This is a genomic window from uncultured Sphingomonas sp. (assembly GCF_936927845.1).
Lineage (GTDB): Bacteria > Pseudomonadota > Alphaproteobacteria > Sphingomonadales > Sphingomonadaceae > Sphingomonas.
Genome location: NZ_CAKZHV010000031.1, coordinates 53185 through 107555, shown reverse-complemented (window position 1 = coordinate 107555; position 54371 = coordinate 53185). Strand labels below are relative to the sequence as shown.

At 67.9% G+C, this 54371-nt stretch carries 48 protein-coding genes (1 of these 48 running past the window's edge); 26 read left to right on the top strand and 22 right to left on the bottom strand.

Going from position 1 to position 54371, the window contains the following annotated elements:
- Window positions 1-132: 132 nt before the first annotated feature.
- The 8 genes from Q0579_RS05340 to Q0579_RS05305 all read left to right on the top strand — a co-directional run bounded on the left by Q0579_RS05340 (window position 133) and on the right by Q0579_RS05305 (window position 9835).
- Window positions 133-1944: a hypothetical protein gene (locus Q0579_RS05340; RefSeq protein WP_298809940.1), complete on the top strand. Its 1812-nt coding sequence runs from the start codon at window positions 133-135 to the stop codon at window positions 1942-1944.
- Window positions 1945-1979: 35 nt separating this feature from the next.
- On the top strand, window positions 1980-2522 hold the full coding sequence (locus Q0579_RS05335; RefSeq protein WP_298809938.1) for a TadE/TadG family type IV pilus assembly protein: 543 nt from the start codon (window positions 1980-1982) through the stop codon (window positions 2520-2522).
- On the top strand, window positions 2519-3169 hold the full coding sequence (locus Q0579_RS05330; RefSeq protein WP_298809935.1) for a TadE/TadG family type IV pilus assembly protein: 651 nt from the start codon (window positions 2519-2521) through the stop codon (window positions 3167-3169). Before Q0579_RS05335 ends, Q0579_RS05330 begins: the two co-directional genes overlap by 4 nt.
- 369 nt (window positions 3170-3538) lie before the next feature.
- The gene (locus tag Q0579_RS05325) at window positions 3539-5662 is read left to right on the top strand and encodes an EAL domain-containing protein (protein WP_298809932.1); all 2124 of its coding nucleotides are present in this window, start codon (window positions 3539-3541) and stop codon (window positions 5660-5662) included.
- 216 nt (window positions 5663-5878) lie between these two features.
- Window positions 5879-6823, top strand: coding sequence for a COX aromatic rich motif-containing protein (locus Q0579_RS05320; protein WP_298809930.1), 945 nt, complete (start codon window positions 5879-5881; stop codon window positions 6821-6823).
- On the top strand, window positions 6820-8913 hold the full coding sequence (locus tag Q0579_RS05315) for a cbb3-type cytochrome c oxidase subunit I (RefSeq protein WP_298809928.1): 2094 nt from the start codon (window positions 6820-6822) through the stop codon (window positions 8911-8913). The genes Q0579_RS05320 and Q0579_RS05315 overlap by 4 nt, the downstream gene beginning before the upstream one ends.
- Entirely contained in the window at window positions 8910-9536 is a 627-nt protein-coding gene (locus Q0579_RS05310) for a cytochrome c oxidase subunit 3 (protein ID WP_298809925.1), read from the top strand. Before Q0579_RS05315 ends, Q0579_RS05310 begins: the two co-directional genes overlap by 4 nt.
- The gene (locus Q0579_RS05305) at window positions 9533-9835 is read left to right on the top strand and encodes a cytochrome C oxidase subunit IV family protein (protein WP_298809923.1); all 303 of its coding nucleotides are present in this window, start codon (window positions 9533-9535) and stop codon (window positions 9833-9835) included. Before Q0579_RS05310 ends, Q0579_RS05305 begins: the two co-directional genes overlap by 4 nt.
- A 96-nt stretch (window positions 9836-9931) precedes the next feature.
- On the opposite strand, the gene Q0579_RS05300 is transcribed toward Q0579_RS05305, so the two are convergent.
- Window positions 9932-12028, bottom strand: coding sequence for a M13-type metalloendopeptidase (locus tag Q0579_RS05300; RefSeq protein ID WP_298809921.1), 2097 nt, complete (start codon window positions 12026-12028; stop codon window positions 9932-9934).
- Window positions 12029-12193: 165 nt separating this feature from the next.
- Between Q0579_RS05300 and Q0579_RS05295 the strand changes: the two genes are divergently transcribed.
- Both Q0579_RS05295 and Q0579_RS05290 read left to right on the top strand, forming a co-directional pair.
- The gene (locus Q0579_RS05295; protein ID WP_298809918.1) at window positions 12194-12421 is read left to right on the top strand and encodes a hypothetical protein; all 228 of its coding nucleotides are present in this window, start codon (window positions 12194-12196) and stop codon (window positions 12419-12421) included.
- Window positions 12418-12894, top strand: coding sequence for a nucleoside deaminase (locus tag Q0579_RS05290; protein WP_298809916.1), 477 nt, complete (start codon window positions 12418-12420; stop codon window positions 12892-12894). Before Q0579_RS05295 ends, Q0579_RS05290 begins: the two co-directional genes overlap by 4 nt.
- A gap of 3 nt (window positions 12895-12897) precedes the next feature.
- Here Q0579_RS05290 and Q0579_RS05285 read toward each other — a convergent pair whose 3' ends face one another.
- Window positions 12898-14631 carry a DUF885 family protein gene (locus Q0579_RS05285; RefSeq protein WP_298809913.1) on the bottom strand — a complete coding sequence of 578 codons (1734 nt, stop codon included), beginning with the start codon at window positions 14629-14631 and terminating at the stop codon, window positions 12898-12900.
- Between the two features lie 604 nt (window positions 14632-15235).
- Between Q0579_RS05285 and wecC the strand changes: the two genes are divergently transcribed.
- Complete coding sequence (wecC, locus tag Q0579_RS05280) at window positions 15236-16531, top strand: UDP-N-acetyl-D-mannosamine dehydrogenase (RefSeq protein ID WP_298809912.1); 1296 nt, start codon at window positions 15236-15238, stop codon at window positions 16529-16531.
- 43 nt (window positions 16532-16574) lie between these two features.
- On the opposite strand, the gene Q0579_RS05275 is transcribed toward wecC, so the two are convergent.
- From Q0579_RS05275 to Q0579_RS05250, 6 genes are all read right to left on the bottom strand, one after another.
- Entirely contained in the window at window positions 16575-18989 is a 2415-nt protein-coding gene (locus Q0579_RS05275; RefSeq protein WP_298809907.1) for a hypothetical protein, read from the bottom strand.
- 34 nt (window positions 18990-19023) lie between these two features.
- Entirely contained in the window at window positions 19024-19701 is a 678-nt protein-coding gene (locus Q0579_RS05270) for a WecB/TagA/CpsF family glycosyltransferase (protein WP_298809905.1), read from the bottom strand.
- Between the two features lie 382 nt (window positions 19702-20083).
- On the bottom strand, window positions 20084-20332 hold the full coding sequence (locus tag Q0579_RS05265; protein ID WP_298809903.1) for a glycosyltransferase family 2 protein: 249 nt from the start codon (window positions 20330-20332) through the stop codon (window positions 20084-20086).
- Window positions 20325-21629: an O-antigen ligase family protein gene (locus Q0579_RS05260; RefSeq protein ID WP_298809900.1), complete on the bottom strand. Its 1305-nt coding sequence runs from the start codon at window positions 21627-21629 to the stop codon at window positions 20325-20327. The genes Q0579_RS05265 and Q0579_RS05260 overlap by 8 nt, the downstream gene beginning before the upstream one ends.
- Before the next feature lie 225 nt (window positions 21630-21854).
- The gene (locus Q0579_RS05255) at window positions 21855-23141 is read right to left on the bottom strand and encodes an SGNH/GDSL hydrolase family protein (RefSeq protein ID WP_298809897.1); all 1287 of its coding nucleotides are present in this window, start codon (window positions 23139-23141) and stop codon (window positions 21855-21857) included.
- 2 nt (window positions 23142-23143) lie between these two features.
- Window positions 23144-23578: a hypothetical protein gene (locus Q0579_RS05250; protein ID WP_298809894.1), complete on the bottom strand. Its 435-nt coding sequence runs from the start codon at window positions 23576-23578 to the stop codon at window positions 23144-23146.
- A gap of 184 nt (window positions 23579-23762) precedes the next feature.
- Between Q0579_RS05250 and Q0579_RS05245 the strand changes: the two genes are divergently transcribed.
- The 3 genes from Q0579_RS05245 (at window position 23763) to wecB (ending at window position 27157) form a co-directional block, all read left to right on the top strand.
- Window positions 23763-24827, top strand: coding sequence for an acyltransferase (locus Q0579_RS05245; protein ID WP_298809892.1), 1065 nt, complete (start codon window positions 23763-23765; stop codon window positions 24825-24827).
- A 97-nt stretch (window positions 24828-24924) separates the two neighbouring features.
- On the top strand, window positions 24925-25929 hold the full coding sequence (locus tag Q0579_RS05240) for an SDR family NAD(P)-dependent oxidoreductase (RefSeq protein WP_298809957.1): 1005 nt from the start codon (window positions 24925-24927) through the stop codon (window positions 25927-25929).
- Between the two features lie 67 nt (window positions 25930-25996).
- Window positions 25997-27157: a UDP-N-acetylglucosamine 2-epimerase (non-hydrolyzing) gene (gene wecB, locus Q0579_RS05235; RefSeq protein ID WP_366522265.1), complete on the top strand. Its 1161-nt coding sequence runs from the start codon at window positions 25997-25999 to the stop codon at window positions 27155-27157.
- A gap of 68 nt (window positions 27158-27225) precedes the next feature.
- Here the strand turns inward: wecB and tal are convergent, their stop codons facing one another.
- From tal to Q0579_RS05220, 3 genes are all read right to left on the bottom strand, one after another.
- Window positions 27226-28332, bottom strand: a complete 1107-nt coding sequence (gene tal, locus Q0579_RS05230; RefSeq protein WP_298809889.1) for a transaldolase — start codon at window positions 28330-28332, stop codon at window positions 27226-27228.
- Between the two features lie 94 nt (window positions 28333-28426).
- Window positions 28427-30502 carry a transketolase gene (gene tkt, locus Q0579_RS05225; protein ID WP_298809887.1) on the bottom strand — a complete coding sequence of 692 codons (2076 nt, stop codon included), beginning with the start codon at window positions 30500-30502 and terminating at the stop codon, window positions 28427-28429.
- A 163-nt stretch (window positions 30503-30665) separates the two neighbouring features.
- The gene (locus Q0579_RS05220) at window positions 30666-30827 is read right to left on the bottom strand and encodes a DUF1674 domain-containing protein (protein ID WP_083925808.1); all 162 of its coding nucleotides are present in this window, start codon (window positions 30825-30827) and stop codon (window positions 30666-30668) included.
- Window positions 30828-30926: 99 nt separating this feature from the next.
- Here Q0579_RS05220 and Q0579_RS05215 point away from each other — a divergent pair, with 99 nt between their 5' ends.
- Genes Q0579_RS05215 through purH form a run of 4 tightly spaced genes read left to right on the top strand, consistent with a single transcriptional unit; the run spans window position 30927 to window position 36258 of the window.
- A complete protein-coding gene (locus Q0579_RS05215) occupies window positions 30927-32198 on the top strand; it encodes an RsmB/NOP family class I SAM-dependent RNA methyltransferase (RefSeq protein ID WP_298809883.1) in 1272 nt (423 codons plus the stop codon).
- Window positions 32199-32242: 44 nt separating this feature from the next.
- Complete coding sequence (gene rpe, locus Q0579_RS05210; RefSeq protein WP_298809881.1) at window positions 32243-32905, top strand: ribulose-phosphate 3-epimerase; 663 nt, start codon at window positions 32243-32245, stop codon at window positions 32903-32905.
- Window positions 32902-34653 (top strand): heparinase II/III family protein, encoded by a 1752-nt coding sequence (locus tag Q0579_RS05205; RefSeq protein WP_298809880.1) that lies wholly within the window; start codon window positions 32902-32904, stop codon window positions 34651-34653. Before rpe ends, Q0579_RS05205 begins: the two co-directional genes overlap by 4 nt.
- A gap of 33 nt (window positions 34654-34686) precedes the next feature.
- The gene (purH, locus tag Q0579_RS05200) at window positions 34687-36258 is read left to right on the top strand and encodes a bifunctional phosphoribosylaminoimidazolecarboxamide formyltransferase/IMP cyclohydrolase (RefSeq protein WP_298809878.1); all 1572 of its coding nucleotides are present in this window, start codon (window positions 34687-34689) and stop codon (window positions 36256-36258) included.
- Between the two features lie 98 nt (window positions 36259-36356).
- On the opposite strand, the gene Q0579_RS05195 is transcribed toward purH, so the two are convergent.
- From Q0579_RS05195 to nadB, 5 genes are all read right to left on the bottom strand, one after another.
- Window positions 36357-37871, bottom strand: coding sequence for an oligosaccharide flippase family protein (locus tag Q0579_RS05195; protein WP_298809876.1), 1515 nt, complete (start codon window positions 37869-37871; stop codon window positions 36357-36359).
- Complete coding sequence (locus Q0579_RS05190) at window positions 37872-38114, bottom strand: hypothetical protein (RefSeq protein WP_298809873.1); 243 nt, start codon at window positions 38112-38114, stop codon at window positions 37872-37874. It lies immediately after the preceding gene.
- Between the two features lie 12 nt (window positions 38115-38126).
- Entirely contained in the window at window positions 38127-40910 is a 2784-nt protein-coding gene (gene polA / locus Q0579_RS05185) for a DNA polymerase I (protein ID WP_298809871.1), read from the bottom strand.
- Between the two features lie 144 nt (window positions 40911-41054).
- Entirely contained in the window at window positions 41055-42185 is a 1131-nt protein-coding gene (locus Q0579_RS05180; RefSeq protein ID WP_298809869.1) for a serine hydrolase, read from the bottom strand.
- Between the two features lie 171 nt (window positions 42186-42356).
- Window positions 42357-43937, bottom strand: coding sequence for an L-aspartate oxidase (gene nadB / locus Q0579_RS05175; protein ID WP_298809950.1), 1581 nt, complete (start codon window positions 43935-43937; stop codon window positions 42357-42359).
- Between the two features lie 277 nt (window positions 43938-44214).
- Here nadB and Q0579_RS05170 point away from each other — a divergent pair, with 277 nt between their 5' ends.
- Window positions 44215-44748, top strand: coding sequence for a hypothetical protein (locus tag Q0579_RS05170; protein ID WP_298809866.1), 534 nt, complete (start codon window positions 44215-44217; stop codon window positions 44746-44748).
- The gene (locus Q0579_RS05165; RefSeq protein ID WP_298809865.1) at window positions 44745-45665 is read left to right on the top strand and encodes a cobalamin-binding protein; all 921 of its coding nucleotides are present in this window, start codon (window positions 44745-44747) and stop codon (window positions 45663-45665) included. Before Q0579_RS05170 ends, Q0579_RS05165 begins: the two co-directional genes overlap by 4 nt.
- A gap of 19 nt (window positions 45666-45684) precedes the next feature.
- On the opposite strand, the gene Q0579_RS05160 is transcribed toward Q0579_RS05165, so the two are convergent.
- Window positions 45685-46632, bottom strand: a complete 948-nt coding sequence (locus Q0579_RS05160) for an ABC transporter ATP-binding protein (protein WP_298809860.1) — start codon at window positions 46630-46632, stop codon at window positions 45685-45687.
- Between the two features lie 80 nt (window positions 46633-46712).
- Between Q0579_RS05160 and Q0579_RS05155 the strand changes: the two genes are divergently transcribed.
- The gene (locus Q0579_RS05155; protein WP_298809857.1) at window positions 46713-46955 is read left to right on the top strand and encodes a zinc-finger domain-containing protein; all 243 of its coding nucleotides are present in this window, start codon (window positions 46713-46715) and stop codon (window positions 46953-46955) included.
- A 65-nt stretch (window positions 46956-47020) separates the two neighbouring features.
- The gene (gene tldD, locus Q0579_RS05150) at window positions 47021-48445 is read left to right on the top strand and encodes a metalloprotease TldD (protein WP_298809854.1); all 1425 of its coding nucleotides are present in this window, start codon (window positions 47021-47023) and stop codon (window positions 48443-48445) included.
- Here tldD and Q0579_RS05145 read toward each other — a convergent pair.
- Both Q0579_RS05145 and Q0579_RS05140 read right to left on the bottom strand, forming a co-directional pair.
- Window positions 48442-48738: a CcdB family protein gene (locus tag Q0579_RS05145; protein ID WP_298809851.1), complete on the bottom strand. Its 297-nt coding sequence runs from the start codon at window positions 48736-48738 to the stop codon at window positions 48442-48444. The two genes, tldD and Q0579_RS05145, sit on opposite strands and share 4 nt — an antisense overlap.
- On the bottom strand, window positions 48739-48984 hold the full coding sequence (locus tag Q0579_RS05140) for a type II toxin-antitoxin system CcdA family antitoxin (protein ID WP_298809848.1): 246 nt from the start codon (window positions 48982-48984) through the stop codon (window positions 48739-48741).
- Between the two features lie 50 nt (window positions 48985-49034).
- Between Q0579_RS05140 and Q0579_RS05135 the strand changes: the two genes are divergently transcribed.
- The 4 genes from Q0579_RS05135 to Q0579_RS05120 all read left to right on the top strand — a co-directional run bounded on the left by Q0579_RS05135 (window position 49035) and on the right by Q0579_RS05120 (window position 51639).
- Window positions 49035-49580, top strand: a complete 546-nt coding sequence (locus tag Q0579_RS05135) for a pyridoxamine 5'-phosphate oxidase family protein (RefSeq protein WP_298809846.1) — start codon at window positions 49035-49037, stop codon at window positions 49578-49580.
- Entirely contained in the window at window positions 49580-49780 is a 201-nt protein-coding gene (locus tag Q0579_RS05130) for a DUF2007 domain-containing protein (RefSeq protein ID WP_298809845.1), read from the top strand. The genes Q0579_RS05135 and Q0579_RS05130 overlap by 1 nt, the downstream gene beginning before the upstream one ends.
- 142 nt (window positions 49781-49922) lie before the next feature.
- The gene (locus tag Q0579_RS05125) at window positions 49923-50261 is read left to right on the top strand and encodes a P-II family nitrogen regulator (RefSeq protein WP_219769185.1); all 339 of its coding nucleotides are present in this window, start codon (window positions 49923-49925) and stop codon (window positions 50259-50261) included.
- A 25-nt stretch (window positions 50262-50286) separates the two neighbouring features.
- Entirely contained in the window at window positions 50287-51639 is a 1353-nt protein-coding gene (locus Q0579_RS05120; protein ID WP_298809841.1) for an ammonium transporter, read from the top strand.
- Window positions 51640-51915: 276 nt separating this feature from the next.
- On the opposite strand, the gene Q0579_RS05115 is transcribed toward Q0579_RS05120, so the two are convergent.
- The 3 genes from Q0579_RS05115 to Q0579_RS05105 all read right to left on the bottom strand — a co-directional run.
- On the bottom strand, window positions 51916-52767 hold the full coding sequence (locus Q0579_RS05115; RefSeq protein WP_298809839.1) for a glutaminyl-peptide cyclotransferase: 852 nt from the start codon (window positions 52765-52767) through the stop codon (window positions 51916-51918).
- Window positions 52768-52892: 125 nt separating this feature from the next.
- The gene (locus Q0579_RS05110; protein ID WP_298809836.1) at window positions 52893-53711 is read right to left on the bottom strand and encodes a cold-shock protein; all 819 of its coding nucleotides are present in this window, start codon (window positions 53709-53711) and stop codon (window positions 52893-52895) included.
- Window positions 53712-53966: 255 nt separating this feature from the next.
- Window positions 53967-54371, bottom strand: partial view of a flagellar motor protein MotB gene (locus tag Q0579_RS05105; RefSeq protein ID WP_298809832.1) — the 3' portion only. The gene runs 501 nt beyond the window's last position; the window shows 405 of its 906 coding nt (coding positions 502-906); its start codon lies beyond the right edge, outside the window; its stop codon occupies window positions 53967-53969.

The window sequence follows — 54371 nt, the reverse complement described above, 5'->3', positions numbered from 1 at the left end:
TTGCGCCTCCGGTCGGGCTACGCCCGCCCTACGCCGCAACCAGCGCGAACAAAGCACCCGTCATACCCGTTATGCTGCTCGACGAAGGGGGTCCCTTTTGGACGCCGATAGGGGGTCCTTTTTGGACGCCGATTGACAGGTCGGCTCTACGTTGCCAGATCGGCGCTGCAGGCAGGAGTCGACGCGGCGGCGCTGGCGGGCGCGCGTGCCTTTGCGGTGACCGACGACGGGCCGACATCGCGCGGCGCGCAGGTAAACGCCTATTTCTACGGCAACTTTCCCGATGGCACGATGGAGGGGACCAATCTCGTCCTGACGCCCAAATTCCAGACGGTGAACAAGCGCAACCAGACCAGCGTCACCGCGACCGTCAACATCCCGATGACGTTCATGCGCACGTTCGGCTACACGCAGCAGGCGATTTCGGCGACGGCAGTCGCAGAGATCCAGCCGCACCCGCTCGAGATCATGATGGTGCTCGACAATACGGGATCGCTGAAAGCCGACCTGCCCGCGAGCAAGGGCAGCGCGGCCAAGACCCGCATCACCGCGTTGAAGGATGCATCGCGCAGCTTCCTCGACATCCTGTACCAGGGCGCGGACGTTCGCGACGATCTGGCGCTCGGCTTCGTCATGTACGACATCACCGCGAACGTCGGCAAATTGCTGCCGTCATCGATGGTCAGGCAACGCTTCGGCTTCAACGATCTGTATGCGAACCAGTTCGGCGGCGGTTGGCCGACGCAGCCGCTCGCCTGGAAGGGCTGCGTCTTCGACGATGCAACGGTGCGCGACCTGAACAGCACGCTGACCTATCGCGATCCGGGCGCGTGGGACATTGATCGCTCGCTGCCCGGCGAAGGCGCGCATCCCCCGATCGAGCCGTACTTCATCCCGCCCTTCTACACGCCCAAGGACAAGTACAAGGCCGACAAGCCGACCAACAAACCAAGCAAGGGGAAACCGGGCAACGACAGTGCCGCCGACCCGAATAGCGACTACTACAAATTTTCCGGCGGAGAAGCCGACTTCAACCTGTACAAGCTGCATTCGCAATATGCGGACCTGATGCTCAACTATGACGCTTATGGCGATAACTTCGCATCGAACCCGTATCGCCGCTGGTTCTACGATTATTATCTCGGCTTGAACAACGGCGCCACCAGCATGGGCGACGACGTCATCACGCAGTCTAACGGCACTTATTTCGATCCCGACACGATGGACTGGGATTTCACCACCAATTCGGGCACGCCGTTCCGCGTCAATTACGATCGCATCCCGCGCTTCCAGGCCGATTGGAAGGACGCAACCGGTTACCGCGTCAATCCGCAGGGCGGTGCAACAAACAACGGCGGTGCGAACAAGACCGAGGTACCCTCCCCCAACTGGCAGTGCCCGGAAGAGGCTGAGCCGGTCACCTACGGCCGCAGCAAGAGCTACTGGGTCAATGTCGTTCAGAACAAGAACGCCGCGATCTATCCCGCCAACGGGACGCTGCACCATGCCGGGCTGTTGTGGGGATATCGCCTGCTGGTGCGCGACGACGTGTTCAAGCGCACCAATCCGGTCAACGAGGACGCGAAACGCGCGCTCGTCTTCATGACCGACGGCGAAACCGCGCTCGGCACGTCCCCGAACGGCTATGCCAACCGCACCTGGACCTTTTACGGTAATTTCGGTGACGCCCCGATCTCGGCGAACAAGGACAATCTGACGAAACAGTCCGAGCTGCGCTTCTCCAAGACCTGCGCCTCGCTCCAGGCCGAGAGGAACCCGCCCAAGGTCTATATCGTCGCACTGACCACCACCGACAAAGCGACGCTCAACATGTTCGAGCAATGCGCGCCCGGACACGTGTATCGCACGTCGGATGCGGCAACGCTGAAGGCGGCGTTCGACGACATCGCGTCCGAACTCGTCGATCTGCATCTGGTGAAATGATGCGCTGCCCTCGCCTGCTGCGATGCGTCCGCGGCGTGACGGTGATCGAGTTCGCGCTGCTCGCCCCCGCGCTATTGTTCCTGATCTGCGGCGCGATCGAACTCGGCCACCTGACCTTCGCGCGCCAGGTGCTGGAAGGCGCGATGATCGAGGCGGCTCGCAGCGCGACCGCGAGCATGGAAACCAACGAGGACGAGCGCGGCACGATCATGCGCAAGAGCGTCGCGGACGCAATGTCGCTGTTTCCCGCCGCCCCGGGCAAGACGATCGCGATCGAGACCAAGGTCTTCGCCGACTTCGCCTCGGTCACGCCCGAAATCTACACCGACGCCAACAAGAACGGCAAATATGACGCCAACGAACCGTTCGTCGATCGCAACAAGAACGGCAAATGGGATCCGAGCACGCCCAAGAGCGGAACGATGGGCAATGCCGGCGACGTCGTCAGCTACACCGTGACCTATCCCAAGGCGGTGCTGTTCCAGTTCGTCGGCAGCGCGATCGGGTTTTCCAACGGGGTGGAGCCGCTGTCGGCGACCACGGTGGTCCGCAACGAAGCATTGCGACGCAAATCGTGAGGGCGCGTCGATCCGCCGCGCTGGCGCGGGACAAACGCGGGGTCGCGTTTCTCGAATTCGCGCTCGGTCTGCCATTGTTCCTCGGCATGACGCTGACCGCGCTCGAATTCGGCAATTTCGTCATGGCTACCAACCGAGTCCAGCGCATGGCCGCGATGACGAGCGACCTTGTCGCGCAGAGCGGCACCGGCGAGGTCGGCATCAGCGAGAAGCAGATCTACGACCTGTTCAATGCGGTCGATCTGACCGCCAAGCCGTACGACCTGCGCAACCGCGGGCGCGTCATCATCACCGGGGTACAGGGCACCGACAAGGACAATAACGGGACGATCGACAACACCATCCTGTGGCAGCGCTTCGACGGCGCTTACGTTCAGGCGTTGCCGGTGGTGGGATGCGCGCAGACGGTCGCGGTCGCGGCACTACCGAACAAACGATCCCTGCTGCTCGACGAAGTGCTGTTCCACGTCCAGGTCAGCTACAATTACGAGCCGCTGTTCACCGTCATCCCCTTCGGCATGCTCGACATCCAACCCGTTATCACCAAATCGGTCATGTTCCGCGCGCGGTCGAAGGATTTCACCACGCCCAACGAAGACAGCAAGTTCCCGCCAAAGAAGAACTGCACGACCGCGACGGGGCTGTAGGCGCACCTCGCTGCGTGACGCGGCGGCGATGACAGCAGAGGCGACATACAAGTCGGCGGAAGACCAGCGAGACGAACGCTTGCTCTCGATCATCGGCAACCGAAGCCAGCCTTGACGACAAAACAGCGCATCAAGACTGCTAATTATTGCATGCCGCAGCCCCGCAAGCTCGGGCGTATCGAACATCGCGACGGCTCGCCAGCGTTCTTCTTACGGCGCCAACGTCATCAACCGGCCTGGTCTGCGCCGCATTAACGCGATCGCTACGATCCATCCGCCAAATACGCATCATACATAGGTCATTGATCGCGGGGGTTCATGGCACCGGAGGAAGCTCGAAGGCTCGCATGTCTCGCCGACTATGCAGTGATGGGTACAGCGCCGGAAGACACGTTTGACCGCCTGACCGCGCTCGGCTCCGCGTTTCTGAAGCTGCCGATGTGTGCAGTGAACCTGATCGGCGAGGACGAACAATGGACCAAGTCCGCGCACGGGCTCAATACCGGCAGCAGACCGCGCGCGCTGTCGTTCTGCACGCATACGATCGAGGGGGTGGAACCGTTGATCGTCGCCGACGCGGCCGACGATGATCGCTTCCGCTCGAACCCGTACGTCGTCGGTGAACCGGGCATCCGCTTCTACGCCGGCGTGCCGCTGATCAACCCCGAGGGGTTGCGGCTGGGCGCATTCTGCGTCCTAGACCATCATCCGCACCCGGAGTTCGGTGAGGCCGAGATCGATTTGCTCGGGAAACTGGGCGCGATCGCGACCGAGCGGCTGGAGACACGCCGCAACACGATCAATCTTGCCGCCGCCGACGGCTTCGCCGGGGCAACCGCGCTCGCCCTCGTGCTCGCCGGTGCCGATGGGCGCATCAAGTTGTGGAATGCCGCCGCCGAGCGGATGTTCGGTTACCCGTCGGACCAGATGATCGGTCAACCATTGACGATAATCATGCCCGAACGCTTCCGCGCGGCGCACGTGAACGGGCTCGCGCGCGTGGTCGCGGGCGGCACCTCCACGCTGTCAGGCAAAAGCGTCGAGGTCGTCGGCTTGCGCGCCGACGGGTCGGAGTTCCCGGTCGAGCTCTCGGTCTCGGTGTGGCAGGGGCCGGCGGGGGTTGAGATCGGCGCCAACCTGCAGGACATCACCGAACGCCGCGCACGCGCTGCCGCGCTGCAGCACATGGCATCGCACGACGAGCTGACCGGCATCCCCAATCGCCATGGGCTGGACGAACGCCTGGCTCCATACTTCGCCGGCGATCTGCCGGTGTCGCTGATCGTGCTCGACCTCGACGACTTCAAACTCGTCAACGATACATTGGGGCACGCGGTCGGCGACCTTTTGTTGCAGATGGTGGCGGTGCGGCTCGCCTCGGTGATGCCGGTTGACGGCGTGCTCGTGCGTCTGAGCGGCGACAAGTTCGGGATCATGCTGCCGGGTGACGATCTGATCGGCGTGTCGTATCTGGCGCGATCGCTGCTCGCCGCTTTCCGCGATCCCTTCGACATCGGCGCCCGCAATCTGACGGTGTCGTTCAGCATCGGCGCGGCGATCGCCCCGCTCCACGCCGTTGACGCCGAACAGTTGCTGGTGCGCGCCGATCTGGCGCTACTCGATGCCAAGAAAGCGGGTGGCCGCACCTTTCGCGTCTTCAACGCCGGCATGGAGGAGCAGATCGCCGCACGGCGCGCGTTCAATGACGAACTGCTGCGCGCGCATGCCGAGCGCGAATGGGAATTGGTCTACCAGCCCCAGGTCCGCTTGTCCGATCATCGCCTGATCGGGGCCGAGGCATTGCTGCGCTGGCGTCACCCCACGCGCGGGCTGCTCGCACCCGGCGCATTCCTGCTCGCGCTGGAGAAGCATCTCCTCGCCTATGACGTCGGCTGCTGGGTGCTCGACGAAGCGTGTCGGCAACTTGTCGCGCGGCGCGCGAACGGGCTCGCGCTGGAACGGATCAGCGTCAATCTGTTCGCCGCGCAGATCGAGGCCGGCACATTGAGCGAGGTCGTCGCCACCACGCTGGAGCGCCACGCGCTGCGGCCGCAGGACCTCGAGTTGGAAATCACCGAGACGATCGTGCTGCGCCACGACGACGAGGCGCTGGCGCCGCTCAGGCACCTGCACGAATGCGGCGTGTCGATCGCCTTTGACGATTTCGGCACCGGTTACGCCTCGCTCAGCACGTTGAAGCGCTTTCCGCTCTCCCGCTTGAAGATCGACCGCAGCTTCGTTCACGACATCGAGCGCGAGCCGCACAGCGTCGCGATCGTCGCCGGCGTGGCCAGCATCGGCCAGGCGCTCGACCTCAGTGTCATCGCCGAGGGGATCGAGACCGCCGAGCAGGCGCGCGTGGTACAGAAGCTCGGGTGCACCGAGGGTCAGGGCTATCTGTACGGCAAGCCGCTCGACGCCGCTTCCTTCGAGCGCAGCGCGGTCGCGGCGACGGATACCGGATGCGCCAGGATGAGCATCGTCGGTCGCTGACCGTCATCCCCGTCCCCCAAGGGTGAATGTGGCTGATCACCGCGTCGGACGGGCAGCGCACGCCATTGCTTAGGCGAAGTCCCCGCTCCCACCCCCGCTCGTTGACCTGTATCAGCAAGTCGATGCGGCAGAACCCGTTGCCATCGCGGCCAAGCGTCGTAGACCGGCGCTGACATCGTCGCTCGGTCCGCCCGGGACCGCGCGTGAGGAGACGCCGTGGTCCTGTTTGTTGCGCCACCTTCAAATCGCCCGGTCGCCCGGCGTGCGGGCGCGGCGCACGCGTCGCGCCTCGTGCTGCTCGCCGCCTTCCTGATGCTGACCGGCTGTGCGGCGCTCGATCACGGTTTTCTCGCCGCAGCCGGTCCGGTCGCCGCGCACGAACGGCATTTCTTCGTGATCGTGTGCGGCATCCTGCTGTTCGTCTGGGTGCCGGTCGTCATTCTGGTGCCGGTGTTCGCCTGGCATTATCGCTTGTCGAACACGAACGATGCCTATCGCCCGAAATGGGCGTTCTCCTGGCCGCTGGAAGCATTCATCTGGATCCCGCCGGTCGGCATCGTGATCCTGCTGTCGGTGCTGTTGTGGTCGGCGACGCAGCGCGACGATCCCTACACCCGCCGCGCGGGGCACGGCGCCCCCGTCCACGTTCAGGCGATCGCGCTCGATTGGAAATGGGTGTTCATCTACCCCGATCAGGGCATCGCGACGGTGAACCAGCTCGCGGTGCCGGCGGGGCGCCCGGTCCACATGGATCTGACCAGCGGCACCGTGATGCAGTCGCTGCTGCTGCCGCGCCTCGCGGGACAGGTCTACGCAATGGCGGGGATGCGGACGCGGTTCAACTTCTCCGCCGATCGCCCTGGGCGCTACAAGGGGGAGAACGTCCAGTTCAGCGGGCGTGACTTCGCGCACCAGAAATTCCCGATCACCAGCATGACTCCCGCTGCCTGGGCACGCTGGCGCACGCACGCCCGCGGGGTGGCGCGACCGCTCGACCAGGCCGCCTGGGCACGGCTGTCGCGACCCGGGATCGCCAGCCCCGAAACCTTCTCAACCGTGCCGCCGGGCTTCTTCGACCGCGTTGTCGCGGCAACCGGCGGCATGTCGCATCCCCATGACCGGCGATCAGCGCCGCGCGCGAAAGGCGCTTCCACCTCGTGACGATCGCGCACCCTCCGGTTTGGCCCGAGCTGTTCGGGCGCTTCGCCTGGCACGACCTGCCGTTCGTGCGCGCGTGGCAGACGCCCGACGCGAATGAGATCATCGGCGCGGGCGCGGGCGCGCTCGTCGTCGTCGGCGCGCTCGCCGCGGTCGTGCTGCTGACGCGCTACCGCTTGTGGGGACGGTTGTGGTCCGAATGGCTGACCAGCCTCGACCACAAGAAGATCGGCATCATGTACGTGGCGCTGGCCTTCGTCATGCTGTCACGCGCGCTCGTCGAGGCCGTGCTGATGCGCACGCAGCAGGCCGCCGCGATCGGCAATCCCGGCTTCGTCTCGGCTGACCATTTCGCACAGCTGTTCTCCACGCACGGCTCGATCATGGTGTTCTTCATGGCAATGCCGTTCCTGACCGGGATCATCAACTATGTCGTGCCGCTTCAGATCGGCGCGCGCGACATGGCATTTCCCTGGGCGAATGCGATTGCGCTGTCGCTGACCGCCGGGGGCGCGGCGCTGCTGATGGTCAGCCTGGTGGTGGGGCAATTCTCGACCGGCGGGTGGAGCGGCTATCCCCCTTATACCGGGCTCGCGTTCAGCCCCGATGTCGGCCCCGATTACTGGATCTGGGCGGTGACGCTCAGCTCGATCGGGTCGACGCTCGGCGGGATCAACATCGCCTGCACGATCTTCAAGTTTCGCGCGCCGGGCATGAGCTTCATGCGGATGCCGATGTTCTGCTGGACCAGCCTGTGCACCAGCATCCTGATGATCTTCGCCATGCCGCCGCTTACGGTCGCGACCGCGCTGCTGGCACTCGACCGCTATCTGGGGTTCCACTTCTTCACCAACGACCTGGGCGGCAACATGATGAACTATGCCAACCTGTTCTGGCTGTTCGGTCACCCTGAGGTCTACATCCTGATCCTGCCGGCGTTCGGCATCTATTCGGAGGTCGTCTCCACCTTTTCGTCGAAGGAACTCTACGGCTACGTCTCGCTCGTCTGGGCAACGATGGCGATCGCGGTGCTGAGCTTCACCGTCTGGGTCCACCATTTCTTCACCATGGGGCAGTCGGCAAACATCAACGCGGTGTTCGGCATCGCGACCATGACGATCGGCGTGCCGACGGGGGTGAAGATCTATGACTGGATCTGGACCATGTTCCGCGGTGAGGTACGCTTCGCGGTGCCGATGCTCTACGCGCTGGCGTTCATGGTCACCTTCGTCATTGGTGGTTTCACCGGCATCATCCTCGCAATCCCGCCGCTCGACTATGTGTTCCACAACACGTTGTTCCTGGTCGCGCACTTCCACAACATGCTGATCCCCGGCCTGCTCTACGGCCTGCTCGCGGGCTATACCTACTGGTTCCCCAAGGCGTTCGGCTTCCGATTGAACGAGCGTTGGGGCCGGATCGCCTTCGCCTGCTGGGTGATCGGCTTCTATCTCGCCTTTATGCCGCTCTACGTGCTGGGCGCGAGCGGCATGGCGCGGCGGACGCACCAGATCTTCGAACCCGATTTCCGCCCCTGGCTCTATGTCGCGGAAGTCGGCGCGCTGGTGCTGCTCAGCGCTTTGGCGTCGCTGTTCGTGCAATTGGTGGTCAGCATCCGCGAGCGTGACGCCAACCGCGTCTTCGCGGGCGATCCGTGGGACGGACGCGCACTCGAATGGTCGACGTCCGCGCCTCCGCCCGAATATAATTTCGCGGTGATCCCGCAGGTCGACCGGCGCGACCACTTCTACGATCACAAGCGAGAGGACGGCTTCTACCGCGAACAAGCCGCCTATGAACCGATCCGCACCCCGCGCAACAGCGTGTCCGCGCTCGCGATCGGGGTGGCGGCGACGGCCGCGTCGTTCGGCTTGGTATGGCACATGTGGTGGCTCGCAATCGTCGCGACGCTGGGGATCGCGGCGGCGCTGATCCTGCGCAGCTTCACCCCCGATGAGCACCGCGTCATCCCCGCGGCCGAGGTCACCGCAACCGAGCAGCACTGGCACGCAGCCCGTCACGCGGCCGAACCGATCTCACGCCATCTGGAGCTGACCGCGCGCAATCGCGGCGTGGCGGAGGTGTCGGCATGAGCGAGCCCATCCTGCGCCACGCCGGCATCAATCTGGGCGGGACCGGCCAGCATCCCGACGCCAATGCGCAGAGCGGCATCTTCGGCTTCTGGGTTTTCCTGATGAGCGACGCAGTGGTCTTCGCGCTGCTGTTCGCGGTTTACGGCACCGTTGTCGCCGCGACCGCGGGCGGCCCGACGCCCGTCGAGGTGTTCGAGCTCCGCAGCGCGTTCGCCGAAACGCTGCTGTTGCTGACCAGCAGTTTGACGATCGGCCTGGCCGTGCTCGCGATGAAATATGACGGTGCGCGCCGTCCGGTGTTCGCCTGGCTCGGGGTGACTTGGCTACTCGGCGCCGCGTTCCTGGTGCTTGAGGCGCATGATTTCATCACCATGTTCACGCACGGTGCCTATCCGACACGCAGCGGCTTCCTGTCGGCCTTTTTCGCGCTGGTACCGCTTCACGGCGTGCACGTGATCGTCGGATGCGTGTGGATGCTGGTGATGGTCGCGCAGGTGCTCGCTTATGGGTTCGACGCGCGCACCAAGATCAACATCCTGCGGCTGAGCCTCTACTGGCACTTCCTCGACGTCATCTGGATCGCGATCCTCTCGGTCGTCTACCTGCAGGGACATATCGCATGAACGAGCGGCGTCGCGAAACGCTGACGTACCTGATCGGCTACGCGCTGGCGCTGGTCCTGACGCTTGGTGCGTTCGCGGTGGTCAAATGGCCCGTCGCCGCGGGCGGTACGACGCTCGCAATCATCCTCGGGCTCGCGCTCGTGCAGGTGGTGGTGCAGTTCCGCTGCTTCCTCCACGTCAGCTTCGCACGGTCCGCGCGCGAGGATCTCCTGCTGGTGCTGTTCGCCGCGCTGATCGTCGCGCTGATGGTGTCCGGCACGCTGGTGATCCTGTTCAACCTGCGCGCCCGCATGATGTGATTACGGGCGGTGGAGGCGGGTCCGACGGCGTCACCGTGCCAGCCCCACACCCTGAGACCGGACGAGGGCACGCCACCGCGCCCTCGCCCCTTCCCCTCACCAGATGCGCACGCGCTCCGCGGGCGCGATATACTGCTTCTGGTCGGGCGTGATCTTCCACGCGGCATACCAGGCGTCGACGTTACGCAGCGGGTTCACCGCGCGGATCTGCCCCGGCGAGTGCGGGTCGCTGACGAGCTGCTGGCGCAGCGCCTCGTCGCGGAACAAGGTGCGCCACACCTGACCCCAGCCAAGGAAGAAGCGCTGGTCGCCGCTGAACCCGTCGATGACTCGTGCAGGCTTGCCGTTCAGCGAATTGTGGTACGCGTCGAGCGAGATCAGCACGCCGCCCAGGTCGGCGATATTCTCGCCCATCGACGCCTTGGCATTGATGTGGATGCCCGGCAGCCCGGCGAAGTCGTACGCCTCATATTGCGCGCCGTAGCGTGCCGCCTGCGCCTCGAACTTCTGCGCGTCGGCGGGGGTCCACCAATCGCGCAGCACGCCCTGCCCGTCCGACTTGCGTCCCTGGTCGTCGAACCCGTGCGTGATCTCATGCCCGATTACCCCGCCGATGCCGCCGTAGTTGACTGCATCGTCGGCCTTGGGGTCGAAGAATGGCGGTTGCAGGATCGCCGCCGGAAACACGATCTCATTCTTGACCGAGCTGTAGTAAGCGTTGACCGTCTGCGGCGTCATGCCCCACTCGGCGCGGTCGACCGGCATGTTCATTCGGTTGCGGTCGTAATCCCACTCGAACCGCGACGCGCGCTCGGCATTGCCGACGAGGTCGCCCGGCACGATCCGCAGGCCCGAATAATCGCGCCACTTGCTCGGATAGCCGACCTTGACCGTGAAGCCCCTCAGCTTGTCCTGCGCCTGCGCCTTGGTCGCGGGGCTCATCCAGTTGAGGTTCTGAATCCGGCCCGCGAGCGCGACGCGCAGGTTCGCGACCAGCGTGTCCATCTTCGCCTTCGACTCGGGCGGGAAATAGAGCTGGACGTAATCGCGCCCAATCCCGTCGCCGATCCCGTTCTCCGCGAACGCAACCGCGCGCTTCCAGCGCTCGCGCTGCTGCGGCTGACCGTTCAGGAACTTCGAGCGGAACTCGAATTGCGCGTCGACGAAGCGCTTCAACAACAAGGGCGCGATCTGGTCGGTGGTGCGAAACGCCTCCCACGCCTTCAGCGTGTCGAGGTCGGTATCGGCGTAGACCTTGGCGATGTTCGGAAACGCGGTATTCTGCGCCACGATCGCGCGCTCCGACTTGCCCAGCCCCGCTGCCTGCCAGAACGGGCCCCAGGGGAAGCCCGGTGCCTGCGCCTTCAACTCGGCGAGCGTGGTCAGGTTGTAGGTCTTGTCGCGGTCGCGGCTCTGTGCGCGCGTCCAGTGTGCCTGCGCCAGTCGCGTCTCCATCGCGACGACGTTGTTCGCCGCGGCGTCCGCGTTCGGCCATCCCGCCATGGTCAGCATCTGCGCGACATATTGGCGATAGCGCGCGACCTGCGGCTGGAACTTCGGATCGACGTAGAAGTCGCGGTCGCCCAGACCCAGTCCCGACTGGCGCAGGTAGAGCGCGTAGGTGTCGGGCTTCTTCGCGTCGTCCGACACGCCGGGGCCGAAGAAGCTGCCGCCGAACCCGCCGATCGCGCGGCCCATCACCGCCGCCATCTGGTTCTTGTCGCCGACCGCCTTGATCGCCGCCAGCCGTTCGTTGAGCGGCTTGGCGTCGAGCTTCTCCGCGGCCGCCTGGTCCATGAACCCGTTGTAGAGGATTGCCGCCTTCATCCGGTCGGGATTGGCGGAGTCATCTACCTTGTAGCTCTGCAGCAACGTGCGCAGCCGCTGTTCCGACAGGTCGCGCAGCACCGCGAATGCGCCGTAGGAGCTGCGGTCGGCGGGGATCTGCGTGTTCTTCGCCCAAGTGCCGTTAACGAAGCGGAACCAGTCGTCACCCGGACGCACGCTGCGGTCCATGCCCGACACGTCGAAGCCCCACGGACCGTAGCTGGTCGCCGTCGCATCGGTTGCGGCGGCGGGTCCCGGCGAAGCGGGTGCGGCCGGTGCTGCCGCCTGCTCGACCCGGCTCAGCGCCGGTGCTGCGAGCGCAATCGTTGCCGCGGCGGCGGCGAGGAAAAAAGGCTTCCTGGACAAGAACTAATCTCCGCAAGACGACAGATAGTATCGCTGGTAACCACGCTGCCATAACAACACATATGTTGCAACATCCCTGTCCTTTTGCAGCAAAGCGCCGCCCGCGTACGGATCGCAGCGTCACCGTCGCGCTTTGTGCGATCATTCACCACGAAGGATCCCGACATGCGCTTCGTCCAGATCGAGATGTTGCCCGCCGGCCGCGCGCTGGTCGACATCGACAAGCTGACCCACGCGGTCCCGCAGGAAACGGGCACGCGCCTCTTCCTCGGCGCGCAGCACCTCGACGTGCCGCATACGCTGGATGAGCTGGAAAACGTGCTCGCCGGCCGCGCGCGCGACGATGACGGTGAACAGGGAGGCGCAGGCTTCGAGATGCGGGGGCGCCGGTGAGCATCGACGCGCGTGACCGCGCCTATCTCGACCGCTGCGTCGCGCTCGCCACCGAGGCGGTTGACGCCGGGGACGAGGCATTCGGATCGCTGCTCGTCGCCGCCGACGGGCGAGTTTTGTTCGAGGATCGCAACCGCGTCGGCGGCGGCGACCCGACGCGCCATCCCGAATTTGCGATCGCGCGCTGGGCGGCCGAGCATCTGTTTCCGGACGATCGCCGCGCCGCCACCGTCTACACCTCGGGCGAACATTGCGCGATGTGCGCCGCCGCGCACGGCCTCGTCGGTCTCGGACGGATCGTCTACGCGACCTCGACCGCGCAACTGACGCAGTGGATGCGCGAACTCGGCCGCCCGCCGATCGGGATCGCGCCGCTGCCGATCACCGCGGTGATCCCCGATGCCGTTGTCGCCGGACCCGTACCCGAACTCGCCGACGCGGTGCGCGCGCTCCACGCCCGCGCCGCCGACTAAGCCTCAGGCGGCCGGGGCCGGAGCCGGAACCGGCCGCGCCTTCTCCGCCGCGATCCAGCGCAGCATTTCCGCCTCCATCGTCGGCAGCGGCACCGATCCCATGCCCAGCAGCGTGTCGTGGAAGCGCCGCTGGTCGAATCGCGTGCCGAGTTCGGCTTCCGCCTTGGCGCGCAGCTCGCGCATCTTCATCTCGCCCAGCTTGTAGGCGAGCGCCTGCCCCGGCCAGCTGATGTAGCGGTCGACCTCGATCTCGACGTCCAACTTGGCGAGCGCGGTGTGCGAGGACAAATAGTTGATCGCCTGCGCGCGCGTCCAACCCATGCTGTGGATGCCGGTATCGATCACCAGCCGCGCCGCGCGCCACATCTCGAACGTCTCGCGCCCGAACTCCTCGTACGGCGTGCGATACATGCCGAGCTTGGTGCCGAGCCACTCCGAATACAGCCCCCAGCCCTCACCGTAGCCCGAAAAATAGGTCTGCCGCCGGAACGCCGGCCGGTCGGGCGCCTCCAGCGCCATCGCCGCCTGGTGGCTGTGTCCGGGCACGCATTCGTGCAGCGTCAGCGAAACGAGATTATAAAGCGGACGCGATTTCAGGTCATAGGTGTTCATCAGGCACGCGCTCAACCCGCCGCGCCCCGAGGTGTAGACCGGCGCGATCGCGTCGGGCACCGGCAGGATCGTGAAACGGTAACGCGGCAGCGTGGTGAACACGTCCTTCAACCGCCCGTCCATCCGCTTGGCGACCAGCGCGGAGAAGCCGAGCAGCTCGTCCGGCGTCTTTGCATAGAATCGCGGATCACTGCGCAGATAGGCGAGAAACTGCGGAAAGCTGCCCTTGAACCCGGTCTGCGCGATCGTCGCCTTCATGTCGCGATCGATCCGCGCCACTTCGGCCAGGCCGACCTGGTGGATCTGCTCGGGCGAGAGGTCCAGCGTCGTATAATCACGAATCTGGCTCCGATAAAAAGCGGCACCGTCGGGCAGCGCCGCCGCCGACACCGTCGCGCGTGTGCCCGGCAGATAGGTGTCGCGGAAAAAGGCGAGCAACCTGGCATAAGCAGGCGCCGCCTGCGTATCGATCGCGGCCTGCGCTTGTGCCCGCAACTGCGCCTGCTCCGCCGCGGGGATCGACGCGGGCATTTCCTTGAACGGGTCGAACAGCGGGTTTGCCACGCCCGTCATCACATACGCCTCGATCGTCTTGTCGCGGCCCGCCAGCGTGACGCGCGGCGGCGTGAACCCCCGCGCCAGCCCGGCGCGCATGTTGGCGATGTTGCCGTCGAACCAGCGCGGCACGTCGCGCAGCCGCCCGATGTAGCGTCGATAGTCATCCGCGCTCTCCAGCGCCGAATAGGGCTTCACCTCGCCCCAGAAATAACTGTCGCTGTTGAGCGGCGCTTCATAGGTGCGAAAGTCGATGTTGGCGATCTCGGCGCGCAGCGATTCGGTCAGCGCCGCGGCGTTCAGCCGCTCCTCGGGTGACAGGCGCTGCACGGGGATCGTTGCCACCTGATCCAGCACGCTCTGCCAGTACGCGCGACGCCGCGCCCAGTCGGCCGGGGCAACCGCCGGAAAATGATCATCGCTTTCACTGCGCAATCCGTCGCTGATCTGCGCGAACTCTTTCTGCCGCCAGGTCCATTCGGCGTCGTAGATCGCTCTCAGCCGTCGGTCGGCCTCGGTCGCCGCGGCGGGTGCAGGCGGTGGAGCAGCGTTGCCTGCCAACGCGGGCATCGAGACCGGCGCGGAGGCGACTGGGGCTGCGGACGTTGCCGACGCGGGTAGCGCGCTTCCGGCCAACAGCACAACTGTCGCGGTTGTTTGCCAACGTCTCGTCATCTTCCGCCCCGATTGCCGCGGAACGTCAATGCCCGCATGTCACGGCGGCAGTGATAACCAACGAGTCGATGACCACGCAATCGCGCAGATCGTCATATCGTCCGGTTTGCTGCGTCCGGTTATGCCTCGGGGAACAGAAACATGCCGCGGCGCATCTTCCCACGTCGCAGCTAAACCAGACTAACTTGCCGCGTCAGGTAAAGACTACAGCAACCAGCGCCCAGAACGGCATGCACAATGCCAAACCGATGAACACACCCGTCATGGGCGGCATCTTCTGCGCCGTGGCGGGAAATCCTCTCTCTGCTTTTGTGTAGTTTCTCATGGTAACAATAGTACGTTCCAGCCCCTTAATAGTTCCTGTATCGATCCGGGACGATATCGCTCGTCGCTCCACGCGTCTGCGCGCGTGCGTTACCGAAAAAGCAACCACTGATGCGCCATGACCGGCACCGACCGCCCCGCCGCTCACGCGGGCGCGTGGATGAAGAGGTAGCCTGTGCTCGGCGGAACGGAATTGAAGGTCTGCGTACTCGGCCTCGGCTATATCGGCCTGCCGACCGCGGCGGTGATCGCGCGTACGGGTGCGCAGGTGCTCGGGATCGACGTGTCGCCACACGTGGTCGAAACGGTGAATTCGGGCCGCGTCCACATCGAGGAGGTGGACTTGGACGGGCTCGTCTCGGGCGTGGTCGCGCGCGGCAATCTGCGCGCCTCGACGCAGATCGAACCCGCCGACGTGTTCGTGATCGCGGTGCCGACCCCGTTCGGGGCCGACCATGTCCCCGACGTCGGCTATGTGTTGAAAGCCGCCACTGCGGTCGCGACCGTGCTGAAGGCGGGCGACACGGTGATCCTCGAATCGACCTCGCCCGTCGGCACCACCGAACAGGTGCGCGACTTCATCGCCGACCTGCGCCCGGATCTGAAGGTACCCGGCCGCACCGGCGGAAACGCCGATGTCGCGATCGCTTATTGTCCCGAGCGCGTGCTGCCCGGCCGTATCCTGGTCGAACTGATCGACAACGACCGCGTACTCGGTGGCATCACCCCGCGCTGCGCGCGCCGCGCACTCCACTTCTATCGCCGCTTCGTGCGCGGGGCCTGCGTCACCACGACGTCGCGCGCGGCCGAGATGACCAAGCTGACCGAAAACGCGTTCCGCGACGTCAACATCGCCTTTGCCAACGAACTCTCGCGGGTCGCCGAAACGCTCGGCGTCGATGTGTGGGAAGTGATCCGCCTCGCCAACCGCCACCCGCGCGTCAACATCCTCCAACCCGGCCCCGGCGTCGGCGGCCATTGCATCGCGGTCGACCCCTGGTTCCTCGTTCATGGCGCGCCCGACGATACCGCGCTGATCCGCACCGCGCGCGAGGTCAATGACGCCAAATGCGACCACGTGATCGCGCGCGCCGCCGCGCTGATCACCGCGCATCCCGGCACGCCGGTCGCCTGCCTCGGCCTCGCATTCAAGGCCAACATCGACGATTTTCGCGAAAGCCCCGCGCTCAAGGTCGCGGTGGCACTGGCCGAGCGTTTCGGCTCGCGCGTGCAGATCGTCGAGCCCTATGCCGACGCGCTGCCGGCTGCGTTCAACGGCACGGGGGCAACCCTGGTCGACCTAGACGATGCGCTGGAACGCGCGGGCGTGATGATCGCGTTGGTCGACCACGACGTGTTCCGCTCGGTTCCGCTCGAGGAGCGCGCCGACAAATACGTCTACGACACGCGTGGCATCTGGCCCGACCAGCCCGCGGCTCCCGACGCGCGCCCGGTACGGCTGGCGAGCTGACGTGCCGCCGAAGGCTGCATCAGCTCGCCAGGTCAGCGCCCCCTCAGCGTACCGACACGCACTGCGTGTCGGCGCGCGCAACCAGTGGCGCGGGCGTGCACGGCGCGGGCTCTCCCCAGATCCAGCCCGATCCGACATAGCCCAGGTACACGCGCCCGAACACGTCGGGGTCGGCAGCGACCACGCTGACCTGATCGAGCGTGCCCGCGGGGAAGTCGACCAACCGCTGCCACGTCCGCGCATCGTCGACCGAGCGCCAGATGCCGTATTCGCCGCCAACGCGCCCCGACAGGAAGATCGTCGGGTAACGCGCCCCCTTCGCCGCCTTGCCGAACGCGACATCGTCGACCCGCGTCACGTCCGCCACGACCTGCCACGTCGCGCCTCCGTCGCGGCTGCGGCGCAGTCCGGTGTCGCCGGTGTGCTCGAAGCTCGAAGTGAAGAACAGGTGCCCGGCGTGTCCCGGCACCGAGCGCAGCTTCGCCGCCATGTTGCTCACCGGTGCGATCTCGCCGTTGAACAGCTTGGTCCACGACCCGCCGTCGTCCTGCGATCGCCACAGCCCTTGCAGCGCCGCGTTTGCGCCCTCGCCGCTATGATAGAAGTAGAAGGTCCCCGGCGCCGCCTTGTCGGCGGTCACCGTCTTGCGCTGCAACCAGGTGTGCTCGAACGACCCGGGCGTGTCGCCGACCGCGCCAGACAGGCGGACCGGCTCCCAATTGGCGCCGCCGTCGTGCGTGACATAAGGCTGGCGGTTGCGCGCGGGCGCCCACACGATCGACTTGGGGTCGCTGGAGGATACCGCAATGGTGCCGAACGACATTCGCCACGGATCGTCCTCCTTGGTGCCCGGCGGCGTCGGCAGCGACGCGAACTTGCGCCACGTGCGCCCACCGTCGCTGCTGGTGCCCGCCATTACCGCATTGCCGTCCTCCGCGCAGCAGGTGCGCGCGTCACTCGCATTGGTGACGACGAAGCCGGGCTTGGCAGGCGTCCAATCGAGCTGCTGCACCGACATCAGCGTCCGCTCGCCCGGCGCGAAGGTGGTGGAATAGGCGTTCAGATCGTCCTTCACGTGGATACCGAAATCCCATGCGGCGAAGATCGGTGAGCCGCCCGCGGGCTGGATCACGTCATTCGCGACCAGTTCCTCGATCCCGCGCGTCTGGCTCACCCAATCGAGCGCGGCGGTGCCGGGCGGCACGTCGGCGTAGAACACGCCCATGCCTGCACCCACCCACAAACGGTTGGGCACGGCCGCGTCGAACATCAGGTCTGCGGTGGTGAAGAACGGCGAATTGGCGACACGCAGCCACGGCGGATCGCCCGCACCGACGGTGGCGCTGTGCGTCACGCTGCTCCAATTCTCGCCGCCGTCGGTGCTGACATAACCCTTGCCGCCGCGGTCGACGACGATCACCTGGTCGGCCCGTGGGTTGGCAGCCACCGCGGCATATTCGCGCACGGTCAGGTTCAGCTCGGCGGTCAGGTCGCGCCAGCGCCCGTCGCGGTACGACCAGATCGATTTGGTCAGATCGTCGACCCCGAAGAAGGTGCCGCGGCGGTCGAACGCGCCGCGCTGCAAGGTCAGCGGCTGCGCGCCACTGGCGGGTAGCGGACGAAAGGTCGCGCCGCGGTCGGCCGACACGAACATACCGTTGCCTGACGACAGCGCGAACAGCCGCCCGCTCGGCTTGCCGCCTGCCGGACGCTCGAACCATAGCATCGTGCCGGGAGCCTGCGCACCGGCGTCGGGGCTGCGGTCCTTGCTGACGGGGACCGAGGCGACACGGCTCCACGACGCACCCGCATCGGTCGACCGCCACAGGCCCGTTCCGGGTGTGCCAAGCAGGACGATGTCGGGATTGGCCGGATCGACCGCCATGAACGGTCCGTGCAGGCGAAACTCGCTGTTCGCGTCCCAGATCAGCGGGAACGGATTGCCCGCGTGCGGCTGCACCCAGTGGCGACCGGTGTCGTCGGACCGATACACCCGCCCCTGCAACGCCATGTAGATGCGCGCGGGCCGCGATGGCGCGACCACGATCTCGTACACCCCCGCCGCCGCGCCGTTCTGCGCGCGCGCGGTATCGGGCATCGTCGCCGCGGTGACGAGCTGCGCCCAGCGGTTCGCGCCCTTGTCCCAGATGTACGCGCCATACACGTCCGATCGCGCAACCAGCGTCTGCCCCGCCGCGTCGCTCGACAGGCCCGAGATCATGCCGCCACCACCTACCGCGACATGCTTCCACTGGTAGCGCTCGTCCGCGACAGGTGCGCCCGCGCGCGACAACGCCACGGGCGCGCTATGCGCCTGGCTGCTGCCCGGCAGGAAGAACGCGGCCGCCGCGCCCAGGATCGCGATCAGCGTCACGACGGCGACCACCCACGGCCAGCGCCGGCGCGGCTTGGCGACGAAATCCTCGTAACGGACGGTGCGACGTGCATGCGGTTGCATCGAACTCCCTGCCGATCCCGACGCGCGGCGCCGATCAATCATGCGTTCTGGTCAGCAGGTAATAGATCGCGACCGGGCTGGTGACCAGATAACGCCACCCCAGCCGCACCGGCTCGCGCGCAGCACGGTACAGCCATTCCAGTCCCAGTGCCTGCATCCACCCCGGCGCGCGCGACACGCCGCCGCCATAATGGTCGAACAAGCCGCCGCAGGTCCGCACCCATCCCACGCCGCCAAGCAGGTGGCGGTACTCGACCGCGACGCGTTCCTGCATCGGCGTGCCAAGCCCCAGCCACAACACGTCCGCCCCTGACGCGCGCACGGCGGCGCAGATGTCGGGTATAGTGTCGGGCGCGAAGTAACCATGGCGTGCGCCCACCACCTTCAATCCGGGGAAGCGGCTGCGCAGATGCTCCGCCGCGCGCGCCGCCACCCCAGGTTTGGCGCCCAGAAAATAGAAGCTGATCCCTTCGGCCGCGGCGAGCGCGGCGGCGTCCAGCAGGAAGTCGGTCGTCGCGGTCCGCTCCTCGAGTGGTTCGCGGCACATCAACCGGCTGGCGAACACCAGCGGCATGCCGTCGGCATCGACGATGTCGGCCTGTTCAATCGTCGCGCGGTAAGCCGGATCGCGGTTGAACGCGGCGACGACGCTGCCATTCGCCGAGGTGACGACGCGCGGCATCGCCAGATCGCCCGCGCGCGCGCGCAACATCCGCCCGCATCAGCGCGGCGAGTTCCTCGCGTCCCAGTCGCGCGATTCTGATCCCGCCGATCGTTGCGGTGCGGATCGCGGCCATGCCGCCCACCGCTCCCCGTTCCTCGTCACGGCTGAACGGCTCGTGCCCCACCCCGTCCCTTTTCCGACTTCGCGACACTTGCCACGCGCGACCATGGCCGCCGGCACCGGCTGACACCCAGCCTACCACGGGTCATATGCGCAAGCGGACGCGCGCGTGGCAAGTCCCTGATCGGCCGGGCCGACGTCAATCTTGTCCAATGCCGCGCCCTTCGTGGAGCGATGGATCAGGATCGCCTTGGCGCGCCGCGACACGTCAAGAATCCGCAATGCGACGCAACCGGCCAGAAAACACAGGCTAGGATACAGGATGTAGGTGTAGCGCGTCACCGGCCGGCCCCAGATTCTGCGCCAGCGACACCAGTCGGACGCGCGGGTCGCGCTCGGCCAACACCGCCGCCGCCGTGCCATCGCGCGAGGCATCGTCGACGACGACGACCTCGTGCACCGGATAGGTCTGCGCCAGCGCAGACGCGATCGCGTCGCCGACCACGTCGGCGCGACGATAGGCGGTGATGATCGCCGACACGCGCACCGGCTCAGCCACGAGCCTGCCCCGCGCGCGCAGGTTCGGGTGCGCGTCGCAGCCGCAGCGCGGCGTAAGCGAGCGTCATCATCAGACCGGCGGCACGCTCGGTCTGGAGCAGGGTGACGCTCGTCAGGCTGCTGATCCCGCCGAACAGCAGCACCGTCACCCACAATCGCGCGAACCGGTCGTGCGGCAACCGTCGGTACGCCCGCGCGATCGGGGCGACCACCAGCGCGGTACAGCCGAGCAGCGCACCGGGCCAGCCTGTGGTCACCAGCAGGTCGAGGAACGAATTGTGCGCATTCCCCAGCCGCATCAGCAGCGCGTCGCCTGACCGGAACAGCGGCCCGGCCTCCCCGATGAAGAACGACATGAACCCGCTGCCCGCGACCGGATGCGCCGCGGCATAATGCCACAGGAACGCCCATAACCGCGTTCGCCCCGCGAGCGTCACGTCGCCGAACAGATCGGCGAGCACGATTGGCACCACCGCGGCCGCTACGGCGCCCGTTACGACGACGAACGGCGCCGCCACGATCGTGGCGATTGATCCCGGCGCATACCGCGCGACGCGCGTCAGCGCTGCCGCGACGAGCAACGCCAACGCGAGCGCGAGCACGGAGGTCTTCGCCCCGGCCGCGATCATCACCGCGATGAGCAGCGGCAGCAGCGCCAGCCGCCAGCGCCCGCCCCGCTCGCGCGCCTTTAACAGCGTCAGCAGGAACGCGAACGCCAGCGCCTCGCCGAACTTCGCCTTGTGCGGGTGGAGCCCGCGCCACAACCCGGCGAGCGTCGGCTCGACCGCGTCGCTCGCCTGATGGATCGCGACATCGGGGCAGAGCACCACGGCCGCGAGATCGAGCGCGACGATGCCGAGCAACGTCGCCGCCAGCACGCGCACCAGCAGGCGCTGCGACGGAACCAGCACGACCAGCGCACCGACGCCGAACAGGTACGCCACCTGCTTGCCCCAGTTGAGCACCGCTTTCGCGGGCACGGCGGCGACGAACACGGTCACCGCCGCCCATAGCAGGAACGCGACGAGCAGCGGATCGGGCAACCGCAGCGCGAATGCCGGGTAGCGCGCGCAGGTCACGGCCGCGAGCGCGGCGAGCCCCAGGTAGAACGGCAGATAGAGCTGCTGATCGACCACCGCATATTGCACGAAATCGGCGCGGTCCTGCAGCGGCTGGAACCCGACCGCGGCAACCCACGTCACCGCCGCGACGATCAGCACGAGCGGCCAGTTGCGCGGAAGCGGTTGCACCCGCCGCCGCCGGGCCACGAACACGAGCGGCTCAACCGCGCCGGGCACGCGCTGGTCCGATATACCGGGTCAATCGCGGTCGATCGACGGCGACGGCGTGCCGCAGCGGTCGGCCGAAACGGCAGCACGCGCGATCGCACCCACTTTCCCGTGCGCACATCCGTCAACAAGCCCCCGCCTGTTTTCCCCCACGCCTGGTGTACGCACCGTCGTGCGCGCGCACCACTGCGGTGATGTCCAATTGCGCGCACGACGGTTGTGGCGTGCCGGGGCTCAGTTCAGCCCGGCACCGATCAGCCCTTGCGCCGCGATCCACTGCGTCATCAGGCTCGCGGGGTGAACGCCGTCATAGGTCGGCGGCGCCCCGAGTTGCGCGGCGAGATCGACGCGCCATCGCCCCGACCCGTTGTCGACCAGCGCCGCCAGATCGATCACGCGCTCGCAACCGTACGCACGCGCGTTGGCGCGGATCCAGTCGGCCATCTGGACGAGCACGGCGCCCGGCGGGGTCACGCTCTGGTTGGCAAGCGTCGCCCAGCTGTCGCTCGACGCGGTATGCGGCAGCGGCGTCACCGCCCAGACACGGTGCCCCATGCCGACGAGTTCGTCGGTCCAGTTGAGCCAGCGATCCTGGATCTGCGCCAGCGTCAGTCCCGCGAAGGCATCGTTGGTGCCCGACAACGCGTGGATCACATGGGTATAACCCAGCCGCCGCAACGCATTGCTGCGCCCGACGCGCCGCCCGCCCGCGCCGCCGTTGACGTTGGTCAGGTAATCGAGCCGGTCGCCCGGCGCGGACAGGTTGCTCCACGCGACGCGATTGGCCAGCGCGCGCTCGATCCAGCCCGAATTGCCGTCGGCGTCATTGTCCCAGCCGAGCGCGCCGTCCGACATGCTGACGTTGCCGTAGCCGATCGAATCGCCGACGATCGCGACCGCCGGATGCCGCCGCCGATCGGGGGTCCGCCCCAGGATCGCGATCGGCTGGATCGTCGAAGCGAGCGGGCTTGCGCCCGTGATCGTCCCACCCCATGCCCAGTCGGTCGCGTTGGCGCCGATGTAGCAATAATCCTGCCCGGCGAGCACCGAGCGGCTGGCAGCATAGCCCGATCCGCTCGGCACCCAGATGCGTGTGCCGATCGCCTCGCCCGCGCGGCGGTTGACCGCGACCGGCTCGGGCAGCAGCAGGTGGTCGGCGGGGACGCTCGGCGACAGATTGCCATTCGCGCTGACGCGCCTGACCACCGCCGCGCCGTTGCCGGTCGCGCCCCACATCGACTGCGCACCCCACGTCGGCTCGATGCCGAGATGAATGCCTGAAAGCGCCGCGGTCGATACCTCGCCCGGTTGCAGCGTCCAGCCGGCATAAACCGGCATCAGGTCGATCGCGCCGTACGGCAGCACGTGCCGCGTGCGCGCGACGCCGGGATTGTTCGCGGCGACCGCGCGCCCGAACGCCGCGCCGGTCCGGCACGCAACCGGAAAATACCCCTCGTGCCGCGCTTCGGCGAGTGCGCGCGCGCCGAGCGCGAGCCCCTGCGCTTCGATGTCGAGCGCCATCGTCACTGCTCCACGCGAAAGGAAAGCGTGCCCGACACGCGCGCGAACTGGAGGTAATAGCGCGCGCCCGCGACACTTTCCTCGCCGATCGCGGTGTTGACGTTGCCGCTCCACACGCCCTTGGCCGAGCCGTCGACGAAGGTCAGCGGCTGCCGCGTCGCACCGCCGTCGCTCGATCGCAGGACACTCACCGTGCCGCTCCACTCGCCCGCCAGCGTGACGGTGATCGCACGCATCAAGTCGGGGGTGAACGGGCCCACGACGCCGCTCTCCGCCAGCGTCCCCGCGAGCGGCACCGACGTTGCCGCGGTCGCCACCGCGCGCATCGGCAGCGGGTTGGTCCGGTCGACCGCGACCGCCACGCCGTCGCGCGCGCCGAGCGTCAGCGCGATCTGCGGCACGAACCCGCCGGGTGCACCAACCTGTACGTCGTTCATCACGTCGCCTCCTTGTTCGTTCGTTGTTTGTTCCGGCTATGCGGCACCTCGCGTGTAGGACAGCGACAATCGTGCGCGGGCCGGCAGTCCGCGCCGGCGCCGCCGCTTGAAGCGGGCGGAGGCGCGTGTCACACCTGCATGACGCTCGCGGAATGGGAGCGCTGCCGGGCGGATGGGGGACGTGTTGGCGAACGGAAATCGGATCGCATCGATCGATGCGCTGCGCGGGGTGGCGGCGCTATGCGTCTGCGTTCAACACGCGGTGCAGCCGATCACCGCCGCGCCGGGGTCGTCTGCACGCTCGCCCGCCGTTCATACCTGGCTTTCCGCGATCACGCTCGATCGCTTCGATCTTGGCCGCTACGGCGTCGTGCTGTTCTTTCTGATCAGCGGCTATGTCGTGCCGTTCAGCCTGCGCGGCGTGCACGCGCTGCCGCGCTTCGCGCTCACCCGCGTCCTGCGGCTCTACCCCGGCTTCTGGCTCTCGGTCGCGGCGATGACGGCGACCAGCGCCGCCGTGCCGACCTCCGCGCAGCTCGTCGCCAACCTGACGATGGCGCCGACGCTGTTCGGCCAGCCGCCGGTTTCGGGCGTGTATTGGACGCTGTTCGTCGAACTCGCCTTCTACGCCTTGTGCGCCGCCCTGTTCGCGGCCGGCTGGTTGCGCCGCTCCGCCGCCGTGTTCGCGCTCGGCCTCGTCTGCATCGCGCTACCGGTTGCGGGCGTGATCGCGCGTGCGCTCGGCGTCCCGGTGCCGCTTCCTTACCTCGGCGCGCATCTGTCGTTCCTGTTCGTCGGCGCCTTGCTGCGGATTGCGCAGGAAGAACACGCGCCCAGGAGGTACGCGCTCGCGCTCGCGACCGCCGCACTCCTCGCGCTGCCGCTGCTGGCAAGCCAGAGCGACCACAGCTTCACGCGTTCGACGCCGACGGGCGTCTTCCTCGCCGGGGTGGCAGCGCTCGTGAGCTTTGTCGCGTTTCACCGCCGCGCGGGCGCGGTGCCGCCCGCGTTGTTGTGGCTGGGCGCGGTCAGCTACGGTGCCTACCTGTTCCACATCCCCGTGACGCGCATCGTCGTTCGCCTGATTCCGCCCGACCACGCGGCCAACGCGATCCTGTTTCTCGCAGCGACGCTCGCCGGCACGCTCGTGATCGCGGCGGCGGTTCACCGCTGGATCGAACGGCCCGCGATCCGCTGGGGTCAGCGGCTGACCCGCCGCCCGCGCGCCGCGATCGCCGTCGCCCCGTGATCGTGCGCTTGGCCTGATCGGCGGCAACGAAGCGTTCAGGGTTGCGAGGCATAGCCGCGACGCTACGACGGGCGACCTGACGGCGGGGGTAACAATGGTGACGACGTTGGTGACCGGCGCGGCCGGGTTCATCGGGATGCACGTGGCCGAGCGGCTGCTCGCGCGCGGCGACCGCGTGATCGGCATCGACAATCTCAACGATTACTACCCGCCCGCGCTCAAGCACGCGCGCCTCGCGCATTTGGCCGAGCGCCACGGCGACGCCTTCACCTTTCTCCCGCTCGACTTCGCCGACATGGCCGCGCTGACGCAGGCGCTGCACGGATACGCGTTCGACCGCATCGTCCACCTCGGTGCGCAGGCGGGCGTGCGCTACTCGATCGAGAATTCACACGCCTACGTCCAGGCGAACCTCGTCGGTCACGTCAACCTGCTCGAACTCGCGCGCCAGCGCCGCGTCGCGCATCTGGTCTACGCCTCCTCCTCGTCGGTCTACGGCGGCAATACCAAGCTGCCGTTCGCGGTCGAGGACCGCGTCGACCACCCCGTCTCGCTCTACGCCGCGACCAAGAAGGCCGACGAGCTGATGAGCGAAACCTATGCGCACCTCTACCGCCTGCCGCAGACCGGATTGCGCTTCTTCACCGTTTACGGGCCGTGGGGCCGCCCCGACATGGCCTTGTGGCTGTTCACCGAAGCGATGTTCGCGGGCCGCCCAATCAAGGTATTCAACAACGGCGACATGCAGCGCGACTTCACCTATATCGACGACATCGTCTCGGGCGTCGTCGCCTGCCTCGATCACCCACCCGCCGACGACGGCGCGGTGAAGGCGGGCGGCAGCGTCGCCCCGCACCGGCTCTACAATATCGGCAACAACAATGCCGAACAGCTCGGCCGCATGATCGACGTGCTCGAACAGGCGACGGGGCGCACCGCGATCCGCGACCACCAGCCGATGCAGCCCGGCGACGTGCATCGCACGTTCGCCGACATCTCCGCGATCAACCGCGACCTGGGCTACGCGCCGACCACCGCGATCGACGTCGGCATCCCCCGCTTCGTCGACTGGTACCGCGACTATCACGGGATCCGTGCCTGAGCGCGCGGCATCGCTTCGTTAAACCTTGCACGCTAGGCTGCAGCCCGAACGACCAAGCGGGGTTGCAGTGACGATCAAGGTTCTGTCGGTGTTCGGGACCCGGCCCGAGGCGATCAAGATGGCGCCGCTCGCGCTCGCGCTCGCCGCCGACGCGCGCTTCGACGCGCGCATCTGCGTAACCGGGCAGCACCGCGAGATGCTCGACCAGGTCATGCGCCTGTTCGATCTCAGCGCCGACCACGACCTCGCCGTGATGCGGCCCGGACAGGATCTGACCGGGGTCGCGACCGCGGTGCTGTCGGGCATGGCGGAGGTGTTCGCGCATCAGCGCCCCGACATGGTGCTGGTGCACGGTGACACGCTGACGACGCTGGCGGCATCCTTGTCGGCCTATTGGCACCGCATACCGGTCGCGCATGTCGAGGCGGGGCTGCGCACCGGCGACCTCTACGCCCCGTGGCCCGAGGAAGCGAACCGCAAGCTGACCGGCGGCCTCGCCGCGCTCCACTTCGCGCCAACGACGCGCGCCAGCCAGAATCTGCGCGCCGAGGGGATCGATCCGCGGATCATCACCGTCACCGGCAACACCGTCATCGACGCGCTGTTGAAGGTGGTGGCCCGCTTGCGCAGCGACGCCGATCTCCACGCGCGCGTCACCGCCGGCCTGCCGCTGCCCACCCCCGGCCGGCGCATGGTGCTGGTAACCGGCCACCGCCGCGAGAATTTCGGTGCCGGGTTCGAGCGGATCTGCGCCGCGCTCGCGCGGCTGGCGCGCGACTTCCCCAGCGTCGACCTGGTCTACCCGGTTCACCTCAACCCGAACGTGCAGGAACCGGTCAACCGATTGCTCAGCGGCCTGTCGAACGTCCACCTGATCGCACCGCTCGATTACCTGCCGTTCGTCGCCATGCTCGACGCGGCGACGCTGGTGCTGACCGACTCGGGCGGGATCCAGGAGGAAGCGCCGTCGCTCGGCAAGCCGGTGCTGGTCATGCGCGACACCACCGAGCGACCCGAGGCGGTCGATGCCGGCACCGTGCGACTGGTCGGCACCGACAAGGAAGCGATCGTGCGCGAGGCATCGCGGCTGCTGACCGACGCCGACGTTTATGCGGCGATGAGCGGGGTGCACAATCCGTACGGCGACGGTCACGCCGTACCGCGGATCGTCGACGCGCTGGTCGCCTGGGCGGGCCGGAACGAGGTGCCGCCGCGCGCGGTCGCGTGAGGCGACGGGTCGGCGGATGGACGATCCCGGCGGCGCGACGGGAGCGCCACCGGGAATGATCGCTCAGGTCAGGCGTCCGCCTTCTGCTTGCCGATCGCGGCGAGCAGGTCGTCGAACGACTTGGTGAAGCTCGCTACGCCCTCGTCGACCAGCGTCTTGGTCACGCCGTCGAGGTCGAGCCCGAGCCGCTCGGCATCTGCGATCGTCTTGCGCGCGCCCTCGACATCCTCGGTCAGCGTAACCTTCACGGTGCCGTGGTCGCGGAACGCGTCCATCGTCTTGGGCGGCATGGTGTTGACGGTGTCGGGGCCGATCAGCTCGTCGACGTAGAGGGTGTCGGAATAGTCGGGGTTCTTGGTGCCGGTCGACGCCCACAGCAGCCGCTGCGGCTGCGCGCCCTTGGCAGCGAGCTTCTGCCAGCGGTCGGAGGCGATGAACTCCTGGTACCATGCATAAGCCAGCTTCGCGTTGGCGATCGCGACCTTACCCTTCAACGCCTTGGCCTCGTCACCGCCTTGGCCGGCATCGATCTTGTCGTCGATCTTGCCGTCGATCCGGCTAATGAAGAAGCTGGCCACGCTGGCGATCTTGTCGACGGGCATGTCCTTCGACACGCGCTCCTCCAGACCCTCGACATAGGCGTGCGCGACGTTCCGGTACGACTCGACCGAGAACAGCAGCGTCACGTTGACGTTGATCCCCTTCGCAATCGTGTCGCGAATCGCGCGGACGCCGTCGTCGGTACCGGGGATCTTGATCATCAGATTGGGGCGGTCGACCGCCTTCCACAGCCGCTCGGCTTCCTCGGCGGTCTCCGGCCCCTTGAGCGCGAGATAGGGCGACACCTCGAGGCTGACATAGCCGTCCTTTCCGTCCAGCCGGTCATAGACGGGGCGCAGCACGTCGCACGCTGCCTGGATGTCCTTGACCGCCTGCGATTCGTAGCGCGCCATCGGCTCGGCACTGGGATTGGCCTTGTCGAACTCGGCGAAACCGGCGGCATAAGCGTCGCCCGCGCCCATCGCCTTCTCGAAGATCGTCGGATTGGAGGTGACGCCGGTCACGCCGTCCTCGTCGACCAGCTTCTTCAAGCCGCCGGCATCGAGGAACTTGCGGTCGACAAAGTCGAGCCACGGCGCCTGACCGATGTCGCGGAGTTGTTCGAGCTTGCTCATGCCTTGAAATCCTCTTGATCGCCGTTCGCGCTGGACTGCCAAATACCGATATAGGGATGCGCGCCTTGGATCGCCCGCGGCGCGCCGATCCTGGTCAGCCCATCACTTCCTTCGCGACCTTGACCACATTCTCGACCGTGAAGCCGTATTTGTCCTGCAGCTTGGCGATCGGGGCCGAAGCGCCGAAGGTCGACATGGTGATCGTCTTTCCCTCGTAGCCGACGTAGCGGTCCCAGCCGATCTCGCCCGCCATCTCGATCGCGACGCGCGCCTTGACCGACTTGGGCAGCACGCTCTCCTTATAGGCGTCATCCTGCTTCTCGTAACGGTACCAGCTCGGCATCGAGACGACGCGCGCGGCGATGCCTTCTTCCTTGAGCTTCTCGTACGCCTTCACCGCCAGCGACACTTCGGAGCCGGTCGCGATCAGGATGACCTGCGGGTTCTCGCTGTCGGCAAGCACATAGCCGCCCTGTGCGACACCCGCGGCGCTGGCGTACTTCGAACGGTCGAGCGTCGGCAGCGGCTGGCGCGAGAGCACCAGCGCAGCAGGCGTGCTGCCGTCCTTGAGCAGCGCGCGCCACGCCTCGGCGACCTCGTTCGCGTCACCGGGACGGATCGTGTCGAGCCCGGGAATTGCGCGCATCGTCGCGAGCTGCTCGATCGGCTGGTGCGTCGGCCCGTCCTCACCCACGCCGATCGAATCGTGCGTGTAGACCCACACCGAGCCGATCTCCATGATTGCCGACAGGCGCACGGGCGCGCGCATGTAATCAATGAAGACGAGGAAGGTGGAGCCGTAGGCGCGCAGGTGCGACAGCGCCATGCCGTTCACCACCGCGCCCATGCCGTGCTCGCGCACACCGAAGTGGAAGTTGGTGCCGCCATAGTTGCTCGCCTCGAACGAGCCGGCTTCCTTGATGTCGGTCTTGGTCGAAGGCGCAAGATCGGCCGAACCACCGAGCAGCCACGGCACCTTCTTCACGATCGCGTTCAGCACCTTGCCGCTCGAATCGCGGCTGGCGAGCCCCTTCTCGTCCGCGTCGAACGTCGGGATCGTATCTTCCCAGCCATCGGGCAGCTCGTCGGACAGGAGCTGCGTGAGCTCGGCCGCCTCGCTCGGGAATTGCTCGGTGTATTTGGCGAGCAGCGCTTCCCACTCGGTACGCAGTCTCTCGCCGCGGCCGCGCACCGCCTGTTCGAACGCGGTCTTCGCGTCGGCGGGAACGTAGAAGTCCTTTTCCGGCCAGCCGTACGCCTGCTTGGTCTTGGTGATCGCCTCCGCGCCCAGCGGTTCGCCGTGCGCCTTCTCGCTTCCCGCCTTGGGGCTGCCCCAGCCGATCACCGAATGCGCGACGATGAAGGTCGGCTTGTCGTTCGTCGCCTTGAACGTGTCGAGCGCGGCGTTCATCGCGGCAAGGTCGTTGACGTCGTTCACGTGGATGACGTTCCAGCCATAGGCCTGGAAGCGCTTGCCGACGTCCTCGTCGAACGCGAGGTCGGTCGCGCCCTCGATCGAGATGTGGTTGCTGTCGTAGATCCAGCACAGGTTGGAGAGTTTCAGGTGGCCCGCGATGCTCGCCGCCTCTGCGCTGACGCCTTCCATCATGTCGCCGTCGCCGCATACGACGTACACGTCATGGTCGAACAGCGTGAAACCGGGCTTGTTGTACCGCGCGGCGAGCCAACGCTCGGCGATCGCCATGCCGACCGAGTTGCCGCACCCTTGCCCGAGCGGCCCGGTTGTCGTCTCGACGCCGGTGGTGTGGCGATATTCGGGGTGGCCGGGCGTCTTCGACGACAGCTGGCGGAACTGCTTGATGTCGTCGAGGCTGATCGCGGGATTGCCCGTCTTCTTGCCCGAACCATCGACCTCTTCGACGCCGGCGAGATGCAGCAGCGCGTAGAGCAGCATCGAGGCGTGGCCGACCGACAGCACGAAGCGGTCGCGGTTGGGCCATTGCGGCGCGCCCGGATCGTAGCGCAGGTAATTGCTCCACACCGTCCAGCCGACCGGTGCCAGCGCCATCGGCGTGCCGGGGTGGCCCGAGTTCGCCTTCTGCACCGCGTCCATCGACAGGGTGCGGATCGTGTCGATCTGCAGCCGTTCCGGCGTGCCGTCCTCGTGCAGATCGGTGCCGGCGGTCGCGGCGGTAGCGGTGTCAGTCATCGGGAAGCCTCTTGTCGGGTTGAAGCGCGAACGCACCGATGCGCGCCCGGTTGCCGAATGCCTGCCGCCTTAGACGCTCGCTCTACCGCGTTCCAGATGCGTAACGACTTTGCCGCGCTGCCCAGTGGCGCCGCCCACTTGCGCGCCCTAGCCGCACCGACGCCTAGAAATCGATCGCGATGCCCTTCTTCTCCCAATCGCCGTAACGGACGGGGTCACGTCCCAGCGGGTCCTCGGCCGGACGCTGCATCGGCTCGGGCGCGGGGACGGGCGTGTTCGGCGTCAGATATTCGGGCGGCTTCACGTTGTCGGGGCGCTTTCCCATGAACCGGCCTTTCGGATTGTACGCGTTGAGCGCCCGCGACATATGGGCCGGCATGAACCGCTTCAAGACGATCACCCACTTCCGCGCAGCGCACCGCTGATGGCGCGCGACATGACGCGCGCGGGCGAGCCGCTGGGTACCGCGCCCAGGCGTGCGGCGCTTCGCCTGCTCGACGCGGTGCTCCGGCGCGGCGAGGCGCTCGACGCCGCGCTGCCGCTCGCGACACGCGCGCTCCACGGCGGGCCCGACCGCGGCCTCGCCCACGCGATCGCCGCGGAAACGCTGCGGCGGCTGCCCGATCTCGACGCGCTGATCGATAGCGCCACGCGGCAGCGGCTGCCCGACGATGCCAAGGCGCGCTTCGTGCTGCGTATCGCGCTCGTCCAGGCGCTGTCGCTCGGCACGCCGCCGCACGCCGCGATCGCGACCGTGCTGCCGCTGATCGACGGCGGGCCGAAGCGGCTGGTACACGGCGTGTTCGGCACGCTGATGCGCCAGAACGCAGCGCTTCCCGAGCAGCCAACGCTGCCCGCGCACGTCGCGGCGCGCTGGCAAGCGCATTGGGGTGACGCGGTGGTGGCCGCGGCAGCGCACGCGATCGCGGTGCCGCCGCCGCTCGACCTGACGCTGCGCGCCGAAGACGTGGTGCACCCGGACGGTATGGCGCTCGCACCCGGTCACGTCCGGGTCGAGGGCGGCGACGTGCCCGGCCTCGCCGGCTACGACGCCGGTGGCTGGTGGGTGCAGGACATCGCCGCGACGATCCCAGCGCGGTTGATCGGACGGGGGACGGGCAAGGCGCTCGACCTGTGCGCAGCACCCGGCGGCAAGACGCTGCAACTCGCCGCCGCGGGCTGGCAGGTCGAAGCGGTCGACGTGTCGCAGACGCGCGCCGAGCGGCTGGGGCAGAACCGCGCGCGCACCGGGCTCGCCTTCGACGTGACGATCGCCGACGTGCTCGACTGGGCGCCGTCCGCGCCTGCGCAGGCGGTGCTGATCGATGCGCCGTGCAGCGCGACGGGCATCTTCCGCCGCCACCCCGACGTGCTCTACCGCGCGCACGACGCGGTGATCGCGGAGGCCGCGGCATTGCAGGCGCGCGTGCTCGATCGTGCCGCCGACTGGGTCGTGCCGGGCGGCACGCTCGTCTACGCCACCTGTTCGCTCGAGCCCGAGGAAGGCGAGGCGCAGCTCGACCGCTTCCTTGAGGCACGCAGCGATTACGCGATCGATCCGGCGCATCGCGACGAACTGCCGCAGGGGATTACCCCACACGAACGCGGCTACGTCCGCACGCTGCCGACGATGCTCGCGGACGCAGGCGGGTGCGACGGCTTCTTCGTCGCCCGGCTGCGTCGTGCTGGCGGATAGCGCACGCTGGCGGTGAAGGGCCGGGCACGCTAGGTGCGGGCACCATGCAGAAACCCGTCCGCATCGCGCCCTCGATCCTGTCCGCCGATTTCGCCAAGCTCGGCGAGGAGGTGCGCGCGATCGACGCCGCCGGCGCGGACTGGATCCACATCGACGTCATGGACGGGCATTTCGTCCCCAACATTTCGATGGGGCCGGCGGTGGTGAAGGCGATCCGCCCGCACACCGCGAAACCGTTCGACGTCCACCTGATGATCTCACCCGTGGACGCGTACCTCGACGCGTTCGCGGAAGCCGGCGCGGATACGATCACCGTCCACCCGGAGGCGGGGCCGCACATCCACCGCTCGCTCCAGCATATCAAGTCGCTCGGCAAGCGCGCGGGCGTCGTCCTGTGTCCGGGCACGCCCGCCAAGATGCTCGATTACCTGCTCGACATGGTCGACCTGGTCCTGGTGATGAGCGTCAATCCCGGTTTCGGCGGGCAGCATTTCATCGATAGTCAGCTGAAAAAGATCGCCGCGATCCGCAAGATGATCGACGCGAGCGGCCGCGACATCGACCTGGAAGTCGACGGCGGGATCGACCCCGACACTGCGCGCCGCGCGATCGACGCGGGAGCGGACGCGCTGGTCGCGGGCACCGCCACCTTCCGCGGCGGACCCGAGGCCTATGCCGCCAACATCCGGGCGATCCGCGGCGAATGAGCGACATGCGCGCCGACGAGCCCGGCGGCGGGCTTGGCGATCGTCAGGCGCGCGACACGATCGACGCCGGCCACCGCATGGTGCGCGCCGCCAGCGACGGCAGCGCGTCGCTCGGCCAGCGCCTCGTCGATTATTTCGACCGGCTGACATGGCGCACGCCGATCCACGACATGCGGTTGAAGGGCCGCTACCCACGCAAGCTCCTCGCGGTGCCGGCCGATCCACTGGCCGGCGACCCCGAGCGCGGCGAGGCGCTGACCGCGGGCTGGCTTGCCTGGGGCAACGAGTTTCGCGCGCTCGACGAGGTGACCTTCGCTTCCTCGATCGGCAGCACCTCCTTCGACGACCACGCGCAGAGCTTCGCCTGGCTGCGCGACCTGTGGGCGGCGCCCGACCGCGCCGCGGCGACGCGCACCGCGGAGATCCTGACGCAGCGCTGGCTCGCGGTGCACGGCGAGCGCGTGACCGAGCGTGGCTGGCGCCCCGATCTGTGGGGCCGGCGGATGCTGATGTGGACCGCGCACGCGCCGCTGCTCTTGTCCTCGACCGACCTGATCTATCGCAGCAGCGTGTTGAGCGCGATCGCGCGCGGCGCGCGCCACCTCGATCGCACCGCCGACAAGACGCCCGCAGGGGTGCGCCGGATCGCCGCCTGGTGCGGCGTGGTGGTCGCAGGATTGCTGATCCCCGGCGGCGACCCGCGCCGCGCCATCGGTGAGGCCGGGCTGGAGCGCGCGCTGGCGGTGTCGATCGGCGGCGACGGCGGGATCGCCAGCCGGTCCCCGCGCGACCAGTTGGACGCAATCGAGCTGCTCGCCGCCTTGCGCGCCGCCTATGACGCACGCCGGCTCGACCTGCCCGACGCGGTGTCGCAGGTGCTGGGGCGCAGCGTGTCGGCGCTGCTCGGCACGATGATGGGCGATGCCGGGCTGTCGAGCTGGCAGGGGGCGGGGCCAATCGCCGCGGACGAGGTGCAGGCGGTGTTGGCCGCCAGCCGCGTCGTGCGTCGCCCCCTGCGTCAGGCGAGTGACCGCGGTTATCAGCGGATCGCGGCCGCGCGCAGCGTGCTGGTGATGGACGCCGCACCCCCGCCGACCAGCCCCAGCGCCGCGGGCGCGTGCGCGTCGACGCTCGCCTTCGAGCTGTCGGACGGCGAGGAACGCGTGATCGTCAATTGCGGCGGTGCGCTGGCGGTCGCGGACGCGGCACTGGCAGCGGGGCTGCGCTCCACCGCGGCGCACTCGACCTTGGTGCTCGCCGACACCAACTCGACCGCGTTGTTGCCCGACGGATCGCTCGGCCGCGGGGTGAGCGAAGTCGATCTGTCGCGGCAGGAATCGGACGCGGGCAGCCGGATCGAGGCGCGGCACGACGGCTACGCGCGCCGTTTCGGCTTTCGCCACCACCGCACGCTGACGATGACCGGCGACGGGCTCGAGCTGCGCGGCGAGGATGCGCTATTGCCCGCGGGCAAGCGACAAGGCCGAAGCGCGGTGCCGTTCGCCGCGCGGTTCCACTTGGGCGCGGGTGTCGCGGTCGCCGCCAGCCCCGACGCGCAGGGGGCGACGCTGTCGACCCCGCAAGGCGCGCTGTGGCATTTCCGCGCGGCCGGCGGCACCGTGCGGATCGAGGACAGCGTATGGATCGACGCCGCGGGCGCAATCGTGCCGACGCATCAGATCGTGGTCGGCAGCAGCGCCGCGCCGGGCGGGGCGACGATAAGCTGGGTCTTGAAGCGCGCGCGCTGAACGGCCAAGGCGCCCGAAAATATAGGTAAGGCTATGACCAGCATCACGATCAAGCGCGCGCTTCTCTCCGTGTCCGACAAGACGGGGGTGGTCGATCTCGCCCGCGCGCTCGCCGGAAAGGGCGTCGAGCTCGTCTCGACCGGCGGCACCGCCAAGGCGCTGCGCGACGCCGGGCTTGACGTGCGCGACATCTCCGAGCTGACCGGCTTTCCCGAGATGATGGACGGGCGTGTCAAGACGCTCCACCCGATGGTCCACGGCGGCTTGCTCGCGGTGCGCGACGACGCGGGCCACGCGGCTTCGATGCAGGAACACGGCATCGGCGCGATCGACCTGGTGGTGGTCAACCTCTACCCGTTCGAGGCGACGGTCGCGAAGGGGGCCGAGCGCGACGAAGTGGTCGAGAACATCGACATCGGCGGGCCAAGCATGGTGCGATCGGCGGCGAAGAACCACGCCTATGTCGCGATCGTGACCGACCCGGCGGATTACGCGCTGGTGGCCGCGGGCGAGACGACGCTCGACGATCGCAAGCGATTGGCGGCGAAGGCTTTTGCGCTGACCGCGGCCTACGACGGCGCGATTGCGCGCTGGTTCGGGCAGGTCGATCAGGGCGCGGCGTTCCCCGACGTGCTGCCGTTGACGCTACGCCGCGCGGGCGACCCGTTGCGCTACGGCGAGAACCCGCATCAAGCCGCGGCCTTCTACGCTGCGAACGACGGCGTGTGCGGCATCGGCCAGGCGCGGCAGGTGCAGGGCAAGGCGCTCTCCTACAACAATTACAACGACGCCGACGCGGCGCTCGAGCTGGTGGCCGAGTTCCGCGACGCGGCGCCTACCTGCGTGATCGTCAAGCACGCCAATCCGTGCGGCGTCGCGACCGCGGCAACGCTGGAGGAGGCCTATGCGCAAGCGTTCGCGTGCGACACGGTGTCGGCGTTCGGGGGCATCATCGCGCTCAACCGCCGGCTCGACGCGGCGACCGCGAAGGCGATCACCGGCATCTTCACCGAAGTGGTGGTCGCGCCCGCCGCCGACGAGGAGGCGATCGCGCTGTTCGCCGCCAAGAAGAATTTGCGACTGCTGCTGACCGGCGAGCTGCCCGATGCAGCGCGCGGTGGGCTGTTCGCCAAGTCGATCGCGGGCGGCTGGCTGGTGCAGGGCCGCGACAACGGTGTCCTCACCGACGACATGCTCAAGGTCGTGACCAGGCGCCAGCCTACCGCGCAGGAGCTCGCCGACTGCCGCTTCGCCTGGACGATCGCCAAGCACATCAAGTCGAATGCGATCGTCTACGCCAAGGACGGCGCGACCGCGGGCGTCGGTGCGGGACAGATGAACCGGCTTGAATCGGCGCGCATCGCGGCGTGGAAGGCGAAGGACGCTGCCGACAAGGCGGGCTGGGCGAGCCCGCGCACGATCGGCTCGGCGGTCGCGTCCGACGCGTTCTTCCCGTTCGCCGACGGATTGCTGGCGGCGGTCGAGGCGGGTGCGACCGCGGTGATCCAACCCGGCGGCTCGATCCGCGACGATGAGGTGATCGCGGCGGCGGACGAAGCAGGGCTCGCGATGGTGTTCACCGGAATGCGCCACTTCCGCCACTGATCGAGAGGTGGATGACGGGAGCGGGTGCGCGTCCCCCTCTCGCCTTCGTCACCCTGGACTCGATCCGGGGTCCCGCTTCTTTCGCGTCGGGGCCGAGGTCAGATCGTGACGCCGCCCTCCTTGGGCAGCGTCGCTTCCTCCGCCTTGGGCATCTTGGTGAACAGCGCCCGGTCCTCGGGCCCGAAGGCGTAGCGCCAGATCATCCACAGATAGACCGCCGCGGTCGCGGGGATGCCGATCGCGAGCTGGACCGCACGATACCCGGGCGGCAGCAGCGTGAACGCGGCGCCTACCAGCCCCGCCGCCACCGCTGCCCAGGCGAGCGGCCAACGCAGCGGCGACACCGAACGGCCCAGCATCCCGCGCAGCACGCGCGCCTTGATCACCGAGGTCAGCAGCAGCGTCACCATCAGCGCGACCGGCGCGCCCGCGGCCTGTTCGGTCAGCCCGAACCCCGCCGCCCGCATCCCCAGCACGAACGCGAGCGACAGCGCGACCTGCACGCCGAGCATCGTCGCCGAGATGACGAGGTTGCGGTGCCGCGCCATGTAGACGAGCGCGGACTCACTCACCGCGCCGGTCGAGGCGAACACCTCGGCGAACAACAGGAACACCATCGCCGCGGCCCCGCTCTCGAATTGCGCGCCGACCGAGGCCATCACCGCCTTGCGCGGGATCGACGCCATTAGTGCCAGGCATAATTGCGCGGCGATGATCCAGAAGGCGACCTGCCGCACCTGCCGCGCGATCGCGCCGAAATCGCGCCGCGCCAGGCTCTGCGTCACCACGGGTCCCAGGATCGGGTCGAAGCTGGTCTTCAACTTCTGCGGCAGGCTCGCGATCTGCTGCGCCATGTAATAGATGCCGACCACGCCCGGCGCGAACAGCAGGCCGAGCACGATGCGGTCGACGTTGCGGCTGCCCCATTCGAGCGCATCGGCGCCCGCGAGCGGCGCATTGGCGCGCGCCAGCTGGAACAACCCGCGCAACTGCGGCGACCAGCCGGTCGGCAGCCCGTAGCTGCGCACCAGCGGCACCACGCTCGCGATCAGCGCCGCGACCATCGAAGCGACGTAGGACAGGATCAGCCCGTCGCGCAGCGTGAAGAAGGAGAAAGCGTAAGCCGCGCCCGACAGCGTCCACGGCTCCACCACCGCGCGCGCGGTGACGCTCGCCTTCACGTCGTGGCGATAGGCGAGTGCCGCCAGACTCACGTCGGACAAGGCGGGCGCGAGGATGATCAGCGGAAAGAAACGGTCGAGCCCGGTGATCCAGCTATTGGGGTACATCAACTGCGGAAACGCGCACAGCAAGGCGCTCGCGCACAGCGATACGATCAACGCGACGCTCAGCGCGTCGGCGACGACGGCATTGTGGGGCCGATCGGTGGAACTGAGCGCCTGCGCCAGCCCGCGCTTCAACCCCAAAGTCGCGATCAGCGCGGCGAGTTCGACCACCACCACCGCGATCGCAAACCGCCCGACCAGCGCCGCGCCGTACAGATGCCCGGCGATGAACAGGAACGGGATGCGCGCACCCAGCCGCAGCACGAACCCCGCCACGTTGGTGCGCCCACCCTTGGCGAGCGCGGCGATGTCACGGCTGTCGTCCATCTAAGCCTTAAGGCTCCAGATGCTGCGCGATCCTTCCTTGCGTAAGGCAAGCTTCCCGGTGCGGCGAAGCTGATCCGCCGCCCAGCGCATGTCGTATTGCCATGTATAGAAAGCATCACCTGCCTGCCGCAGGTCGTCTTCATGGCGCAACCAGATATGCTTAGCTACGTCGATGATCTTGGCCTCTCCGCCTAGCTCACCGAGTGACTCACGCACCCAAAGCTGCATCTGCTCACGATACATTCAAGCGCCCCCTCAATGCGCCGCTCCCCAGCTCGCCCCCGTGCCGATCTCGACGCCGAGTGGCACGTCGAGCGTGACCGCGGGCTCGGCGGCGGTCGCCATGACGTGCTCGATCACGCCGCGTGCCGCCTCGACCTCGCCCTCGGCCACCTCGAACACCAGTTCGTCGTGGACCTGGAGCAGCATGTACGTATTCGCGAGGCCCGCGGCGGCGAGTGCGGGTTCCATCCGCACCATCGCGCGCTTGATGATGTCGGCGCTGGTTCCCTGGATCGGCGCGTTGATCGCGGCGCGCTCGGCGCCCTGGCGCTCGTTCTGCACCTTGCTGCGGATGCGCGGGAAGTGCGTCTTGCGCCCGAACAGCGTGGTCGTGAAGCCGTGCTCGCGCACGCCCGTCAGCGTTTCCGCGATGTAGCGGTTGATGCCGGGGAAGCGATCAAAATAGCGGTCGATCATCGCTTGCGCCTCGTCCGCCGAGATGTCGAGCCGGCCGGCGAGCCCCCAGCGGCTGATGCCGTAAAGGATCGCGAAGTTGATCGTCTTGGCGCGCGCGCGGTTGTCGCGCGTCACCTCGCCGAACAGCTCCTGCGCGGTCAGGCTGTGGATGTCGTCGCCGTTCGCGAACGCCTGCTTCAAGGCAGGCACGTCGGCCATGTGCGCGGCCAAACGCAGCTCGATCTGCGAGTAATCGGCGGCGAGGATGACGTGCCCGGGCTTTGCTACGAACGCGTCGCGGATCTGGCGGCCGACCTCCTGCCGAATCGGGATGTTCTGCAAATTCGGGTCGGACGACGACAGCCGTCCCGTCTGCGCGCCGGTCAGCGAGTAGCTGGTGTGGACGCGGCCCGTGTCGGCGTTGATCTGTTCCTGCAACGTGTCGGTGTAGGTGTTCTTGAGCTTGGTGAGCCCGCGCCAGTCGAGCACGCGGCGCGCGATCTCCGCGCCCGCCGACTCCTTGTCCGCGGCGAGGCGTTCGAGTTCGTTGACGTCGGTCGAATAAACCCCGCTCTTGCCCTTGCGCCCGCCTTTCAGGCCCAGCCGCTCGAACAGCACGTCGCCCAGTTGCTTGGGGCTGCCAATCGTAAACGCGCCGCCCGCCAGGTCGTGGATCACCGTTTCCAGTCCGGCGATCTGCGTCGTGAAGTCGGCCGAGAGCGCCGCCAGCCGCTCGCGGTCGACGGTGATGCCGCGCTGCTCCATGCGCGCGATGACGGGGACGAGCGGGCGGTCGACCATCTCGTAGACGCGGGTGGCGCTCTCCGCGGGCAGACGCGGCTTGAATCGCCGCCACAGCCGGAGCGTCACGTCGGCGTCCTCCGCGGCGTAGCGGGTCGCGGCTTTCAGATCGACCTCGTGGAAGCCGAGCGCCTTCTTGCCCGTCCCGACCACGTCCTTGTAGGCGATGCATGAATGCTGGAGGTGCGTCGCGGCGAGCTCGTCCATGCCGTGACCGTGCAGTCCCGCATCGAGATCGAAGCTCATCACGATCGTGTCGTCGATGGGCGCGATCGTCACCGCACCCAGCCCGGCGGCGGCGTAGGCGCGGTCGAGCACGATCAGGTCGTACTTGAAATTGTGCCCGACCTTGAGGACGCCCGCGTCTTCCAGGAGTGGCTTGAGCTTGCCCAGCACCAGCGCGGCGTCGAGCTGTGCCGGGCGCTCGGCGAACATGTCGCTGCCGCCGTGTCCTATCGGAACATAGCAGGCGCGGTTGGGGGCGAGCGCGATCGAGATGCCGACCAGCGTCGCGGCCATCGGGTCCTTGCCCGTCGTCTCGGTATCGAGCGCGACCCAGCCCTGATGATGCGCGGCGGCGATCCATTCGCCGAGCTTCACCTCGTCGACGACCGTCTCGTAGCCGTCGTGGTTGCACGCGGGTTCGTCGTCGAACTGGACGCCGGGCACCTTCGCCTCCGGCGTCGGTGCATCGGCGACCTGCCCGAGCCGCGACAGCAGCGACTTGAAGCCGTGATGTTCGAGGAAGGCGCGCAAGGGCGCCTCGGGGATGCCCTTGAGCGCCAGATCCTCCAGCGGCTCGGGCAGCGGCACGTCGCAGGCGAGCTCGACCAGCCGCCTCGACAGCCGCGCATTGTCGGCGTGTTCGAGCAGATTGTCCTTCAACTTGCTCTTCTTCATCTCGGGCGCCGCCGCCAGCACGCCCTCGACGTCGCCGAACTCCTGGATCAGCTTGGCCGCGGTCTTGGGGCCGACGCCGGGGACGCCGGGCACGTTGTCGACCGAATCGCCCATCAGCGCCAGCACCTCGCCGACCTTCTTGGGCGGCACGCCGAACTTCGCCTCGACATCCGCCTCGCCCAGCCGGCGGTTGGCCATCGTGTCGAGCATGTCGAGGCTGCCGTCCTCGACCAATTGCATCAGATCCTTGTCGGAGGAGACGATCGTCACCTGCCACCCTTGCGCCAACGCCGCCTTGGCGTAGCTGGCGATCAGGTCGTCGGCCTCCCACCCCTGTTCCTCGATGCACGGCAGCGAGAAGGCGCGGGTCGCGTCGCGGATCATGGGAAATTGCGGCACCAGATCCTCGGGCGGCGGCGGGCGGTGTGCCTTGTAACCGTCGTACATCTCGTTGCGGAACGTGACCGACGATTTGTCGAGAATGACCGCCATGTGCGTCGGGCCGTCGGCCTTGTGCAGGTCGTCCGCCAGCCGCCACAGCATCGAGGCATAACCGTAGACCGCGCCGGCCGGCTCGCCATGCTTGTTGGTGAGCGGCGGCAGGCGGTGATAGGCGCGGAAGATGTAGCCCGAACCGTCGACGAGGTAGAGATGCGGCATGGACGGCACTTAGGCGGTTTCGCGTGGCAGCGAAACAGGTGCGGCGCGATGGTGCCACGGCGTGGCGGATCGGCAACGCGGGCCGGCGGTTCGCCCAACTCACAGCCGCCACCCCGGATCAGGTCCGGGATGACGGGAAGGGGATCAGCCGTCGCTCGCGTCTTCGCTGACCGCCCCGGCGACCCGGCCACCGGTGAGCGCAGCGCAGACGTTCTGGATCAACTGCTGGCGTACGCGCATCGGCGTGCGCGTGTCACCGATCATCACCGCGACCGCGTAGCGCTTGCCGTCGGGTGCGGTCAGCAGGCCGACGTCGTTGAACCCGGCATTGCGCCCGGCGAGTTCCTGTCCCGTGCCGGTCTTGTGCGCGATCTTCCATCCCGCAGGCAGCGCGGCACGCAGACGCGCGCGGCCCGTCACCGACGCGCCCATCGTGTCGAGCATGACGCGGGTCGAGGTTTCGCTCAGCAACTCGCCGCGCGCCAGCCGCGCGAGCGCGTCGGCGATCGCGAGCGGGGCCGCGCCATCGGGCGGATTGTCGATGTAGCGCTGCATCGCCGCGGCGCGCACCTCGGGCGACAGTCGCGCGCGCGCCGCCTCGAACCCGCGGCCCATCGCCATCGACTGGTTCCAGGTGAGCCCGGCGGTACCGCTCTGTAGCAGCCGTTCGCCCGGGCCGAAGCGGATCGCGCCCAGTTGATGCTGCGCGATGAACGCGCGCACCGCGCTCGGTCCCCCGACCAGCGTGAGCAGCCGGTCGTTGGCGGTGTTGTCGCTCTGCGTCAGCGCGCGCGTCAGCAGCCCCATGACGGTGGTACGATACCCTTCGCCGCGCACCAGACTGGCGATCGGCTGGTGGAACAAGGTCAGGTCCTGTGCGGTGACGAGCACCGGATCGTCGAGCCTGAGCTTGCCCTCGTCACGCTGCGACAGCACGGTGAGCGCGACCCACAGCTTGCTGACGCTCTGCTGCGGCAGGCTTAGCGCGCCGCCGCGCTGCACCGTCCAGCCGTCGTCGACCGCGCGGATCGCGGCACCCGCCTTGCCGGGGAACTCGCCGATCAACCGGTCGACCTCGGCACGCAGGCGGGCGGGCGCGGCGTTCGTCACCGGCAGCGGACGCGTCGCAGGAACGGACAAGCTGACGATCGGCGCGGCATATGCCTGCGTCTCGGCCGCGAGCGGCGCGCGGCCGCCGGGGTTCGGCACCACCCCGCCGCTGCACGCCGCCATCAGCGACAGCGCCGCCGCCCCGAAAACCCCACCGTTACGCATTCTTGACCAAACCTCGCCCGCTCCGCGATCGTTGCCCCGAGCAGAACCCGCTCGGCAATGGCCCGCCCGCACGATTGCGACCATTCACCCGATCCGCAAGACGAGATGTTGTGACGTCCGACCGTGCACGCAAGCCGGCGGCAGCGACAAGCACCTGACGCGGCTCGCTTTTCACGGCACCAGCACGGTATCGACCGCTTGCGGGAGCGTGTCGGGATAGTCGAGCGTGAAATGCAACCCGCGACTTTCGTGGCGGTGAAGCGCGGAGCGGACGATCAGGTCGGCGGTCTGGATCAGGTTGCGCAGCTCGATCAGGTCAGGCGTCACGCGGAAATGGCCGTAATGCTCCTCGACTTCTTGCGTGAGCAGGTCGATGCGCCGCTTGGCGCGCTGCAGCCGCTTGGTGGTGCGCACGATGCCGACGTAATTCCACATGAAGCGGCGGATCTCGGTCCAGTTCTGCTTGATCACCACCTCCTCGTCCGAATCGGTGACGCGGCTCTCGTCCCATGGCCGGATCGCGGGCACAGCAGGCAGCGTGTCCCAGCATGCCGCGATGTGGCGCGCCGCCGCCTCGCCGTAGACGAAACATTCGAGCAGCGAGTTGGAGGCGAGGCGGTTGGCGCCGTGCAGCCCGCTCTCGGTACATTCGCCCGCCGCGTACAGCCCGGGCAAATCGGTGCGACCGTCGCGGTCGACCACGATCCCGCCGCAGGTGTAATGCTGCGCCGGCACGACCGGGATCGGCTGCACCGTCATGTCGATGCCTAGCCCCAGCAACTTCTCCTGTATGTTGGGGAAATGCTCGCGCACGAAATCCGCCGGCTGGTGGCTGATGTCGAGGTGGACACAGTCGAGGCCGTAGCGCTTGATCTCCGCGTCGATCGCGCGCGCCACCACGTCGCGTGGCGCAAGCTCCATCCGCTCGGGATCGTAATAGGCCATGAAACGCTTGCCCGTCGCCGGGTTGATCAGCCGCCCGCCCTCGCCGCGCACCGCCTCGGTGATCAGGAAGTTCTTGACCTCCAGATTGTAGAGGCAGGTCGGGTGGAACTGCATCATCTCCATGTTGGAGATGCGGCAACCCGCGCGCCACGCCATCGCGATGCCGTCGCCGGTCGCGCCCCTGGGCGCGGTGGAGAACAGATAGGTGCGCCCCGCCCCGCCGGTCGCCAGGATCGTCGCGCGCGCGGTGTGGAGCTCGACCGTCCCCGACGCGCGGTCGAGCGCGTAGACGCCCCAAACGTTGCCCGCGCCCGAGTAACGCTCCTCGTGCCGGCTGGTGGCGAGGTCGACCGCGCAGCGGTCGGGCAAGAGCGTGATATTCGGGTGCGCCTCCGCCGCGCGCTGCAGCGCTTCCTGCACCGCCCAGCCGGTCGCATCCGCGACGTGGACGATGCGGCGGTGCGAGTGGCCGCCCTCGCGCGTCAGGTGGAGCGCGCCCGCTTCCTCGGCGAACGGCACGCCCAGTGCGCGCAGCCGCGCGATCGCCTCCGGCGCCTCGCCGACAACGAACTCGACCACGTCGCGGTCGTTCAACCCCGCGCCCGCGACCATCGTGTCCTCGACATGGTTGGCGAAGGTGTCGCCGGGTTCGAGCACCGCAGCGATCCCGCCCTGCGCCCAGGCGGTCGAGCCTTCGTTGAGCGCGCCTTTTGCGAGCACGGTGACGCGGAAGCGATCGGCGAGGTTGAGCGCCGCGGTGAGGCCCGCCGCGCCGGAACCGACGATCAGCACGTCGCTGCCCGCCACGCTCACGCGCCGGCTCCGACGCGCGAAAGGTCACAAAGGTCGCACCTACGCGCGTGCGTGCGTGCGCGCGTCGGCGGGGTGAACACGATCGAGGAGGCGAGCGGATGCATGGCGCAGGTCTGTGCACCAAGTGATTGACGTAGGACAGTCCCGGCGTGGTCGTTCAGCCGATCCGCTCGTCAACTCTCCTCCCTCACCCGGGAGGGGAGAAGATGCAGTCAGGCTGGGCAATCCGCGCACCAGCGGCTAGTCGGCGAGCGTGAAACGGGAGAAACGCATGTCCGCCTCGAACGTCGCCACACGCGACATCGCCTGGCCGCTGACGCTCGCCGCGGCGACGATCCTCGGCACGCTCGCGACCGCGTGCATGATGCCGTTCGTCGGATTGGCGGTGATCGCGGCGGCGACGATGCGGACGCCCGCGATGCTGGTGACGATCCTCGGCGCGTGGGGTGTGAACCAGATCCTCGGCTTCGGCCTGCTCGGCTATCCGCTCGACGGCTACGCGCTCGCCTGGGGCGTGGCGCTGGGAGTGGCGAGCGTCGCAGCGGGACTGTTCGCGCGCGCCGCCTTCGCGGGCGACGTCACACTGCCACGCGCGCTGGCGGTGTTCGCGGCGGCGTTCGTGCTCGACGAAGCGCTGCTCTACGCGTTTGCGCTCGCGGTCGGCGGGACGGGCACCTTCACCCCCGCGATCATCCTGCGCCTGTTCGCCAACGATGCACTGTGGTGCGGCGTGCTGGCCGCGCTCCACGTGGTCCTGATGCGCGCGGCGCCGCGCTGGTACGCGGCCGCGCCGCGCGCCGCATGAGCGCTCCCTTGCGCGTCGTCTCGCTGCTGCCGAGCGCGACCGAGATCGCGGTGGCGGTGGGCTTAGGCGAACAGTTGCTCGGGCGCAGCCACGAGTGCGACTTTCCGCGCTTCGTCGGCGACCTGCCGGTGCTGACCTCGACCAAGCTGGAGAAGGGGCTGACGTCGCTGGAGATCGACGTGCGCGTGCAGGAGATCGTGCGCCAGGGCCTGTCGGTCTACGCGGTCGATACCGAGCGGCTACGCGCCATCCGCCCCGACGTGATCCTGACGCAGTCGCAGTGCGCGGTCTGCGCGGTGACGCCCGCCGACCTGGTCGACGCGCTCGACCAATGGACGGGTACGCAGCCGGTGCTGGTGTCGCTCGCCCCCGACGACCTGTCGGACGTGTGGGGCGATTTCGCGCGCGTCGGGCAGGCGACCGGGCGCGAGGCAGAGGCCGCGGCGGCGGTCGCGGCACTCAAGGAGCGGATGGCGGCGCTCGAGGCACGCGTCGCGGCCTCCGGCGAGCGGCCGACCGTCGCCTCGATCGAGTGGACCGAGCCGCTGATGGCGGCGGGAAACTGGGTGCCCGAGCTGGTCAGGATCGCGGGCGGCGAGCCGCTGTTCGCCGCCGCCGGGCAGCATTCGCCGTGGCTGGAATGGGACGCGCTGGCCGAGGCCGATCCCGACGTGATCGTGATGATGCCGTGCGGTTACCAGATTCCGCAAACGATGCGTGAGCTGGGGCCGGTCGTGAACCATCCGCGCTGGCGCGACCTGAAGGCGGTGCGCGACAACCGCGTGTTCGTCGCCGACGGGCACCATTTCTTCAACCGCCCGGGCCCGCGGCTGGTCGAGTCGGCGGAAATCCTAGCGGCCTGCATCGACCCCGCCGAGCGGCGCGACGCGGGGGAAGGTTGGGTGCGGCTCGGCTGATCGAGACCGCCCCCGCGCCCTAGCCCGCGTTGGCGGCGCGGGTGAGGCTCAGGAACACGTCCTCCAGGTCGGCTTCCTTGGTGGTCACGTCGACGATACCGAGCCCGTCCCGCTGCACCGCGGCGAGCACCTCGCCCGCGTTTACGCGGTCCTTGGAATAAGTGATCTCGAGCGTGCGGGTACCCTTGAGCACGATCTTCTCGAAGCACGACGCGTCGGGGAGATCGGCGACGTCGCGGTCGACCGTCACCGCGACCACCTTCTCCTGCGCCTTGCCGACCAGCTCGGCGGTGGGCTCGTTGGCGATGACGCGGCCGCCGTTGATGATCGCGATCCGGTCGCAGAGTTCCTCGGCTTCCTCGAGATAGTGCGTCGTCAACACCACCGTTACTCCGGCGTCGTTGAGGCTGCGCACGTAGGTCCAGAGTTGCTGGCGCAGCTCGATGTCGACGCCCGCGGTCGGCTCGTCGAGGACGAGCACGGGAGGCTGGTGGACCATCGCCTTCGCCACCATCAACCGCCGCTTCATGCCGCCCGACAGCGTGCGCGCATAGGCCTTCGCCTTGTCCTCCAGGTGCACCGCGCGCAGCAGCTCCATCGAACGGCGTTCGCGCTTGGGCACGCCGTAGAGCCCCGCCTGGATTTCCAGCGTCTCGATCGGCGTGAAGAAGGGATCGAACAGGATCTCCTGGTTGACGATCCCGATCGACGCCTTGGCGTTGCGCGGATGCTGGTCGATGTCGAACCCCCAGATCGCGGCGGTGCCGCTGGTCTTGTTCACGAGGCCGGCCAGGATGTTGATCAGCGTCGACTTGCCCGCGCCGTTGGGGCCGAGCAGCCCGAACACGCTGCCGCGCGGCACGTCAAAGGTGACGCCGTCGAGCGCGCGCTTTTCCGCCGCACCCGGGCCGGGCGCAGCGTAAGTCTTGCACAGGTTCTGGATCGAGATCGCGGCTTCACTGGTCATGGCTGGCGCGGTACGCCGATCGCAGGCTGCGCGCTAGGCGATGATTGCGAGTCGCGCGCGTGCTTGCTAACGCGCAGGTCATGCATCCGCCGCTCGAAGTCGTCCGTGTCTCGCAACCCCGCGTCGCCTGCGATGGCGCCAGCGACATTCCCGGCGGTGCGGGGCTCGGTCACCCGCGCATCTACCTTCAGATCGACGAGCATGGCTACGTCGACTGCGGCTATTGCGACCGCCGCTTCGTGCTGATCGGCGGTCCGGCGGACGGCGTCGATCAGGGCACGCTGCCCGACATCCACGAAGGGTCTAACCCCGACGTGCATTGAGCGGCCGACGTTTCGAGTGCGTGGGCCGGCTTTGCCAATGCGCTGCGCCGTCCTATCTAGGACGCATGACCGCACTCGACCCCCGCTCGTTCCTGTACCGCGACTCGCTCGACCCCGACGCGGCAAAGGCGCTGACCGCCGACGCGCTGGCGAAGGCCGACGACGGTGAGTTGTACCTCCAATATCGCAAGGCCGAGGCGTTCGGCTTCGACGATGGGCGGCTGAAAACCGCGAGCTACGACACCAACGCGGGCTTCGGCCTGCGCGCCGTGTCGGGCGAGATGACCGCGTTTGCGCACGCCAATGAACTCAGCGAGGCCGCGATCAAGCGCGCCGCGGAGACGATGGCGCTGATCGACCCTTCGGCGAGCGGGAAGGCGCAGCCGCCGCGCAGCACCAACCGCCACCTCTACACCGACGCCGATCCGCTCGACCTCGTGCCCTTCGCCGACAAGGTGAACCTGTGCCAGACGATCGACGCCGCGGCGCGCGCGCGCGATCCGCGCGTTGCGCAGGTGTCGGTCGGGCTGTCGGGCACGTGGAGCGTGGTCGAGATCGTCCGCGCCGACGGCTTCGTCGCGACCGACGTGCGCCCGCTCGTCCGCCTCAACGTCTCGATCGTGGTCGAGCAGAACGGCCGGCGCGAGACGGGCACGTTCGGGATGGGCGGTCGCTACCTCTACGATCAATTGTTCGAGCCGGCGGCGTGGAACCGCGCGGTCGACGAGGCGCTGCGCCAGGCTCTCGTCAACCTCGACTCGGTCGCCGCGCCCGCCGGCGAGATGACGGTGCTGCTCGGGCCGGGCTGGCCCGGCATCGTGCTGCACGAGGCGATCGGCCACGGGCTGGAAGGCGACTTCAACCGCAAGGGCACCAGCGCCTTTTCCGGCCGGATCGGCGAGCAGGTCGCGGCGCGCGGCGTCACCGTAGTCGACGACGGCTCGATCGCCGACCGCCGGGGCTCGCTGTCGATCGACGACGAGGGCACGCCGACCTCGGAGACGATCCTGATCGAGGACGGATTCCTAAAAGGTTACATGCAGGACCGCCTCAATGCGCGGCTGATGGGGGTCGAGCCGACCGGTAACGGCCGCCGCGAAAGCTTCGCGCACGCGCCGATGCCGCGCATGACCAACACGTTCATGAAGGCGGGCAAGGACGATCCCGCCGAGCTGCTGTCGCGGGTCAAGCGCGGCATCTTCGCGCAATCCTTCGGCGGCGGGCAGGTCGACATTGTGTCGGGCAAGTTCGTCTTCTCGTGCACCGAGGCGTATCTGGTCGAGAACGGCCGCATCGGCGCGCCGATCAAGGGCGCAACGCTGATCGGCGATGGACCGAGCGTGCTGACCAAGGTCGAAGGCGTCGGCAACGATTTCGCGCTCGACGAAGGCATCGGCATGTGTGGCAAGGGCGGGCAGAGCGTGCCCGCGGGCGTGGGTCAGCCGACGCTGTTGATCGGCGGGCTGACGGTGGGCGGCACCGCGACCTAAGCGGTGCCGATCAGAACGTCGATCGCGCCGATGATCCGATAGCTCTCGTCCGCGAGCGAGGTGACGCGCGCTCGTAGCTCCGCGGTGCGGAGCGTCGCGGCGAGTTGCGCGACCAGCACGAGTCGCTCGCCGTTGATGTCAAATTCAGGATTGATGCGCGCGTTCGGTCCCGGCCCCTCTCCTCGCGGGAGTAATGGTAGTACGAAGCGGGTGCCGATGTCGCTCAGGAAGTCCGCCTGGCAATCAACGACCATCGAGCCGTCATTCAGGCGGTAGACGTCGAAGCGCGCCACTCAGAACATCCTGTACTTTTCCAGTGGCAGTTCATTTTCCTCGACCCACTTGCGGTGCGCTTCGATCCAGGCGCGATTCTCTTCCCGCCACTTCGCATCAAGCGCTTCCTTGGCCGCATTCCTTAACGCGGCTTCGCTGACTTGCGACAGGTTTACGCCGGCCTCGCGGGCTGCCGCGACGACGCCGGTGTCGATCGACATATTGACTGACTTGCGCTTGCCCGAGGCGATCGGATCGTGTCTCATGCCGATAAGCTATGCGCATGGATGATGCGCGTCAACGTGAGGCATTTGCCATGGAGTTCTTTCCCGCGCTCACCCCGGAACACCGCGCGTTCGTCGTGAAACAGCCGGTATTCTTCGTCGCCACCGCGGCGGCGGGCACGCGGATCAACCTCAGCCCCAAGGGCATGGACAGCTTCCGCGTGCTGGACGATCGCACCGTTGCCTATCTCGACGTCGCGGGATCGGGGAACGAAACCAACGCGCACCTGATCGCCGACGGACGCATTACGATCATGTTCTGCGCCTTCGACAATCCCGCGCTGATCTTCCGCATCTACGGCCGCGGTCGGCCGGTGCTGCCGCAGGACGACGATTGGGCTGCGCTCGCGGCGCATTTCACGCTGCTGCCCGGTACGCGGCAGATCTTCGTCGTCGAGGTGCAGCAGGTGCAGACCTCGTGCGGCTGGGGCGTGCCGCACATGACGTTCGAGCGCTCGCGCGAGACGCTCAACAAATATCACGCGACGCAAGACGACCAGACCCGCTTCGCCAAATATGCGCAGCGCACTACCAGCATCGACGGGTTGCCGGTGCGCAACCCGACGGTCCCCGCGTAATGGCGCTGGTCGAACTCGGTCGCTTCGACCGCAATCTCGCCAACATCATCGTCGGTCGGCTCGAAGCGGAAGGGATCGACGCGGTTGCGTTCGACACCGGCGCATCGATCGCCGACGGCAGCTGGCTGCTGATTCCCGCGCGCGTGATGGTGGATGAGGACGATCTGTTGCGCGCAAAGCGGTTGGTCGATCCTGCCTAATTATTAGGCAGAACTGCGCTTTCACTGCCCATTAATTACCGGATCACTGCCCGCGAAGTAGCAATATATCGCCCGCGTCCGCTTGGCGGTTGGTTGGCACGCGGTTTGCTATGCCTCTTCTCGCTACAGGGAAGGGGGCGCGATGAAGCTGGTCATTGCCATCATCAAACCGTTCAAGCTCGACGAGGTGCGCGAGGCGCTCACCGCGATCGGCGTGGCGGGCATGACGGTGTCCGAAGTGAAGGGGTTCGGTCGCCAGAAGGGGCAGACCGAAATCTACCGCGGCGCCGAATACAGCACCAACATGGTGCCCAAGATCAAGATCGAGGTCGTGTGCGCGAGCCAGATGGCCGACCGTGTCGTGGAAGCGGTGCAGGCCGCCGCCAACACCGGCGCGATCGGTGACGGCAAGATCTTCGTGCTCGAGGTCGGACAGGCGGTGCGCATCCGCACCGGCGAAACCGACGACACCGCACTCTGACGGGGGTTGGGGAATGAAGCGATCGATGGAACGTACCGGATTGCGGGGCATCGGCCTCGCGGGCGCGGGGCTGGCGCTCGTCGCCGCGCTGCCCGCCTGGGCGCAGGACGCGGCACTACAGGCGCCCGCCGCAGCGGCGACCGCGACCGTCAACAAGGGCGATACCGCGTGGATGCTGACCAGCACTTTGCTGGTCATGATGATGATCCTGCCCGGCCTTGCGCTCTTCTACGGCGGGCTGACGCGTACCAAGAACATGTTGTCGACGATGACGCAGATCGGCGCGGTCGCGTGTCTCGCCATGCTGATTTGGGTGATGTGGGGCTACACGCTCGCCTTCGGTGACGGCGGCAACGATTTCGTCTCCGGGCTGGGCAAGGCGTTCCTCGCCGGCGTCACTTCGGAGAGCACGGCGGCGACCTTTACGCAGGGCGTGGCGATCCCCGAATATGTCTTTGTCTGCTTCCAGATGACCTTTGCCGCCATCACCGTCGCGCTGGTGCTGGGCTCGATGGTCGAGCGGATCAAATTCTCCGCCGTCATGGTCTTCGCCGCGATCTGGCTGACGATCGTCTATTTTCCGATTGCGCACATGGTGTGGGCATCGGGCGGGCTGTTCTTCAAGATGGGCGCGCTCGACTTCGCCGGTGGCACCGTGGTGCACATCAACGCCGGTGTCGCCTCGCTCGTCGCCGCGCTGATCCTCGGCAAGCGGATCGGTTACCCGACCGAGCGGATCGTGCCGCACTCGCTGACGATGACAGGCATCGGCACCGGGCTTCTGTGGGTCGGCTGGTTCGGGTTCAACGCCGGCTCCGCGCTGGAGGCGAACGGCTCGGCCGGGCTGGCGATGATCAACACCTTTGTCGCGACCGCGTCGGGTGCCTTGTTCTGGATGCTGGCCGAGCGGTTGAACGGTCACAAGGGCTCGGCGCTGGGCTTCTGTTCGGGCGTGGTCGCGGGGCTTGTCGCGGTGACCCCGGCGGCGGGTAATTCGGGGCCGTTCGGCGCGATCGTGCTCGGCGCGGTCGCCTCGGTGATCTGCTTCTACGCCGTGTCGGTGGTGAAGCCGAAGCTCGGCTACGACGATGCGCTCGACGCCTTCGGGGTCCACGGCGTCGGCGGGATCGTCGGCGCGATCGGCACCGCGATCGTGTACGCCCCCTCACTCGGCGGGCCGGGCAAGCCCGATTATGACATGGCGCACCAGTTGATCGTCCAGGTCGAGGCGGTGGTCACCACCATCATCTGGACCGGCGTCGGCACCGCGGTCGCGATGCTCGCCGCGCGCGCGCTGACCGGATTGCGCGTCGCCCCCGATGTCGAGCGTGAGGGTCTCGACCTCGGCGAGCACGGTGAGCGCGCCTACAATTACTGACGGTTTTCGGGCGCGGGCCCGGTCCTGATCCTGGCCCCCGCGCCCATCACGATGTTCCTCCTGCGGACAAACACCTATGGCCCGGTACGGCGACGTACCGGGCTCTTTTTTTGCTGCACGCATGGGCGTGAGGCCTCCCGCGAGGAGCCAGCGGATGTTCACGGTGGTGCCGCCATCTCGGCGGCGGTCTGCACGTGAGCACGCAGGGTTAGGACCGCCGCGGCGCGCCCCACCTCCGCTTCGACGGCTCAGCGCTTCGACGTTACGCTCGCCCGATCACGCCGCGGGCAGCGCGATCTCGAACATGGTCGGCCACAGCTTGCCGGTGACGAACAGGCGACGCTTGCCCGCGTCCCAGGCGATCCCGTTGGCGACCGCTTCCGGGTTGGTCGCACCGACCTCGGCGACGATCGCGCGCAGGTCGACGATCGCGGTGACGTGGCCGTTCGCCGGATCGATCCGCACCAGGAACGGCGCGTGCCAGACGTTGGCGAGGATCGCGCCGTCGACCCATTCGAGCTCGTTGATCTGCGTGATCGGTCGACCGTTCAGGGTCACGTCGAGCCGGCGCTGCTCGGCGAAGGTGACGGGATCGTGGAAGGTGAGCGTCGCCGACCCGTCCGAGCGGATCAGCGCGCGTCCGTCGCTGGTCAGCCCCCAGCCCTCGCCGGTGTAGCGCGCGGTACCGAGCGGCTTGAGCGTGCGCGCCGACCAGCGATGCGCGATCCCGTCGTGCCAGGTCAGGCTGACCAGCCGGTCCTTGTAGGCCGCCAGCCCCTCGCCGAACTGCGCCGGCGGAATAGCGACGCGTGTCGTCACTTTGCCGGTGGCCAGATCGACGCGGCGCACGTCGGAGCGCCCCTCGAGCCCGACGCTCTCGTACAAAGCGCCGTCGTGCCAGACGAGCCCTTCGGTAAAGGCCTGCGCGTCATGGGGGAAGCGGGCGACGACGCGCGGGGTGAGCAGCGGCGGGCGCGCGCTGACCGGCGCGGCGGCTGCACCACCGGCCGGGGGCGCAGCGGTCGCGGCTGGCTGTTGCGGCTGGGCAGCGTCGGGCGCGCGCAGCGCGAGCGCGGCACCGGCGCCAGCGAGTGCGGCCGTGGGAAGAACCAACCAACGCAGCGTCATGCCTGCCACCTTGCCCTGTTCGTGCGAACGCGTCGATGCGGGAGCGTTCGCGAGGATGCGCTTGAACGAGAACGGCCCGCCCGGCGTCGTGCCGAACGGGCCGCCCCAATCACCTGATCGGTCGATCAGCTGTTCGGTGCGAGGTTCACCGCTGCGTACTTGCCGCGACGATCGACCTCGATCTCGAAGCTGAGGCGGTCGCCCTCGTTGAGCGTCGGCATGCCCGCACGCTCGACGGCCGAGATGTGGACAAACGCGTCCGGCTGGCCGTCGTCGCGCTGGATGAAGCCGAAACCCTTCATCGCGTTGAAGAACTTCACCGTGCCGGTCGCCTTCTCGCCGGTCAGCGAGCGCTGCGGGGCACCCTGGCCGCCACGCGGACCGCCCGGTGCGCCACCGAAACCGCCGTCGCGCGGTGCGCGCTCCTGCACCGGCATCGGCTCGCCGTCGATCTTGAGGTCAGTCGCCGAGATGCGGCCGCCGCGGTCGACCAGGGTGAAGCCGAGCGGCTGACCCTCGGCCAGACCCGAGAGGCCCGCCTGCTCGACCGCCGAGATGTGCACGAACACGTCCTCGCCGCCGTCGTCGCGCACGACAAAGCCGAAACCCTTCTGCGCGTTGAAGAACTTGACCACGCCGGTGCCCTCGCCGACGACCTGCGGGGGCATGCCGCGGCCACCGCCGCCGCCACCACCGAAGCCGCCACCGCCGCCGCGGTAACCGCCGCCACCGCCGCCGCCACCGAAGCCACCGCCGCCGAAGCCGCCACGGTTGCCACCGCCGAAGCCGCCGCTGCCACCACCAAAGCCGCCGCCGCCGAAGCCGCCGCGGTCGCTGTCGAAGCCGCCGCCGAAGCCGCCACCGAAATCACCGCCGCCGAAATCGTCGCGCTTGTCGCGTCCACGCCCACCGCGTGCACCGCGGCCGCCCTTGTCGTAACCCATAACCCTGTTCAACTTCCCGGTCCGCCCGTCGCATCCATTGCGAAACCCACGTGCAGGACGGCGAACGTGGCTTCCGGGGCGCGATCGAATAAGCGCCTTGCTCCTCGCATAACCTATCGCGAACGGCTCCGCGACTCGTTTTGTGCAGGTGCAGACGCGAAAAAGCCGGTTTGTGCTAAATCTATCGCAGGATACGCACAACGTACCGCACCTGCGCGGCTTTACCAAGAGCCTGTGGTGGAATGATTCGCCGCCTCAGGCGCCGAACGATCCCGCGCGGTAGAGCAATGTGATCGCGACGCGGCGGTTGCGCGGGTCGCCCGGCACGTTCGTGATCATCGGTTCGCGGTCGGCGACGCCCTCGATCCGGTAGAAGCGCGATTCGGGGATGCCCGCGAGCGCCAGCCTGCGCCTCGTCGCCTCGGCGCGGCCGGACGAGAGCATCCAGTTGTTCATCGCACGCGGGTCGCCGTAGGGCAGGCTGTCGGTGTGACCGCGGATCATGATCGGGTTGCTGGTCGCCGCGATGCCGGTCGCGACCGTGCCGATCAGCTCGGACGCGCGCTGATCGAGCGCGGTCGTGCCGAGCGCGAACATCGAATAATCCGCGTCGTCGACCAGGTCGATCCGCATGCCTTCGGGCGTCATGGTGAAGCGGAT

What these genes read in the sequence shown, in the direction of transcription:
- Q0579_RS05325 (WP_298809932.1), top strand. Translation starts at nt 3,539, where the DNA reads ATGGGTACAGCGCCGGAAGACACGTTTGACCGCCTGACCGCGCTCGGC.
- Q0579_RS05310 (WP_298809925.1), top strand. Translation starts at nt 8,910, where the DNA reads ATGAGCGAGCCCATCCTGCGCCACGCCGGCATCAATCTGGGCGGGACC.
- Q0579_RS05305 (WP_298809923.1), top strand. Translation starts at nt 9,533, where the DNA reads ATGAACGAGCGGCGTCGCGAAACGCTGACGTACCTGATCGGCTACGCG.
- Q0579_RS05295 (WP_298809918.1), top strand. Translation starts at nt 12,194, where the DNA reads ATGCGCTTCGTCCAGATCGAGATGTTGCCCGCCGGCCGCGCGCTGGTC.
- Q0579_RS05285 (WP_298809913.1), bottom strand. Translation starts at nt 14,631, where the DNA reads ATGCCCGCGTTGGCAGGCAACGCTGCTCCACCGCCTGCACCCGCCGCG.
- Q0579_RS05275 (WP_298809907.1), bottom strand. Translation starts at nt 18,989, where the DNA reads ATGCAACCGCATGCACGTCGCACCGTCCGTTACGAGGATTTCGTCGCC.
- Q0579_RS05270 (WP_298809905.1), bottom strand. Translation starts at nt 19,701, where the DNA reads ATGTTGCGCGCGCGCGCGGGCGATCTGGCGATGCCGCGCGTCGTCACC.
- Q0579_RS05255 (WP_298809897.1), bottom strand. Translation starts at nt 23,141, where the DNA reads ATGGCGCTCGACATCGAAGCGCAGGGGCTCGCGCTCGGCGCGCGCGCA.
- Q0579_RS05250 (WP_298809894.1), bottom strand. Translation starts at nt 23,578, where the DNA reads ATGAACGACGTACAGGTTGGTGCACCCGGCGGGTTCGTGCCGCAGATC.
- tal (WP_298809889.1), bottom strand. Translation starts at nt 28,332, where the DNA reads ATGAGCAAGCTCGAACAACTCCGCGACATCGGTCAGGCGCCGTGGCTC.
- tkt (WP_298809887.1), bottom strand. Translation starts at nt 30,502, where the DNA reads ATGACTGACACCGCTACCGCCGCGACCGCCGGCACCGATCTGCACGAG.
- Q0579_RS05220 (WP_083925808.1), bottom strand. Translation starts at nt 30,827, where the DNA reads ATGGGAAAGCGCCCCGACAACGTGAAGCCGCCCGAATATCTGACGCCG.
- Q0579_RS05215 (WP_298809883.1), top strand. Translation starts at nt 30,927, where the DNA reads ATGGCGCGCGACATGACGCGCGCGGGCGAGCCGCTGGGTACCGCGCCC.
- rpe (WP_298809881.1), top strand. Translation starts at nt 32,243, where the DNA reads ATGCAGAAACCCGTCCGCATCGCGCCCTCGATCCTGTCCGCCGATTTC.
- Q0579_RS05205 (WP_298809880.1), top strand. Translation starts at nt 32,902, where the DNA reads ATGAGCGACATGCGCGCCGACGAGCCCGGCGGCGGGCTTGGCGATCGT.
- purH (WP_298809878.1), top strand. Translation starts at nt 34,687, where the DNA reads ATGACCAGCATCACGATCAAGCGCGCGCTTCTCTCCGTGTCCGACAAG.
- Q0579_RS05195 (WP_298809876.1), bottom strand. Translation starts at nt 37,871, where the DNA reads ATGGACGACAGCCGTGACATCGCCGCGCTCGCCAAGGGTGGGCGCACC.
- Q0579_RS05190 (WP_298809873.1), bottom strand. Translation starts at nt 38,114, where the DNA reads ATGTATCGTGAGCAGATGCAGCTTTGGGTGCGTGAGTCACTCGGTGAG.
- polA (WP_298809871.1), bottom strand. Translation starts at nt 40,910, where the DNA reads ATGCCGCATCTCTACCTCGTCGACGGTTCGGGCTACATCTTCCGCGCC.
- Q0579_RS05180 (WP_298809869.1), bottom strand. Translation starts at nt 42,185, where the DNA reads ATGCGTAACGGTGGGGTTTTCGGGGCGGCGGCGCTGTCGCTGATGGCG.
- Q0579_RS05170 (WP_298809866.1), top strand. Translation starts at nt 44,215, where the DNA reads ATGTCCGCCTCGAACGTCGCCACACGCGACATCGCCTGGCCGCTGACG.
- Q0579_RS05165 (WP_298809865.1), top strand. Translation starts at nt 44,745, where the DNA reads ATGAGCGCTCCCTTGCGCGTCGTCTCGCTGCTGCCGAGCGCGACCGAG.
- Q0579_RS05160 (WP_298809860.1), bottom strand. Translation starts at nt 46,632, where the DNA reads ATGACCAGTGAAGCCGCGATCTCGATCCAGAACCTGTGCAAGACTTAC.
- Q0579_RS05155 (WP_298809857.1), top strand. Translation starts at nt 46,713, where the DNA reads ATGCATCCGCCGCTCGAAGTCGTCCGTGTCTCGCAACCCCGCGTCGCC.
- tldD (WP_298809854.1), top strand. Translation starts at nt 47,021, where the DNA reads ATGACCGCACTCGACCCCCGCTCGTTCCTGTACCGCGACTCGCTCGAC.
- Q0579_RS05140 (WP_298809848.1), bottom strand. Translation starts at nt 48,984, where the DNA reads ATGAGACACGATCCGATCGCCTCGGGCAAGCGCAAGTCAGTCAATATG.
- Q0579_RS05135 (WP_298809846.1), top strand. Translation starts at nt 49,035, where the DNA reads ATGGAGTTCTTTCCCGCGCTCACCCCGGAACACCGCGCGTTCGTCGTG.
- Q0579_RS05130 (WP_298809845.1), top strand. Translation starts at nt 49,580, where the DNA reads ATGGCGCTGGTCGAACTCGGTCGCTTCGACCGCAATCTCGCCAACATC.
- Q0579_RS05125 (WP_219769185.1), top strand. Translation starts at nt 49,923, where the DNA reads ATGAAGCTGGTCATTGCCATCATCAAACCGTTCAAGCTCGACGAGGTG.
- Q0579_RS05120 (WP_298809841.1), top strand. Translation starts at nt 50,287, where the DNA reads ATGGAACGTACCGGATTGCGGGGCATCGGCCTCGCGGGCGCGGGGCTG.
- Q0579_RS05115 (WP_298809839.1), bottom strand. Translation starts at nt 52,767, where the DNA reads ATGACGCTGCGTTGGTTGGTTCTTCCCACGGCCGCACTCGCTGGCGCC.
- Q0579_RS05110 (WP_298809836.1), bottom strand. Translation starts at nt 53,711, where the DNA reads ATGGGTTACGACAAGGGCGGCCGCGGTGCACGCGGTGGGCGTGGACGC.